This window comes from Pseudomonas sp. B8(2017), assembly GCF_002113575.1.
Taxonomy (GTDB): Bacteria; Pseudomonadota; Gammaproteobacteria; order Pseudomonadales; family Pseudomonadaceae; genus Aquipseudomonas; species Aquipseudomonas putida_Z.
On sequence record NZ_NEIO01000023.1, the window covers coordinates 1 to 54,027 of the forward strand.

Here is a 54,027-nt window from a genome sequence, read left to right on the forward strand (position 1 = left end):
TAGGTAAGCGGTGATAGCCGTGAGCTTGAACTGCTCTGTGTATTTACCCATAGATCCCCCACGGGTTGGATTGGTGTCCAACTTCTTGGGGGCAGTCCAGGGGTAGCGCCGCTGCTACATGCGTGCGCTATCCCTGTGGGAGCGGGTTTACCCGCGAAAGGGCCGGCACCGGAGTAATCAGATATCCCGGGCGTACGCCACCGCCGCCTCCACCTGCGCCAGGGTGGGTCGCACCCCGGTGTACAGCACGAACTGCTCCAGCGCCTGCAGCGCAATCACCTCCAGCCCGGTGATCACCGGCTTATCCAACGCCCGCGCCCGTCGGATCAACGGTGTGCTCTCCGGCATCGCCACCACATCGAACACCCGCGCCGCCGCGGCGATGGCGTTCTCGGAAAACGCCAGCTCCTCGGCCTCGGGCCCGCCCGCCATGCCGATCGGCGTCACGTTCACCAGCATGGGTGGGCACAGGTCGCCCAGCTCCGCCACCCAGCGATAACCGCACACATCCGCCAGCTGCCGCCCGGCCTGCTCGTTGCGCGCAACGATGATGCCTTCGGCGAACCCGGCATCGCGCAAGGCACTGGCTACCGCCTTGGCCATGCCGCCACTGCCGCGCAGGGCAAACGCCGTGGTCGGGTCGACCTGGTGTTGCTCCAGCAACTGGCGCACGGCCAGGTAATCGGTGTTGTAAGCCTTCAGGTGACCATTGCTATTGACCAGGGTATTGACCGACTCGATGGCCGCCGCCGATGGGTCGATCTCGTCGACCAAGGCCATGCAGGCCTCCTTGTACGGCATCGATACCCCGCAACCGCGGATACCCAAGGCACGGATGCCCGCCACCGCCGCCGGCAGGTCATCGGTGCGCATGGCCTTGTAGTAGAAGTCCAGGCCCAGCTGCTGGTACAGGTGGTTGTGGAACCGTACCCCGAAGGTGCCGGGGCGGCCCGCCAGGGAGATGCACAGCACGGTGTCTCTGCTGGGAGTTGTCGACATAACCTGCTCCTTTGTCATAACTGAAACGTTTGTTCAGCGTAACAGACGTAACCGCTGGTCGTCGCTTACACAACCTTTACCGTTCCCCCGTGCTCAGCTGACGAAAAGTGGAGTCATAGTAATAGGACCCCACACCTGGGGTGTCCTTGCGAGGGTTTCTTCATGAACCGTCACATTCCCGGAATCGCCCTGCTGGTCGGCGCTCTGGCCATCAGCGCGCCCGCTGTCGCCCATGGCGGCCATGGCCATGGCGGTTGGTATGGCCCCGGCCCGCTGCTGGGTGCGGCCGTGGTTGGCGCCGTGGTCGGGGCGACGGTTTATGGCGGGCGTGACCGTACCGTGTACGTCGAGCGCCAACCGGTCTACTACGGGCCGCCACCGGTGTACGTGCAACCACCGCCACCGCCGGTGTACTACCAGCCGTACTACGTGCCAGCACCACCGCCCCCGGGCTACCGCACCTACTACGGCCCGCCACCGGTGTATTACGGCCCGCCGCGGTGGTAAATGTTGATAGAACCAATGACCACTATCGAGGAAGTTAATTTCAAACCGCCCCGGCTGCTGCGTAAGGTAGGGCCATGTTTTACAGGAGGTCCACATGGCCACTATCCAGATCATGTCCGTCGTCGGCAGTGCCGTCCCCGCTTCGCTGCGTCAGCAGGGCCTGCTGGCATGCTGGTACCTGGTACGCAACGGCGAAGCCGTAAGCGGCCCGATGCCGACCCTCGCCTCGGCCCAGGCCCTGGTCGAACAGTTGCAACCAGGCACCCTGGTCGCCTGACCCGTATTTGTTGTGCGTTGCTCCCTACGCCCTTCTGGCCCGCCTACCTGGCGGGTCTTTTTTTGCCTGGGCGTTACGCATGAACCTCCCCGCTGCAGGCTATGAACATTGCCAACAACGCGGCCAACTGGTGCTCGCGCTGACCATAGCCCGCGCCAGGCAGGCTGGCCCAGATCGGCGCGGCCTTGGCGATCGCCTGGGCAATGCGGCCGGCCTTGATCAGTGCCAGTGCGCCGCACTCGCTCAGCAACTTGATTGCCGCCAGGTCCTGGGCCTCAGGGGTAAAGCGGCCATTGAAGCCATAAGTGCTCACGATGGCATCCCAGGTACCGGCCAGAATCTGGTACCGCCCTGCCGCAGAGCTGTGGATGCCGTAGCTGGGCAACCACACCTTCTGCCTCGGATGCCCGCTGTAGTCATTGAACAGTTGGCCGCCGACCAGGACGTTGTAGCCATCGTCACTGGCAGCGATGGTCGAGGTACCCTCGGACCAGGCCAGCATGTCCAGGAATGCGAGCACGTTCGCGCCGCCGGCAGCGGCAGAATCCAATCGAGCCATGTTGTCTCCATACAGAAAAGGGCCCATACGCATGGGCATGAACAGAATTTGTCTTGCGGGCCGCCTCACTCACCCTGCTTCCCGCGCAGGCGGGCGATCCCCTCGCCCTGGACGGTGACCTGCCGGGGAGGATGGCCGCCCCGACTGGTCAGCGCTTCGATCTTGCCTTCCAGGCGCCCTACGGTGATCACCAGTTCATTGCGTTCCTTGGCAAACTGATCGGCCCTGGCCTGCGCTTCCCTTCGGGCGTCACGCTCGATATCGAGCAACTCGTTCAGGCGCCGGACCACGCCAATATCAGCGTTGTCCATGGCACGGTCAGCCGCATCCCTGGACAGCCACTTGCGCAGCCAGAGGAATGCACCCAGCAACACGGTGCCTGTTCCGCCCAGCCAGGTGATGGTGCCTGGGCCGAGGTCAGTCGGGTCCATGAAAACCTCATAACGGATGGTGATGTCGTAAGCCTGGAGAACAGCTTCTCGGTGGCTTTCCTTGCTTGCACATTTAATTTAGCCTACAGCTAATATAATGACAAGGGAAATTTAGCCTTGAGCATATTTAGCAGCAAGCTAAACACTGGCATGCTTCGCCCCATGGACATCTACGAAATTCGCAAGCACAACCTGGTCAAGCTGATCGGCAGCCAGAGGAAGGGATCCTGCGCAGAGCGCTGGGGGATGGCGCCTGCGCACCTGAGCCAGATCCTTTCGGACAAGACAGCGAAGAACCTGGGCGATGACGTTGCCCGCAGGATCGAGGGCATCGAAGGCTTGCCGCGGGGGTGGTTCGACGCGATGGCAGCGGGCGACCAGCCGCAGTCGCCGGTCGAGGCTGGCGACAGCAAGCTTTCCGCGGCCGACCTGGTCAAGCACATGCTTGCCAGAAGCGGCAGGGGCATCCCCGAAGAAACCCGGCAAAGGCTGCTGGCCGCCGCCGAAGAGCCGGCAGACTCGACGCTGGTGGCGGCTGAACTTGTTCGGCCAGGCCTGGTGGGCGACGAAGTGTGGATTGCCCACTACGACGTCCGTGCGGCCATGGGCGGCGGGCAGATCCCCCACGACTACCCCGAGATGTTCAAGGATGTTCGCGTCAGCCCAAGCCATCTGCGCGAGCTGGGCGTGGAGTTCAGCGAGCACCACCACCTGAAGATGGTGACCGGCTGGGGGCAGTCGATGGAACCGACCATCAAGCACCGCGACCCGCTGATCGTGGACGTCAGCATCCGCGAGTTCGTCGGCGATGGAATCTACTTCTTCTCCTGGGGCGACCACATCTACATCAAGCGGCTGCAGATTGCCGACGAAGACCATTTCGAGATGATTTCCGACAACTCGCGGCACAAGGACCGCATGATTCGCCGGGAAGAGACCTACATCCAGGCCAGGGTGCTGCTGGTGTGGAATGCGCACCTTGTATAAAGCGAAGCCCACCACCCCGGCGTAATGCTGTTCATTTGCGCAATTGGGGCCGCCTTGCGGCCCTTCGCGGGCACGCACGCTCCCACAAGTACGATGCAAGCCTCAAGGAATGCACATTCCTGTGGGAGCGGGCTTGCCCGCGAAGGGCTGCAAGGCAGCCCCATCGATGTCACATCAAACTCGAGTGAACAGTATTACGTTACCCCGCAGGCTCTTTCTGACCTTCAGAAAGGTGCCGCCTCCTCGATCTGCTGCTCGCTGTCCTGCTCGACGATAAAGTCGTCGCGCTCCTCCACGCTGCCGCGCTCCCAGCGCACCGTCACGCTCTCGTCGTCGTTGAAGGTCAGTTCCAACTCGGGCGTCTCGGCCAGCAGGCCCATCACCTCCTCCCACTCGGCATCACCGTCGGTATCCAGGCGATGCACCGTCACCCAGCGCTGCGTCTGCGCGAGCGGGTGGTTGATCATCGCTGATACCCGCAAGCTCAGCCGCTCTATTCCGGTCATTTCCTGGCGCTGAAGGGGCGTCGACTTCAAAGGCTTAGACATATTCTTATCCTGACAGCTGTATATTCGTACAGTATTCAAGGAAAGCTTATCTCACCGCCAAATCAAGCGTAAAGCCCCCGATGTGGAAAATTTTCGCCAACAGGTAATTTGTCGCCCGGCGAAATAATTTTAGCCATGAGCTATTGACGATGATTTAGCGCAAGGCTAAATTTCATTCCAGCAGCCGCCACCGTGCTGCTGCGGCACCCACCGTCATTTTCATTCAGGAGTTCTCCCCATGAGCGTAGATATCCGCAACCTTATCCTCGCCGTTCCGGTAGCTGAATCGTCGATCAGCACCGTAGCGGTCGAACTCACCGGCAGCGAAGCGATTGCCCTGTACCCGAACTACGTGACAGTGCTCAGCGATGGTTCGGTCCAGTTGTCTGCCCCCACCAAAGGCGCTTCGAGCAAAAGCACCCGCAGGACCCGCTGCGAGTGGTCGGAGCCGAAATACTGGACCTTGGGCGGTGCCCCGAATCACTGGAATCGCCAGGAAATGACGCTGACCAAGGTCAACTGGGCGCAGAAGGTGGTCATCGCGCAGATGCACGTCTACGGGGACGACAGCCCGCCCGTGAAGGTGTTCTGGAAAAAGGGCGACATCACCCTGGGTTTTCGGCGGACCTACAACCAGACTGACCCGATCAACTCGACGGTGCTCAAGGGGGTACCGCTGGGGGCAAAGTTCGAGGTGAGCATCCATGCCACCGCAGCAGGCGTGGTCAACGTTACGGCCAAGTGCAATGGCGTGAGCGGTACGTCCGGCGATCTACAGTTCGACAGCACCTGGGCTACACAGCTATTCGAGTTCCACGGCGGGGTCTACAACCAGGTGGACTACACCGATACCACGCCAGCCGATGACGGCTCGATCTGCATCATCAGCGACCTCTCGCTGATCCATGCCTGAACCCAGGCCGCCGGCAAGACTTCCCGATGCCCCTGCCCCCGACGCAGGTTGCATCGGGATCGCCTTTGGCTGAACTCCTGGTGGGCCGCTCATGGCTGCCGCTCAAACTTCCTGCTTCCCGGATGAACTAAGCTATTCGGATGTCTTTTTTCCAGATCAGGGTTAGGCCCCCATGAGACTGTTCGATTTCATTGATAGCAGTATGGAACCCATTCTCCAGGCTTGGGAAAATTACGCCCGCTCGGTTGAAACAGAGCTGCCGAAGCAGGACTCCATCGGCTTGCGCAATCATGCCGAGAAGATGCTCCGCACCGTGGCCGCAGACATGAGAACGCCCCAGAGCAGGCAACAACAGTCCGAGAAAGCACAAGGGAGAGGCCCCAGTAGTTCCAGCGAAACCGCACCGCAGACCCACGCGGTTGCTCGCTTGATAGCTGGGTTCTCGATGGACCAGATGGTGTCCGAATACCGGGCATTGCGCGCAAGCGTTCTGTCCCTCTGGCTTACCCAGGAGTCGTTCGCAGACGCGCATCATGTTCAGGACATGATCCGGTTCAATGAAGCGATTGACCAAGCGCTCGTAGAGTCGATCGCGGCCTACGGAACGGCAGTCGAGGCGACCCGGAAAATGGTGCTCGCCGTGCTCGGTCATGATTTGCGTTCGCCCTTGGGCGCGATACTCATGGCTGGCGGGCTGATCCAGCGGCAGGCCGGACTGGATGAAAAGGGAAAGGTACTTGCGACCCAGGTTTGTACCAGTGCACATCGGGCAAATGTCATGATCAACGATTTGCTGGATCTGGCCCGCTGCAACCTGGGGACTGGCATTCCAGTGGATTTGCGGAAAATGGATCTGAACTCTATCTGCCAGGCTGTCATTGACGAACTGCGCACGGCATTCCCGCACGCGCGGATCATCCTGGATGAGCAGGCGCACATCACCGGGCAATTCGACCCTGACCGCATCTCTCAGGTTTTCTCCAACCTGATAGGCAATGCCCTGCGCCATGGCGATGCGACGGCCCCGATCAAGGTCACGGTGGCCAGGGTGGATGGTGTTCCACGGGTCAGCGTCCAGAATTCCGGAGAGCCTATTGCACCCGAGGTGATGCCCTACATCTTCAAGCCGGAAGGGCGATACTCGAGCTACTCATCCGGAGAGCGGGGCTCCGCAGCGGGGCTCGGCCTTGGCCTGTTCATCGCATCGGATCGTTGCGAACCACGGTGGCAGAATTGAGGTGGAGTCGACCGAAGAGGAAGGGACGACCTTCGAGGTTGTTCTGCTGTCTTCGGCAGAGTGATGATGGGTACAGGACAGGTACCGGATTAAATTTCGTTCACGTTGCGCCCTTTAGTCATAAGGCATTCGACAGCAAATCAGCCATACTCCAGAATGCAGCGGTTTTTGGGGGAAAACCCTTGCACAGCCAACGACATACCAACTTTTAGTGAGCCTCAACGTGAAAACATCCCTGTCCATCCTCAGCCTGCTGCTGTTGCTCACAGGTACTGCGACCCTTCCGTCGACCGCTGCTGCACAACCCCCGGCCCAGGTTCAACGTGACCCATCCAAGCTGCATCTCGCCTCGGGCAGCGCCCTGCTGATAGACCTGAACACCAACCAGGAGCTGTATTCGAGCCACCCCGACCGCGTGGTACCGATTGCGTCGGTGACCAAACTGATGACGGCGATGGTAGTGCTGGATGCCAAGCAGCCCATGGATGAGATGCTCACCATGACCATTGCCAACAACCCGGAAATGAAAGGCGTGTATTCGCGTGTGCGGCTGGGCAGCCAGCTCGACCGCCGCGAAACCTTGCTGATTACCCTGATGTCATCGGAAAACCGTGCGGCCAACACCCTGGCCAACCATTACCCCGGCGGCTACCCGGCGTTCATCAAGGCGATGAACGCCAAGGCCCGCAGCCTGGGCATGGCGCACACCCGCTACGTCGAGCCGACCGGCCTGTCGACGCAGAACGTGTCCACGGCCCGTGACCTGGCCAAGCTGCTGATGGCGTCGCGCAAGTACCCGATGCTGAGCGAGCTGTCGACCACCCGCGAGAAGACCGTGGCCTTCCGCAAGCCCAACTACACCCTGGGCTTTCGCAACACCGACCACCTGGTGAACAAGAGCAACTGGGACATCAAGCTGACCAAGACCGGCTTCACCAATGAAGCCGGGCACTGCCTGGTGCTGCTGACCCGCATGGACAACCGCCCGGTGGCCATGGTGATCCTCGACGCCTTTGGCAAGTACACCCACTTCGCCGATGCCAGCCGCATGCGTCAGTGGCTGGAAACCGGTGCTGCCAAGCCGGCGCCGGCGGTGGCCATGCAGTACAAGGCGGAGCGGCAGAACAAGGGGCGCCTGGCGGCCGAATGACCGCCGCCGGAATGATGGGGCCTGCACCGGCCCTATCGCCGGCAAGCCAGCTCCCACAGTGACAGCACCAGGCCTGCGAAAGCAACTGCCCTGCGCGGTCCATGTGGGAGCCGGCTTGCCGGCGATGGGCTGCACAGCAGCCCCAAGTTCGTCAGGCCGTGGTGCTGACCATCCCGCCCGCGCTGCTGCCACCCGTTTTCTGTAGTGCTTCGAGCAACTGCGCGGTGGCCTGCAGGATTTCACCATTGATGGTGGCGATGCTCGCCTGCTTGGCGGACACAACTGCCAGCTTGGTGGTTTCGTCCATCTTCTGCGCCATCAGCTGGGCCAGTTGCTTCTGCTCCTCGGCCAATTGCTTCTGCAGCTTCTTGATCATCTCGCGCAATTGCCTGATGTGCGCAGGCTCCGAACTCTCACTGCTGCCCTGGGCGCCTTGAGCCTGGCCGCCACCTTTCAATTTCGACGTGTCGGCCTGAGTGCCGGCCCCACTCTCTTCAGTCTTTTGCGCATCCTGGCTGTCGGCGACCTGGGTGGTGCTCAGCGCCTGGGCCGTGGTGCTGATGCTGACTGCTGCAATACCTGTCATGTCTTACTCCCTGCGTTGCAAATGGGTCCTTGGGTTGTTCTGCCTATCGGCCGACAGGCGCAGGTCTTTAGCCCCCGTTGCAAGTGGCCGGTCGCCCGCCAGTAAATTCCCCGTCGTTTGGCTCGTTCCACCCAATGTACAAACGCAGGCGCCGGCCTCTCCCGGCGAGCGTCAACATTCGACCATTATGGAACCGCAGCCATGAGCCAGTCTGCAAAACCGGAAACCATCAAGGACCTGATCGGCGTGGGCTTCGGCCCTTCCAACCTGGCCCTGGCCATCGCCCTGGAAGAACTCGCCGAGTCCCAGGGCCATGCCCTCGACGCGCTGTTCATCGACAAACAGCAGGACTATCGCTGGCACGGCGAAACCCTGGCCACCCAGAGCGAGCTGCAGATCTCGTTCCTCAAGGACCTAGTGTCGCTGCGCAACCCCACCAGCCCCTACAGCTTCGTCAACTACCTGCACCAGAAGCAGCGCCTGGCCGACTTCATCAACCTCGGCACCTTCTACCCCTGCCGCCTCGAGTACAACGACTACCTGCGCTGGGCCGCCGAGCACTTCGCCACCCAGGCGGTATATGGCGAGGAAGTGCTGCGCATCGAGCCGGACGTGCAGGCGGGCCGGGTCGAGCACCTGCGCCTGGTCTCGCGCGACGCCCAAGGCCGCGAATACAGCCGCCGCACCCGTTCGGTGGTGGTCGGCAGCGGCGGCACGCCGAAAATCCCGGAAAAGTTCGGCGCCTTCAAGGACGACCCGCGGGTATTCCATCACTCCCAGTACCTGAGCAGCCTGAACAAGCTGCCGTGCACCGCCGGCAAGCCGATGCGCATTGCCGTGATCGGTTCGGGCCAGAGTGCCGCCGAGGCATTTATCGACCTAAACGACAGCTACCCGTCGGTCAAGGTCGACATGATCCTGCGCGGTTCGGCGCTCAAGCCTGCCGATGACAGCCCGTTCGTCAACGAGATCTTCTCGCCGGACTACACCGACCTGGTCTACAACGAACCGGCCGACCAGCGCAGCAAGCTGCTGGGCGAATACCACAACACCAACTATTCGGTGGTCGACCTCAACCTGATCGAACGCATCTACGGCATCCTCTACCGGCAGAAGGTCGCCCACCAGTACCGCCACAACGTGCTGTGCCGGCGCCAGGTCGAAGCCGTGGTGGCCACCCGCGAAGGCCTGGAACTGACCCTGCGCGACCTCGCCACCGGCCAGCAGCAGACCCACCGCTACGACGCTGTGATACTTGCCACCGGCTACGAGCGCCGCTCGCACCGTGACCTGCTGGCGCCCCTGGCCGGCTACCTGGAAGATTTCAGCGTCGACCGCAACTACCGCGTGCTGGCCAGCCCCGACCTGCAGGCCTCGGTGTACCTGCAGGGCTTCTGCGAAAACAGCCACGGCCTGAGTGACACCCTGCTCTCGGTGCTGCCGGCGCGCGCGGCGGAAATTGGCCGCGCGCTGTACCAGGACCTGGCTCAGCTGCACGGCAAGCCGCAACCGGCAGTGGCCCTGACCCGCGCCTGATCCCCTGCAAGACCAGCACTGCCCTCAAGGCATGCACAGGTCCTGTAGGAGCGGCCTTGTGTCGCGAAAGGGCTGCAAAGCAGCCCCGGCAATTTGTGCATCTGCGCTGAAACCCTGGGGCTGCTGCGCAGCCCTTTCGCGACACAAGGCCGCTCCTACAGGGTCGCGCCAGCTTTCAGGTTTCTTTGCCTGAAACATTTGCTTGCATTTAAAACGGCAGGTTTTCGATTCTCATTCGTCCTTATCAATACAGCCCCTCTTTGGCTGGGCACACGCTCGACTCCCCATTGCAGAAGACCGTCAGATGGCCAAATCACCGAAAAAATCCAAATCCAGGCTGTGGTTCCTGGTCCACAGCTGGCTCGCCTTGCCGATCTGGTTCTTTGTCCTGATCGTCTGCTTCACCGGCATGCTCGCGGTGGTCAGCCAGGAAATCGTCTGGCTGGCCGACCCGGCCGTGCGCGCCAACAAGCCCGACGCCGACGCCGAACGCCTGAGCTTCCAGCAGGTACTGGACGCCCTGCACAAGGCCGAGCCGGACATGGTGGTGGAGCGGTTGATCCAGCCCGACGGTTCGCACTTTGCGGTCAAAGCCAATGTCACCCTGCCTGACGGCACCAGCCCGACGCTGTATGTAAACCCCTACAACGGGGCCATCCAGGGCAAGACCCCGGACTTCAACTTCGAAGCCTTCACCCGCGCCCTGCACGGCTGGTGGCTGGTGCCGTTCACCAACGGCTTCAGCTGGGGCTGGTACCTGGTGTCGCTGCTCGGGCTGCCCATGCTGGCTTCGCTGGTCACCGGCCTGGTGGTGTACAAGAAGTTCTGGAAGGGCTTCTTCAAGCCGGTGCGCACCGGCCATGGTTCGCGGATTTTCTGGGGCGACCTGCACCGCCTGGCCGGGGTCTGGTCGATCTGGTTCATTGCGGTCATTTCCATCACCGGCACCTGGTTCCTGATCCAGGCGATCCTGGCCGACAACCACATCACCATTTCCAGCCGGCCCATCGTGCCGGTCATCGCCCGTGAGGACGTGCCGCAAACCCCGAATGGCAGCCCGGCAGCGCGCATCGACCTGGATGAAGCGGCACGCATCGCCGGCCTGGCGGTCCCGGGGCTGGACATCAGCTTCATCTCGCTGCCGGCCACCGCCTACAGCCACATCACCCTGGCGGGGCCAGGCTGGTACCCGCTGATGTTCCAGAGTGCCTCGGTAAACCCGTACACGCGTAATGTCGACAGCCAGTTCCTGATCAGCGACCGCTCCGCCCTGGAGTTCGTCACCGAGTCGATGCGCCCGCTGCACACCGGCGATTTCGGCGGCCTGCCGATCAAGCTGGTGTGGTTCTTCTTTGGCCTGGTCCTCACCCTGATGGTATTCAGCGGTTTGCTGATCTGGACCAAACGCACCGCCCAGGCCACCGCCGCCGCCCTCAAGCGCAGCGAGCGCGCACCGCGTATGGCGCGCCATGAACCCACCGCGGAGATCCGCCCATGAGCCAGGCCCAAGCCGTGCCCGTCAGCCCGCTGAAGCAACTGTGGCTGAAGTGGCGTTTTCACCTGAACATCCTGCTGATCCTCATCCCGCTGGGCTTCATGCCCAAGTACTTCGCCGACGCCAAGCTGTTCCGCGGCGAAGCGGGGCTCGGCGCCAATGAGATCAACGACATCCAGGTCGGCCCCTATACCCTGGACCTGGCCGAGATGCGTGACGAGGCCCCCCGCGCCGACGGCCCTGCCGGCCACTTCAAGGTCTTCAATGCATCGCTGTGCAAGGCCTGCGTCAACGGCGTCAAGGCGGCCTACCTGCGCATCGGCAAACCGCGCAGCCTGCGCGCCGCCGGCACGATTTTCTTCGGTGCGCCGTACAACATGGGCACCTCGTTGCCGATCCCGCCACGCACCAAGCCCGACGCGCAGATCTGGATCACCCTGGAAGGCTGGGACGGCAGCATGCACCAGGCGTCGGTCTCGCTGGCCAAGGCATCGCCAGCCACCGTGGCCTGGCTCGAGAAACAAGGAGGCAAGAAATGAAACACCTGATACGCACCCTCGCCCTGCCCTTGCTGGTGCTGGCCACCGGCCCGGCCCTGGCGCACAACCCGATGTGCGAGTGCGAAGAACTGCCTGGCGGCCAGGTCAAGTGCACCGGCGGCTTCTCGGACGGCAGCGGCGCCCCCGGAGTTACCCTGGATGTGATCGGCTACGACGAACAGGTGCTGGTCGGCGGCAAGCTCGGTGATGACTCGACCTTGACCTTCAAGCGCCCGGACGGCGAGTTCTACGTGCTGTTCGATGCCGGCCCCGGGCACGTGGTGGAAGTCGACCACGCCGATATCGCCCAGCCATGAGCCGCGCCCAAGTGATTCGCCCGGCCGGTGCCGGGCACGAAACCCTGTACGTGCTGCTGGTCAGCCTGCTGATCGTGGTACTCGCCACCAGCGTGGTGCTGCTGCGCGGCGAACGCGAGGATGAACAGGCCATCGCCAGCCACCAGATCGACGCCCGTCGCGACCTCACCGCCGCCGAGCAAGGCCTGTACACCGACCTGCGGGTGGCCTTCGACGAAATCCAGCTGCTGCGTGAAGAAAACGCCGCCGCGCCCAGCGTGCAGGCCCTGGCCGAGGAAGGCCTGCCGCCGTTCGTGGTCGATGCCGGCAGCCAGAGCCGCGGCAGCCACCAATGGTCGTGGCTGGAGACCGGGGCCTACCTCGGCCGCAGCCAGGCCCCGGAAGTGGCCGGCAGCCTGCTGCTGATCCTGCCGGCCGACAGCACCGGCCAGACCGATGTCTGGCTGCGCCGCGACAGCACCGCCGTGCCCCCGGACGACCTTGGCCAGGCCGCCCTGATCGCCGCCGGCTGGCAGCAGGTGGTCAGCCATTACGACGCCGGGGTCACCCGCGAACACCGTCACTGAACCCAAGGACTCCCCCATGCTCCGCTCCGCCCTCGCCCTGCTCCTGGCCCTTGCCCTGCCGGCACAGGCCCTGGCCGATAACGGCAAGCCCCTGCGTATCGGCATTACCCTGCACCCCTACTACAGCTATGTGAGCAACATCGTCGGCGACAAGGCCGAAGTGGTGCCGCTGATTCCGGCGGGGTTCAACCCCCATGCCTACGAGCCACGGGCCGAGGACATCAAGCGCATCGGCACCCTGGACGTGGTGGTGCTCAACGGCGTTGGCCATGACGATTTCGCCGACCGCATGATCGCCGCCAGCGAAAAGCCCGGCATCAACACCATCGAGGCCAACCAGAACGTACCGTTGCTGGCGGCCACCGGCATTGCCGCCCGTGGCGCCGGCAAGGTGGTCAACCCGCACACCTTCCTGTCGATCAGCACCACCATCGCCCAGGTCAACAACATCGCCCGCGAACTGGGCAAGCTCGACCCGGACAACGCCAAGCTGTACACGCAAAACGCCCGCGCCTATGCCAAGCGCCTGCGCACGCTGCGTGCCGACGCACTGGCCAAGGTCACCGAGGCGCCCAGCGCCACCTTCCGGGTCGCCACCATCCATGCCGCCTACGACTACCTGGTACGTGACTTCGGCCTGGAAGTGACTGCGGTGGTCGAGCCAGCCCATGGCATCGAACCCAGCCCGGCCCAACTGAAGAAGACCATCGACCAGCTCAAGGCGCTGGATGTGCGGGTGATCTTCTCGGAGATGGACTTCCCGTCGGCCTATGTCGAAACCATCCAGCGTGAATCCGGCGTGCGCCTGTACCCGCTGACGCACATCTCCTACGGCGAATACACCAAGGACAAGTACGAAGTGGAGATGAAGCGCAACCTCGACACCGTGGTCCGCGCCATCCAGGAGAACCGCGCATGACCGCCGCCGCCAACCTGGTGACTGCCTGCGGGCCGCGCATCGAGTTTGCCGGCATCGACCTGACCCTGGGCCGCACCCGCATCCTCGAACAGGTCAGCTTCAACGTCGCCGCCGGCAGCGTGCATGCCATCGTCGGCCCCAACGGCGGCGGCAAGAGTTCGCTGATCAAGACCCTGCTCGGGCAGATGCCGCACCAGGGCCAGCTGACCCTGCACTGGCCCGGCGAACGCGAAGTGATCGGCTATGTGCCGCAGGCGCTGGAGTTCGACCGTGGCCTGCCGATGACCGTGGACGATTTCATGGCTGCCATGTGCCAGCGCCGCCCCGCCTTCCTCGGCCTGTCGCGCCGTGTGCAGCCGGCCATCGACGCAGCCTTGGCGCGGGTCGGCATGCTCGACAAGCGCAAACGGCGCATGGGCGCGCTTTCCGGTGGCGAACGCCAACGCGTGCTGCTGGCCCAGGGCCTGATCCCCGAGCCGCAACTGCTGGTGCTGGACGAGCCGATGTCGGCCCTGGATGAAGCCGGCATCCAGGTGTTCGAACAACTGCTGCAGGGCTGGCGCCAGGCCGGCACCACCGTGCTGTGGATCGAACACGACCTGGAAGCTGTGCTGCGCCTGGCCGACCGGGTTACCGGCCTGAGCCGCCAGGTACTGTTCGACGCCCCACCCGCCCAGGCCCTTACCCCAGAGCGCCTGCTCGGCCTGTTCTCCGTTCACCCGCGTAGCGAGAGCCTTGCCTGATGAGTTTCGAAATCTTTCGGCAAACGGTCCAGGACTGGGCCACTGCCGGCTACCTGCCCGAGGCGCTGGCCTACGGCTTCGTGGTCAACGCTTTGCTGGCCGGTTTGATGATCGGCCCGGTGCTGGGCGGCCTGGGCACCCTGGTGGTGGTCAAGCGTTTTGCCTTCTTCTCCGAGGCGGTCGGCCATGCCGCGCTGACCGGCGTGGCCATCGGCATCCTGCTGGGCGAGCCCTACACCGGCCCCTACGGCAGCCTGTTCGGCTACTGCCTGCTGTTCGGTATCTTGCTCAACTTCCTGCGCAACCGCACCGGGCTGTCGCCGGACACGCTGATCGGCGTGTTCCTGTCGGTGTCGTTGGCGCTGGGCGCCAGCCTGCTGCTGATGCTGGCGGGCAAGATCAACGTGCACATCCTCGAGAACGTGCTGTTCGGCTCGGTGCTGACCGTCAGCGGCCAGGACCTGGTGGTGCTGGGCATCGTCGCGGTGCTGGTGCTGGCATTGGCCGTGCCGCTGTACAACCGCATCATGCTGGCCAGTTTCAACCCACAGCTGGCGGCCGTGCGCGGGGTGGCGGTGAAAACCCTGGACTACCTGTTCGTGGTGCTGGTGACCCTGGTCACCGTGGCCTCGGTGAAGGTGATCGGGGCGATCCTGGTCGGGGCGCTGCTGGTGATTCCCGCTGCCGCCGCACGCCTGGTCAGCCAGTCGCTGAAGGGCTTTTTCTTCCTGTCGGTGCTGATCGCCACGATGAGCACGTTGCTCGGCATCCTGCTGCCGATCGTTTTCGACCTGCCGGTGCCGTCCGGCGCCGCGATCATTCTGGTCGCCGGCATCTGCTTCGCCCTGGCGGCGCTGGCCCGCGCCCTCGTCCCCCGCCTGCAAGGAAACCCGGCATGAACCTGAAACGCCTGACCCTGGCGCTGGCCCTGGCCGGCCTGCCGTCGCTGTCTTTCGCCACGCAAGTGCTGACCACCCTGCCCGTCACCCACAGCCTGGCCAGCGCCCTGCTCGACGGCACCACGGTGCAGCTCACGCGTGCAGCCCCCGCCAACCTGCCTGCCAGCCGCCAACCTTCCTATTTCAGCGGGCGCGGTGGCGCCAGCCTGCACAAGGCCGCGCGGCAGGCCGACGCAGTGATCGGCGTGCGCTCGATCTGGCGTGACGACCCGCTGTACCCGATGGCCCGGCGCAGCAATATCCGGATCGTCGAGATCGACGCCGCACGGCCGGTGGATGGCGCACTGCCGGGTATTGCGGTGAGCGGTGACGAGGCCTATGGCGCCTACCCCTGGCTCAACCCGACCAACTTCGGGCGCATGGCCGACGTGGTAGCCAATGACCTGGAGCGGTTGGCGCCGGGCGACAAGGCGAAGATCCAGGGCAACCTGGCCGGGCTCAAACGCCAGTTGCTGGAGCTTTCGGCCAGCAGCCAGACACGCTTGGCCAAGGTCGACAACCTGACGGTGGTGAGCTTGTCGGAACGGCTGGGTTATCTGGCCAGCGGGTTGAACCTGGACGTGGTCGAGCAGCCGCTGCCGGCCGAGTGGGATGCCGCTGCGCTGAAGGCGCTGGGGGACAACCTGAAGGCGCAGGATGTGGCGCTGGTGCTGGACCATCGGCAGCCGGAGGCGGCTGTGGCCGAGGTGATCAAGGCGTCCGGGGCGAAGCTGGTGGTGGTGGAAAGTGACCCTGAGGATGCGTTTGCGGGGCTGAAAGCCAGCGTCGACCGTGTGGTTGGGGCATTGGGCGAAAGCTGATCAGGCAGGCTGGCACGGTCAATGTGGGAGCGGCCTTGCGTCGCGAAAGGGCCGCATCGCGGCCCCAGGATTTCAGCACAGATGCACAAATTTCTGGGGCTGCTGCGCAGCCCTTTCGCGACGCAAGGCCGCTCCCACAGTTGACCGCGTTGGATGACAGGCTAGCGCTTCATGCACCGCTGATAACGCTCATCCACCCGCCCGGCAAACCACGCCGTGGTCAGCTTGCGGGTGATCTTCGGGCTTTTCAGCTGAATCCCCGGCAGCACCGCCCGTGGCACCGGCTTGCCCGCCGCGGCATCCGCCAGGGCAAACACCCCGCTGTACAGCTTGCTGTCCTCGAAGGCCAAGCTATCGCCCTCCTCCAGCTGGCTGCGGATCTGCGGGTTGCGCAGGCCCAGCTTCCCTCCCAGTTTGCGCGCCGCCTTTTCCGTGGCCCCGGGCATGATCGAGCCCGGCGCCACCAGGTCGCCATCCAGCGCCAGCGTCACCCCCGTCGCCTTGCTCAGTGCCGCCTGGAATGCCGCATTGCGGCTGGCGTACCAGCCTGCGTTGAAATCGGCAAAGCGGTACAGCTGGCGATCGTAGTTGGCCGAATAGCCCAGCAAGTGGGCGATACCGAAATACATGCCGCCGCGCCGGGTGAACACTTCCTGGCGAATGCTGCCGTCGTGGCTGTAGGGGTAATCCCGCGCATGCTTTTCGGCAAAGTCGATGCTGACCTGCATCGGCCCACCGGTATGCACCGGGTTCAGCCCGCCCAGCAAAGTCTTACCCAGCGGCACGCGAGCGATGACTTCGTCATACAGTTCGCTCAACTGCTTCTCGCTGCGCACGGCCTGCAAACGTTGCTGGTAGCTCTTGCCATTACCCGACGGCGTCTTCAGTGCACCATCGACCAGCAGCTTGGGGATGTGCAGGCGCGCGGCGCGGCGGTCGATTTCCTCCCGGGCGATACGCCCCAGGTTGGGCACCTGCGGGTCGGCATTGAAGGTCGATTCCTGTTCGGTCACCGCCAGCACCGCACACAGGTTGCTCTTGCTGGGGGCAATTCGCTGGGCCTCGAACGCCACCTGAATGTCCCGGGCCCAGCCCTCACGGTCCTTGGCCTGGGCGGGTAACAACCGCAGCAGTTGGGCGCGGACCTTGGCCGGGTCCGCCTCGGGTGCTTCCTCACGGCGCCCGGCGCAGCCTTGCAGCAGCGCCAGGGCCATCAACCCGGCAGCCAGTAACCGGCCGTTCAGGGCTGTTCACCGACCAGGTAGGTCTTGCTGATGTGCCGGAACAGCGGGTGGCCGGCACTGCCCATAAGCTCGAACAAAACCATTTCGCGGGTCACCACCTGCGCCCCCGCAGCCCGCATGCGCGCCAGCCCTGCGGCCTTGCTCGCCGGGGTACGGCTGTCGCAGGCATCCTCGACCACGAACACCTGCTTGCCCAGCGCCAGCAGGCCGAGCACGGTCTGCAGCACACACACGTGGGTTTCCATGCCACAGACAATCACTTGCTCGCGCGCCATCAAACTCGCTGGCAGGCACTCGGCGGCCACGCAGGAAAAATGGCTTTTCTCCACCACCTCGGCGGCCGGCGCTGCGGCCAGCAGTTCGGCCAGGGTATGGCCCAGGCCCTTGGGGTACTGCTCGGAAATCACCGTCGGCAGTTCCAGCTCGTTGGTCGCCGCCAACAACCAGCGGGCCCGCGCGCGGGTGCCTTCAGGGTCGCTCATGGCGCCGATGAGTTTTTCCTGGATGTCGACGACCAGCAGCGTGGCCTTGTGGGGATCGATCAGCATTGTCTGCCTCTTGCCTGGGAAAAGCCCTAGCCTCCCCCAAGGCAAGCGGTGCCGTCAATCAGGCGGACAGCCGAAGCGGTTGCAGCGACGCGGTCAGCGCAGCGAGCACCCGGTCCTCATGCTCATGGATGAAGAAGTGGCCGCCTGGGAACATCTGCAGCGAGAACGCCCCGAGGGTTTCCTTGCGCCAGGCCTGCAACTGCTCGTCACTGGCGCGGTCCTGCATGCCGCCCAACACGTGCAGCGGGCACTGCAACGCCGGCCGCTGGCGGTAGGCGTAGGTACCACACAGCAGGAAGTCGGCGCGCAGGGTGGGCAAGGTCAGGCTCATCAGCTCGGCGTTGGCCAGCACTTCCTCGGGCGTGCCCTGAAGCTCGCGCAACTCGCCGATCAACTCGGCGTCGCTCTTGGGCTCGCGCCAGTTCTTGCCATCGTAGTCCTCGCGCCGGGTCGGTGCTGCGGTGCCGCAGGCGAACAGGGCCAGTGGCGCCGGGCAGCCCAGCGCTTGCAGCTCATGGGCAAGTTCAAATGCCAGCAAGGCGCCCAGACTATGGCCGAGCAGCGCGTAGGGGGCGCTGGCCGCCAGGCGCTGTTCGGCGGCCAGTTGCCGGGCCAGGGCCTGCATGTCGGTGTGCAGTGGCTCGGCCATGCGCGCACCACGCCCGGGCAGTTCCACCGGGCGCACCTGCAACCACGTCGGCAGCTTGCGCCGCCAGCGGCTGTAGACCATGGCGCTGGCCCCGGAATACGGCAGGCACAGCAGGTTCAATGCAGTCACTGGGCGGCGGCTTCGGCCATTTTCTGGCGCAGGCTCAGCGGGCGCATGTCGGTCCAGACTTCATCGATATAGGCCAGGCATTCCTTCTTCAGGCCGCTCTTGCCTACGGCACGCCAGCCGTTGGGGATGGCTTTGTAGTCGGGCCAGATCGAGTATTGCTCTTCGTGGTTGACCACTACCTGGAACTGGATATCGTCGCGGTCGAAAACGGAAGTCATTGCCTGTCTCCTTGAGTGATGAATGCCGCTGCGCGCCTGGCGCAGGGGGGCTTTCAAGTAGACGTAGCGTGCGGCGAAAAAATTAGTGGGGCTGACGCGATCCTTGTAGGAGCGGCCTTGTGTCGCGATCGGGCGCGCAGCGGCCGTAAAGCCTGCAACCCCGGTCTTCCTGGCAGGTCTGGGTCGCCTGGATTACGGCCGCTGCGCGCCCGATCGCGACACAAGGCCGCTCCTACAAAGACCGCGCCGGGCAGGTCTTCAGGTATCACGCAACAGGTCGTGGGTATCGAGCAAGCGGAAGGCCACCTGCGGGTTGCGCTCCAGCCCACGGCGGATCGCCGCCGGGATCGACTGCCGGGTCTTGCGGCACAGCCCGGGCTGGTCGTCCAGTTCGATGACAATCCCGCGCATGGTCCGTACTTCATTGAAGCCAGGGGCGATATGCACGCGGATGCCGAGGTTTTCGTACATCCGTTGCTGCAGGCGTTGCAGGTCTTCCAGGTCCTTGAGGTTTTCCAGGCGGTCGAGCAGGCGCTTTTCTTCCTGGCGGGTCAGCAGGAGGATGCGCTGGGCTGTCTGCGGGTGGTCGGCCAGGTGTTCGCGGCCACAAATGCAGGCGCCAGGTGGGCACGGTTGGCGCAGGGATGGAGAACTGGTCATGGGGCAAGCATAGCCAGTTTTTGTGCCGCCTGTGCGGGCCCTATCGCTGGCAAGCCGGCTCCCACAGGAGCCACGATGGCGTTAAAAAACTTTCCTCTCAGGATAAAAAATTTCACAAATCTCTAGACCGCCACCCCTCACTTCGCCTATAAATCGCCAAAAGGAAATTTATATTCCTGCCAAGAAACATAACTTCGCCTCCCGCGAAGCCTCTTTTGCCCTTGTGCCCGACCTGCCCCACTCCATCACGAGGCCTATCCGACATGCATCCCGCTCCCGATCACTTCATCCTGCGCGTCAGCTGCCCGGCCGTGTCCGGCATCGTCGCCGCGGTGACCACCTACCTGGCCGAGCACGGTTGCTACATCAGCGAGATGGCGCAGTTCGACGACGAGGACAACGGGCGCTTCTTCATGCGCGCGGTGTTCCGCTACAACACCGGTGTCACGGGTGATACACCGCAGCTGGAAGCCGGCTTTGCCGATGTCGCCCAGCGCTTCGACATGCAGTGGAGCCTGCACAGCAGTGCCCGGCCGATGCGCGTGCTGCTGATGGTGAGCAAGTTCGACCACTGTCTGTCCGACCTGCTGTACCGCCATGCCAAGGGCGAGCTGGACATGCAGATCACCGCCGTGGTCTCCAACCACCTGGACCTGCGCCCGATGGCCGAGCGCCAAGGCATCCGTTTCGTCTACCTGCCGGTCAGCAAGGACACCAAGGCCGAACAGGAAGCCGCGCTGCTGCGCATCGTCGAGGACACCGGCACCGAACTGGTCGTGCTGGCGCGCTACATGCAGATCCTCTCCGACGACCTGTGCCGCCAGCTGTCGGGCCGGGCGATCAACATCCACCATTCGTTCCTGCCCGGTTTCAAAGGCGCCAAGCCCTACCACCAGGCCTACCAGCGCGGGGTGAAGCTGATCGGCGCCACCGCCCACTACGTCACCAGCGACCTCGACGAAGGCCCGATCATCGAGCAGGAAGTGCAGCGCGTGGACCATGCCTACGCACCGGACGACCTGGTGGCCATCGGCCGCGACACCGAGACCATCGCCCTGTCCCGCGCCGTGAAATACCACCTGGAGCACCGGGTGTTCCTGAACCACGACCGCACGGTGATCTTCAAATGAACGCCATTCCCGGTATCAAGCTGATCGACGGCAAGGCCACCGCGGCGCGGGTGCTGGCCGAGGTACGCGAGCAGGTGCAGGAACTGCGCCAGGGCGGCGTGCAGCCGGGTCTGGCGGTGGTGCTGGTGGGCGCCGACGCTGCCAGCCAGGTGTATGTGCGCAACAAGGTGCTGCGTGCCGAAGAGGTGGGCATCCGCTCGCTGGAGCATCGCCTGCCCGCAGACACCAGCCAGGCCGAGCTGCTGGCCCTGATCGAGCGCCTCAACCGCGACGCCGAGGTCAACGGCATCCTCGTGCAATTGCCGTTGCCGGCCCATATCGACGAACACCGCATTCTCCAGGCGATCAGCCCACTGAAGGATGTAGACGGTTTCCACAGCGAGAACGTCGGCGGCCTGGCCCAGGGCCGCGATGTGCTCACCCCGTGCACGCCCAGCGGCTGCATGCGCCTGCTGCGCGATGCCTGTGGTGAGCTGCGCGGCAAGCATGCGGTGGTGGTCGGCCGCTCGAACATCGTCGGCAAGCCCATGGCCGCCCTGCTGCTGCAGGCCGACTGCACGGTGACCGTGGTGCACTCGCGTAGCCGCGACCTGCCGGCGTTGTGTCGCCAGGCCGACATCCTGGTGGCCGCAGTGGGCAAGCCGCGGCTGATTGGTGCCGACTGGCTCAAGCCCGGCGCGGTGGTGATCGATGTCGGTATCAACCGCATCGCCGAAGGCGGCCACAGCCGCCTGGTCGGCGATGTCGACTTCGCCGCCGCACTGCCCCAGGTGGCCGGCATCACCCCGGTGCCCGGCGGGGTCGGCCCGATGACCATCGCCTACCTGATGAAAAACACCCTGCTCGCCCTCGACCTGCAACAACAGGCCGCCCACCAGGAGCGCACCCCATGCCTTTCGCCCTGCTGAAATACGGCCTGAGCGCCGACTACCCGGTGGAGGTCGACCTGCCACCACCGTGCGAACTCAAGCCACGCTATGACGTGGTGATCATCGGCGGCGGCGGCCACGGCGTGGCCATCGCCTACTACCTGGCCAAGTACCACGGCATTACCAATGTCGCCGTGCTGGAAAAGGCCTATCTCGGTGGCGGCAACACCGCGCGCAACACTGCGGTGATCCGCTCCAACTACCTCACCAGTGAGGGTGTGCGCTTTTACGCAGAATCGGTGCGCATGTTCCAGAACCTGTCGAACGAGTTCGACTTCAACATCATGTATTCCGAGCGCGGCCAGCTCACCCTGGCGCACACCGACGCCACCGTGCGCGCCTTCCGCCAGCGCGCCGAGGTCAACAAGCACTTCGGTGGCCGCACGGAAATGATCGACCGCCAGCAGATCCGCGAACTGGTGCCAAGCCTGAATCTGGACCCGGGCCACCTGCCGGTGCTGGCCGGCCTGTGGCACATCGACGGCGCCACCGCGCGCCACGACGCAGTGGCCTGGGGCTACGCCAAGCAGGCGGCCAAGCGCGGCGTCGAGATCCACCAGCTGACCGAAGTGCAGGACCTGCTGATCCGCAACGGGCGCATCGAGGCGGTGAAGACCAACCGTGGCACCGTGCAGTGCGGTTGCGTGGTGCAGGCCGTGGCCGGGGCCAGTTCGCTGCTGATGGCCAAGGCCGGCATCCGTGCGCCGATCCATACCTACCCGCTGCAGGCCATGGTCACCCAGCCGTTCAAGCCGTTCCTCGATCCGCTGGTCAGCTCGTCGGCGCTGCACTGCTACGTGCAGCAGACCAGCCGTGGCGAGATCGTCTTTGGCGGCGGCTCCGACCCCTACCCGCTGTACAACACCCGCTCCACCCTCGACCTCAAGGAAAGCCTGCTGGCCCACGCCATCGAGATGTTTCCGTTCATGGCCAACGCCAAGCTGATGCGCCAATGGGCCGGGATCACCGACATGACACCGGACTACAGCCCGATCATGGGCCTGTCGCCGGTGCACAACTATTACCTGGACGCCGGCTGGGGCACCTGGGGTTTCAAGGCCACGCCGATCTGCGGCAAGACCATGGCCGAGCTGGTCGCCAGTGGCGGCAAGGTGCCGGAACTGATCGCACCCTTTGCCCTGGAGCGCTTCAGCCGCTTCCAGCAAGTCAACGAAATGGGCGCCACCGCGGCCAGCCACTAAGGAGCGACGACGATGAAGATCCTGACCTGCCCCTTGAACGGCCCGCGCAATATCAGCGAGTTCACCTACGGCGGCGAATTCAGGCACATGCCCGACCAGGCCAGCTGCAGCGACGCCGAATGGGCCGACTATGTGTTCAACAGCGACAACCTGGCCGGGGTGGTGACCGAGTGGTGGCTGCACAACGCCTCCAGCTACTGGTTCCTGGCCGAACGCCACACGGTCAGCGACCAGGTGCTGCGCACCTTCGACCCGAAAGAACTGTTCGACCGCCGCGTCGACTTCACCCCCGCCGCCACCCCGGAGATTGCCGGATGAACAGCCACACTCGCCTCCCCGCGCCCATGGGCCTGCTGATCGACCGCGAGCGGCCCCTGCACTTCCAGTTCGACGGCCAGGCCTGCCAGGGCTTTGCCGGTGACAGCATCGCCAGCGCCCTGCTCGGCAGCGGCCGCTGGCTGCTGTCGCGCTCGTTCAAGTACCACCGCCCGCGCGGCCCGCTGAGCATGGCCGGGCAGGATGCCAACACCCTGGTGCAGCTGCCGGACGAGCCCAATGTGCTGGCCGACCTGGAAGCCGCCCGCGATGGCCAGGTGGTCGAAGGGCAGAACTTCAACGGTAGCCTGGCGCACGATCGCGATGCCTACCTGGGCAAGTTTTCGCGCTTCATGCCGGTCGGCTTCTATTACCGCTCGTTCTACAAGCCCAAGGGCATGTGGAAGGTGTGGGAGCCGCTGATCCGCAAGAAGGCTGGCCTCGGCGTGCTCGACCTCGGATTCAAGCCGCAGTACTACGACAAGGCCTATCTGTTCGTCGATCTGGCCGTCATCGGCGCTGGCCCGGCGGGCCTGCGTGCGGCACTGGACGCGGCCAATGCCGGGGCCAAGGTGTTGCTGATCGAGCAACAGCCGGTGCTTGGCGGCTCGCTCACCTACGCCCGCTTCGACATTGCCGGCACCCGCGCCACCGGCCTGCGCCAGGAACTGCTGGCTGCCGTCGACGGCCACCCGAACATCCAGGTACTGCTGGAAGCCACCTGCAACGGCTGGTTCACCGACAACTACCTGCCGGTGATCCAGCACAAACGCCTGTACAAGGTGCGCGCCAGCCGCTGCCTGGTGGCGGCCGGTTCGTTCGACCAGCCAGTGGTGTTCCGCAACAACGACCTGCCGGGGGTCATGCTGACCAGCGCCGCGCAGCGGCTGATGAAGCTGTACGCGGTCAAGCCGGGCCAGCGTGCGGTAATCCTCACCGGCCACGATGACGGCTACCTCGCCGCCCTCGACCTGCAGGAGCAAGGCGTGGCCGTGGCCGCGATGGTCGACATGCGCGCCGCGCCAGCCGATGCCGCATTGGCCGCCGAACTGAAGCGCCGCGATATACCCGTGCACCTGGGCAGCACCGTGTACGAAGCCCTGCACGAAGCGGGCATGCGCCACGTGAGTGGCGTGGATATTCGCCCGATCACCGGCCAGGGCAAGGTCGGCCCGCATGGCCTGCGCCTGGCCTGCGACCTGCTGTGCATGTCGGCGGGCTACATGCCGGTGTACCAGTTGCTGTGCCAGGCTGGCGGCAAGCTGGCCTACGATGTGAACCGCGACGAATTCGCCATCAGCAACCTGCCGGCCGGGCTGGATATCGCCGGCTCGGTAAACGGCCGTCACGCACTGGGCAATGTGCTGGCCGACGCCACTCGCGGGGCTGCCGATGCGCTGGCAGCGCTGGGCCTGGAAGCGCCGGTGCAGCCCGTGTTCAGTGCCGAAGCCAAGGTCAACTTCCCCTGGCCGATCTTCCCCCACCCCAAGGGCAAGGATTTCGTCGATTTCGACGAAGACCTGCAAGTGCGCGACATCGTCAACGCCACCCGCAGCGGCTACCGCGACGTGCAGCTGGTCAAGCGCTTTTCCACGGTCGGCATGGGCCCGTCCCAGGGCCGCCACTCGGCGCTACCGACCGCCCGCCTGGTGGCCCACGCCACCGGGCGCAGCATCAGCGAAACCGGGGTGACCACCGCCCGGCCACCGTTCCAGGCGGAAAAACTGGCCCACGTCGCCGGCCGCGCCTTCGACCCGTACCGGCAAACACCAATGCATCGCCGCCACCTGGAAGCCGGGGCGAAGATGATGCCGGCCGGCCTCTGGCAGCGCCCGGCCTATTATGGCAAGCCCGAGGAACGCGAACGCTGCATGCAGGAGGAAGCCCGCCATGTGCGCGAGAAGGTCGGCCTGATCGACGTTTCCACCCTCGGTGGCCTGGATGTGCGCGGCCCCGACGCCGCCGAACTGCTGGAGCGCCTCTACACCTTCGGCTTCGCCAAGCTGGCCATCGGCCGCACCCGCTACGCGCTGATGACCAACGAGCACGGCGTGGTGATCGATGATGGCGTGTGCGCCCGGCTGGGCGAGCAGCACTTCTACGTCACCGCCACCACCAGCGGCGTCGACCGCATCTACCAGCAGATGCTGAAGTGGAACGCGCAATGGCGCCTGGATGTGGACGTCACCAACGTCACCGCCGCCCTGGCCGCGGTCAACCTGGCCGGGCCGCTGTCACGCCAGGTGCTGGCCAAGGTATGTGACGATGTGGACCTGTCGGCCGAGGCCTTCCCTTACCTCGGCGTACGCCAGGGCACCGTGGCCGGTATTGCCGCGCGCATCCTGCGGGTGGGCTTTGTGGGTGAACTGGGCTACGAAGTGCACGTGCCGGCGCGCCACGCCGAGCGCCTGTGGGATGCCTTGATGCAGGCCGGCGCGGGGCTGGGCATTCGCCCGTTCGGCGTCGAGACCCAGCGCCTGCTGCGCCTGGAAAAGGGCCATGTGATCATCAGCCAGGACACCGACGGCATGACCCACCCGGCGGAGATCGACATGCAGTGGGCCATCGGCCGCAAGAAGCCATTCTTCGTCGGCAAGCGCTCGATCGAGATCCTCGAAGCGCAGCCGCTCAAGCGCAAACTGGTCGGCTTCACCCTGCCCAAGGGCAGCCCACAGCCGCTGGAGGGGCATCTGGTGCTGGACGGGGCGGACATCAGCGGCAACGTCACATCCTGCGAATACTCGCAAACCCTGGGGCAGATCATCGGCCTGGCTTACGCCGGTGCCCATCAGGCCACGCCTGGCATGCACATCCCGATCCGCGTTGAGGGCGGCGTGATGGTCAATGCCAAGGTGGTGCCCCTACCGTTCCACGATCCCGACAACCTGCGCCAGGAGCTCTGAGCCATGACCAGTTTGCAAGCTGAAGCTTTTATTCCACACAGCCCGCGGGCCGAGCTGTTGCACAACTGCGCGTTGACTGACCTGACCGATCTGGCACGGGTCGGGTTTCGTGGGGGCGACAGTGCCGCTTGCCTGCAGGCGCGTGGCTACCGCTTGCCGTCGCTACCCAACCAGGCCGTGCGCCAGCAAGACGGTGGCTGGGTAGCGCGCTTGTCGCAGACCGAGTACCTGCTGTTGGGCAGCCTGGCGGACGGCGGTGCACGGGTGGCTGCCGAAGAGGCCGGGTGGGTGCAGGATGCCCGGCGCAACTACCTGCTGCCGCGCCAGGATAGCCATGCCTGGCTGCAGCTGTCGGGGGAGTATTGCAGCGCGGTGATGGCCAAGTTGTGCGGGGTGGACTTGCGCGCCCAGGCGTTTCCCGTTGGGGCGGTGGCGCAGACCTCCGCGGCGCGGATCAACGTGATCGTGCTGAATGTGGGGAGCGATGAAAGGCCGGCGTTGCAGTTGCTGTTTGATCGGGCGTCGCTGGCGTATTTCCGTGAAGCGGTGCTGGATGCCATGGATGAGTTCGATGGTGGGTGGGTCGGGGTGGATGAACTGATGCATTGACCTGCACCGGCCTCTTCGCGGGTAAACCCGCTCCCACAGGGGCGTCACAAGGCCTGGGGGCTGTGGCATACCTGTGGGAGCGGGCAGGCCCGTGAAGAAGCCAACGCGGTGGCTGGCACCGGCTGCGCCGGTGTTCGCGGGCACGCCCGCTCCCACAGGGTCATCACAAGGCTTGGGTGCTGTGGCATACCTGTGGCAGCGGGCAGGCCCGCGAAGAAGCCACCGCGTTGGCTGGCACCGGCTGCGCCGGTGTTCGCGGGCACGCCCGCTCCCACAGGGTCATCACTGGGCTTGGGGCTGTGGAGTACCTGTGGGAGCGGGTTCACCCGCGAAGAAGCCAACGCGGTGACTGGCACCGGCTGCGCCGGTGTTCGCGGGCATGCCCGCTCCCACAGGGTCATCACAAGGCTTGGGGGCTGTGGAGTACCTGTGGGAGCGGGCGTGCCCGCGAGGAAGCTCACTCGGTACCGAAGGTCAGAGCTGCACCAACCGATCGCGCAGGAAGTTCACAAAACCCTGCACCGGCCGCGCCACCTGCCGGTGCTGCGGGTACACCGCCGACAGCTGCAGCGCCGGCGGCCGCCACTCATCCAGCACCGTCACCAGCCGCCCATCCGCCAGTGCCTGGCCCACGATGAAGGTTGGCAGATAAGTCACCCCCATCCCGGCAATCGCCGCATCCCTTAGCAGCTCGCCATTGTTCGCCCGCATCCGCCCGGCCACCTGGATCGCCTGTGCCTTGCCGCCCTGGCTGAACTGCCACTGCACCTGCCGCGAATGCCCATATGGCAGACAATCATGCCCCGCCAACTGCTCCGGCCTGGCCGGCACGCCCCGCGCTTCCAGGTACGCCGGGCTCGCGCAATACACCCGCTCGACACTGGCAATGCGCCGCGCAATCAGGCTGGAGTCCTCCAGCGCACCAATCCGTAGCGCCAGGTCATAGCCCTCGCCGATCAGGTCAACGGCGCGGTCGCTCAAGTCCACTTCCACATCCACCTGCGGGTGCAGCTGCAGGAACTCGGTCAGCAGGCAGCCCAGGTGCGCCATGGCGAACGACAGCGGCGCACTCAGGCGCAAGGTGCCACGCAAGGCCTGGGCCTGGCCGCTGATGTCGTGCTCCACCTGCTGCACTTCGCCGAGCAGGCGCAGCGCCGACTGGTAGTAGTGCTGGCCCAGCGGCGTGGCGTCCAGGCGCCGGGTGGAGCGATTGAGCAGGCGCACGCCCAGGCGCTCCTCAAGCTGCATCAGGCGCCGGCTGACCGATTGCTTGGACATCCCCAGGCGGTCGGCCGCAGCGGTGAAACTGCCGGCCTCCATGACCTGGGCAAAGATGCGCATGTCTTCGTAAGGGTTCATTGTCTCGCTCTTGGTGACAGTCAAACGCTTTATAGCGGCTTTTTCCCATCAGCGCATCTCCCTAATCTACGCACAAGTCGCAGCGATGGCCCTGAAGGCCAGGCAAGACGCCCACTACCAACATTCAACAGAAAAGGATTCGCTCATGAACATTGTCCACAAAACCCTTACCGCTTCCCTTCTGGCCCTGTCCGTTTCCAGCGCCTTCGCCGCTGGCAGCCCGGGTATCGAACAGCACACCCAGGCCTTCCTCGAAGCCCTGGAACAAGGCGGCGGCAAGCCACTGGAGCAGCTCAGCCCGAAAGACGCCCGCGCGGTGCTGACCGGTGCCCAGGCCTCGGTCAAGGTCGATCTCTCGGGTATCGAGGTGAAGGAACGCACCATCCAGGCCAACGGCGAGTCGATCAAACTGCAAGTGGTGCGCCCGGCCAACGTGAAGGGTGACCTGCCGGTGTTCATGTTCTTCCACGGTGGCGGCTGGGTGCTCGGCGATTTCCCGACCCACCAGCGGCTGATCCGCGACCTGGTGGTTGGCTCTGGCGCAGTGGCGGTCTACGTCGACTACACCCCATCGCCGGAAGCGCACTACCCGACCGCGATCAACCAGGCCTACGCCGCCACCCGCTGGGTGGCCGAGCATGGCAAGGAAATTGGCGTGGACGGCAAGCGCCTGGCCGTGGCCGGCAACAGCGTCGGCGGCAACATGGCGGCAGTAGTGGCCTTGAAAGCCAAAGAGGCCGGCACCCCGGCCCTGCGCTTCCAGCTGCTGCTGTGGCCGGTGACCGATGCCAGCTTCGAAACTGCGTCGTACAAGCAGTTTGCCGAGGGGCATTTCCTGACCACCGGGATGATGAAATGGTTCTGGGACAACTACACCACCGACGCCAAGGCGCGGGAACAGATCTACGCCTCGCCGCTGCGGGCCAGCAGTGAACAGCTGAAAGGCTTGCCACCTGCGCTGGTGCAGACAGCCGAGTTCGATGTGCTGCGTGACGAAGGTGAGGCTTATGCCCGCAAGCTGAATGCTGCCGGGGTGACCGTTACCTCGGTGCGGTACAACGGCATGATCCATGACTACGGGCTGCTGAACCCGCTGCATCAGGTGCCTGCCGTGCAAGCGGCCATGCGCCAGGCCGCCGGCGAGCTGAAAGTGCACCTGCAGTAACCTCATCCACCCATGCGGCAGGGCCTGGTGCCCTGCCGGTTCAGGAGACCCGTCATGCTGACCGTACGTAACGCCAAAGACCGCGGCCTGGCCTTTCATGGCTGGCTGAAATCGTTCCACACCTTCTCCTTCGGCCACTACCGCAACCCGCACGAGCAAGGGTTCTCGGACCTGCTGGTGATCAACGACGACCGCGTCATACCCGGCAAGGGCTTTGGTCAACACCCGCACCGCGACATGGAGATTTTCTCCTACGTGCTGGAAGGCGCGCTGGAGCACAAGGACACGCTGGGCACCGGCTCGGTGATCCGCCCGGGCGATGTGCAGCTGATGAGCGCTGGCCACGGCGTGGCCCACAGCGAGTTCAACCACAGCCAGGTGCAGCCGGTGCACTTCCTGCAGATCTGGATCGTACCGAACGTGCAAGGCGCAACGCCGCGTTACCAGCAACAGCATTTCAGTGCCGAGGAAAAGCGCGGCAAGCTGCGCCTGATCATCTCGCCGGATGGCGCCGAGGGGTCATTGCAGGTACGGCAGAATGCGCGGGTGTATGCCGGCCTGTTCGACGGTGACGAGCGTGCCACCCTGACCTTGCCGGAAAACCGCCATGCCTACGTGCACGTGGCCCGGGGCAGCATCAAGCTCAATGGGCAAGTGCTGAATGACGGGGATGGGGTGCGGGTGAGGCAGGAACAGGTGCTGGAGCTGGGCAATGGGGTGGATGCCGAGGTGCTGGTGTTCGACCTGCGGCCGCATGAATTGCCTGGCATGCCTTGAGTTTCTGCTTCGACAGTAATGGCCCTATCGCCGGCAAGCCAGCTCCCACAGTTGCTGCACAGTATCTGAAACCTGTGCAGTACCTGTGGGAGTTGGCTTGCCGGCGATAGGGCCATCAGCCATCACTCAGGGCTCGAACCCTTCGACGATGATCACCTCAGCCTTCGCCACCCCCTGGCGATGGCTGCAAGCCTCCTGGTACAGCTCGGACCGGTAACACGCCAGCGCCTGCTCGTACGAATCGAACTCGATCACCACGCTACGCTGAGGGGTAGGCCGCCCTTCCATCGCCTCGCTACGCCCGCCACGGGCCAGGAAACGGCCGCCGAATGCCTTGAAGGCAGCCGGGGCGCGCTGGGTGTACTGCTGGTATTGCTCGGGGTCGGTCACGTCCACATGGGCGATCCAATAGGCCTTCATGCGCTGCTCTCCTATTACGGCGATATTTGTGTATGATGGTATACCATAATAATCACCCCACCACAGTGAGCGTGCAACATGGCTTTCAACACCATCGAAGAACTTCTCGAGGACTACCGGCAAGGCAAGATGGTCCTGCTGGTGGATGACGAGGACCGGGAAAACGAAGGCGACCTGCTGATCGCCGCCGAGCGTTGCGACGCCCAGGCCATCAACTTCATGGCCCGTGAAGCGCGCGGGCTGATCTGCCTGACCCTGACCGATGATCACTGCCAACGCCTGGGCCTGGAGCAGATGGTGCCGGCCAACGGCAGCGTGTTCAGCACTGCCTTCACCGTGTCGATCGAGGCGGCCACGGGCGTTACCACCGGTATTTCCGCTGCCGACCGGGCGCGTACCGTGGCGGCGGCCATGGCCCCCGACGCCCGCCCCGAAGACCTGGTGCAACCCGGCCACATCTTCCCCCTGCGTGCCCGCGAAGGCGGGGTGCTGACCCGCGCCGGCCACACCGAAGCCGGCTGCGACCTCGCGCGCCTGGCCGGGTTCACCCCGGCCTCGGTGATCGTCGAAGTGCTCAACGACGACGGTACCATGGCCCGTCGCCCGGACCTGGAGGTATTCGCTGCCCGGCATGGCATCAAGATCGGCACCATCGCCGACCTCATCCACTACCGCCTGAGTACCGAGCAGACCATCAAGCGCATCGGCGAACGCGAACTGCCGACCGTGCACGGCACCTTCCGCCTGGTCACCTACGAAGACCGCATCGAAGGTGGCGTACACATGGCCATGGTCATGGGCGATATCCGCCGCGAGCAGCCGACCCTGGTGCGGGTGCACGTGATCGACCCGCTGCGCGACCTGGTCGGCGCCGAGTACGCCGGCCCTGCCAACTGGACGCTGTGGGCGGCGCTGCAGAAAGTGGCCGAGGAAGGCGCCGGCGTGGTGGTGATCCTGGCCAACCATGAGTCCTCGCAGGCGCTGCTGGAGCGCGTGCCGCAGCTGACCCAGCCGGTGCGGCCTTACCAGCGTGGGCAATCGAAGGTGTACTCGGAGGTGGGTACAGGCGCGCAGATCCTGCAGGACCTGGGCGTGGGCAAACTGCGCCACCTGGGCCCGCCGCTGAAATACGCGGGGCTGGCGGGGTATGAGCTGGAGGTCGTGCAAAGCATCCCCTTCGAGCCCGGGATTGCAGGTTGATATACGGACCCTGTGGGAGCGGGCGAGCCCGCGAAGCAGACACCGCGGTGCATTGCACGGGCTCGCCCGCTCCCACAGAGACCGCGCAAGCTTTTAGACCCCTGTTCGAATCGATCGCCCCGATAAGCAATGTGCCCAGACCTGAGGACGGAGTGATGGCCGGTAGCCTCATACCTCTTGCCAAAAGTTTGGAATACCATAATATGATATCCCGTAGACCTTGAATCTGCAGGCCGGCACCTACAATCAAAAACGGCCACAAGACACTTTGTTTTAGCTGCTCCCCGAACACTGTTGGCGGGCGCACCACAAGCCCCGCCTCGAATAACAAAAGCAACGAGGGCGTAACCATGCTGTTGAGCAAACGTGTAACCGCAGTGCTGTCCGCCAGCCTGCTGACCCTGGCATGTCAGGCCGCCCAGGCCGCCGACAGCCTGAACTTCGTCAGCTGGGGCGGTACCACCCAGGACGCCCAGAAAGAAGCGTGGGCCGCACCCTTCACCAAAGCCACCGATATCAAGGTCGTCCAGGACGGCCCTACCGACTACGGCAAGCTCAAGGCCATGGTCGAGAGCGGCAACGTGCAGTGGGACGTGGTCGACGTCGAAGCCGACTTCGCCCTGCGTGCCGCCAGCGAAGGCCTGCTCGAACCCCTCGATTTCACCCAGATCAAGCGCGACAAGATCGACCCGCGCTTCGTCTCCGACCATGGCGTCGGCTCGTTCTTCTTCTCCTTTGTGCTCGGCTACAACGAAGGCAAGCTCGGTGCCAACAAACCGGTGGACTGGACCGCACTGTTCGACACCAAGACCTACCCCGGCAAGCGTGCCCTGTACAAATGGCCCAGCCCGGGCGTACTGGAACTGGCCCTGCTGGCCGACGGCGTAGCCCCCGACAAGCTGTACCCGCTGGACCTGGACCGCGCCTTCAAGAAGCTCGACACCATCAAGAAAGACATCGTCTGGTGGGGCGGTGGCGCCCAGTCGCAGCAACTGCTGGCCTCGGGTGAAGCCTCGCTCGGCCAGTTCTGGAACGGCCGCGTCTATGCCCTGCAGCAAGACGGTGCACCGGTGGGCGTGAGCTGGAAACAGAACCTGGTCATGGCCGACTTCCTGGTCATCCCCAAAGGTGCCAAGAACAAGGACGCCGCCATGAAGTTCCTGGCCAACGCCAGCAGCGCCGAAGGCCAGGCCGAGTTCGCCAACAAGACTGCCTACGCGCCGGTGAACGTCGACAGCGTGGCCAAGCTGGACAAAGACCTCGCGCAGAACCTGCCGACCGCCTACGCCCAGGACCAGGTCACCCTCGACTTCGCCTACTGGGCCAAGAACGGCCAGGCCATCGCAGCCCGCTGGAATGAGTGGTTGGTCAAATGAAAGTCGCCATCAACGCCCTGCATAACGCGCAAGGTGCCCCCACGGGCACCGGCGCCCCGGGAACGGCCCCCCGCCGCGTCAGCCTGAGCCAGCGCTGGAAAGGCAGCCGCAATCTGCTGCCGGCGCTGCTGTTCCTTGGCCTGTTCTTCTTTGCCCCGCTGGCCGGCCTGTTGCTGCGCGGGGTGCTGGAGCCAACGCCGGGCCTGGGCAACTACGAGCAGCTGTTCGCCAACTCGGCTTATGCGCGGGTACTGTTCAACACCTTCTCGGTGGCCGGCGTGGTCACCCTGATCAGCGTGCTGCTGGGCTTCCCGCTGGCATGGGCAATTACCCTGGTGCCCAAAGGCTGGGGCCGCTGGTTGCTGAACATCGTGCTGCTGTCGATGTGGACCAGCCTGCTGGCGCGCACTTACTCGTGGCTGGTGCTGCTGCAGAGCTCGGGGGTGATCAACAAGGCGTTGATGGCCATGGGCATCATCGATGCCCCGCTGGAAATGGTGCACAACCTGACCGGCGTGGTGATCGGCATGAGCTACATCATGATCCCGTTCATCGTGCTGCCGCTGCAGGCGACCATGCACGCCATCGACCCGATGGTGCTGCAGGCCGGCTCGATCTGCGGCGCCAGCCCGTGGACCAATTTCTGGAAGGTGTTCCTGCCGCTGTGCCGCTCGGGGCTGTTCTCCGGGGCACTGATGGTGTTCGTGATGTCGCTCGGTTACTACGTCACCCCGGCCCTGCTGGGTGGTGCGCAAAACATGATGCTGCCCGAATTCATCATCCAGCAGGTGCAGTCGTTCCTCAACTGGGGCCTGGCCAGCGCCGCCGCCGCACTGCTGGTGGTGATCACCCTGGTGCTCTTCTACCTGTACCTGAAGCTGCAGCCGGAATCCCCGGTTGGCAACGCGAGGTAAACCGCCATGCTCCTGTCTCCCAATGCCATGGGCCGCCCGCTGCGTACGGGCCTGTACCTGACCACCGGGGTCATCGCGGCCTTCCTGCTGCTGCCGGTGGTGTTCATCGTGTTGCTGTCGTTCGGCTCGTCGCAGTGGCTGGTGTTCCCGCCACCGGGCTGGACCTTCAAGTGGTACGGCCAGTTCTTCTCCAACCCGGAGTGGATGGACGCCGCGCTGGCAAGCCTGAAGGTGGCCGTGCTGACCACCATCGCCGCCGTGCTGCTCGGCCTGCCCACCGCGTTTGCCCTGGTGCGTGGCCGCTTCCCCGGCCGCGAGCTGCTGTACGGGCTGTTCACCATGCCGATGATCGTGCCGCTGGTGATCATTGCCGTGGCGGTGTACGCGCTGTTCCTCAAGCTCGGCTACACCGGCACGCTGTTCGCCTTCGTGGTCAGCCACGTGATCGTCGCCCTGCCCTTCACCATCATCTCGATCATCAACTCGCTGAAGCTGTTCGACCAGTCGATCGAGGATGCCGCGGTGATCTGCGGCGCCTCGCGCCTGCAGGCGATCTTCAAGGTGACCTTCCCGGCGATTCGCCCGGGGATGATCGCCGGCGGCCTGTTTGCCTTCCTGGTGTCGTGGGATGAAGTGGTGCTGAGCGTGATGATGGCCAGCCCCGACCTGCAGACCCTGCCGGTGAAGATGTGGACCACCCTGCGCCAGGACCTCAGCCCGGTCATCGCCGTGGCCTCGACCCTGCTGATCGGCCTGTCGCTGCTTGTCATGTTCATTGCCGCCGCCTTGCGCCGGCGCACCGAAGCCAACGCCTGAACGCGCGGAGAAAACAACAATGAGTGCAGTGATCAAAGACAACGCGCACGGCAAGACCCTGGTCAGCCTGCGCGGCCTGAACAAGCACTACGGCGACTTCACCGCCGTGGACAACCTCGACCTGGAAATCCAGGACGGCGAGTTCCTGACCTTCCTCGGCTCCAGCGGCTCGGGCAAGTCCACCACCCTGTCGATGCTGGCCGGCTTCGAAACACCGAGCAGCGGCGAGATCCTGGTCGAGGGCCAGTCACTGGTCAACGTGCCGCCGCACAAGCGTGACATCGGCATGGTGTTCCAGCGCTATTCGCTGTTCCCGCACCTGAACGTGCGCGACAACATCGGCTTTCCGCTGGCCATTCGCAAGCTCGGCGCCAGCGAAACCAGCAAGCGCGTCGACGCCATGCTCAAGCTGGTGCAGCTGGAAAAGTTCGCCCACCGCAAGCCGTCGCAGATGTCCGGTGGCCAGCAGCAGCGCGTGGCGATCGCCCGGGCGCTGGTGTACGAACCGCGCATCCTGCTGATGGACGAACCGCTCGGCGCGCTGGACAAGAAGCTGCGCGAAGACCTGCAGGATGAACTGCGCCAGTTGCACCGTCGCCTGGGCATCACCATCGTCTACGTCACCCACGACCAGGAAGAAGCCATGCGCCTGTCCCAGCGCATCGCCATCTTCAGCCATGGCAAGATCGTCGGCCTGGGCACCGGTTACGACCTGTACCAGAACCCGCCGAATGCCTTCGTCGCGTCGTTCCTGGGCAACTCCAACTTCCTGCGGATCAAGGCCAGCAGCAATGGCGCGGGTAGCTTCGAGGGCCAGCCGGTGGCCATCCGCCTGACCCCGGGCCTGGCCGTCTCGCAGGATGCGCTGATCATGGTGCGCCCGGAAAAGGCCCTGGCCCTGACCGCCGAACAGGCCGCGCGCGAGCCGCTGCCGGCGGGCTGGAACGAGGTCAGCGCCAAGGTTGGCGAAGTGTTGTTCCTGGGCGAGAGCCAGACCTGCCATGTGGTGACCGCGGGCGGTACCGAGCTGACGGTAAAGGCGCTGTCGGCGGCGGGCATGCCGATGCAGCCGGGGGATACCGTGAAGGTGCGCTGGGCGGTAGCGGATGCGTGCATCTATACCGAGTGGGCAGAAAGTGACCTGAGCAAGTCTGCCGGGGCGCATTGATACCGCTGGGGCCGCTTTGCGGCCCTTTCGCCGGCAAGCCAGCTCCCACAGTTACAGCGCAGGTTTCAGGATTGGCACGGCCCCTGTGGGAGCTGGCTTGCCGGCGATGGGCTGCACAGCAGCCCCATTGACGCGAACTTACAAGCATCAGGCAAAGCCCACTGCCCTATGGACTGTCACATTATCATCACGCCACTGTCGTAATCTGCCGGCCATCTCTATGCCATAGGCCTTCCGGCATGCCCCGCCTGCTTGTCTTGCTGCTCACCCTGCTGCCGCTGGCGACCCTGGCCGAGCCCGCTCACCTGCGCGTGCAAGGCTCCAACACCATCGGCGCGGCCTTGCTGCCGGCGCTGGTGCAAGGGCAATTGCGCGCACAGCAAGCTACCGCCATCGAACAATACCCGGGCAAGCTGGCCAACGAGACTGTCATCACTGCTCGCGATACGCGTGGCCAGCCTTTGCGCATCGACATCGCCGCACACGGTTCCAGCACCGGCTTCGTCGCCCTGGGCCATGGCGAGGCCGACCTGGCCGCCGCGTCGCGGCCGATCAACGACAACGAAGCAAGCCAACTGCAGGCTTTGGGCGACCTGCGCGCCGCTGCCGCCGAACAAGTCATCGGCCTGGATGGCGTTGCCGTCATCGTTCACCCCGACAACCCGCTGCCACAGCTCACCACGGAGCAACTGGCACAGATCTTTGCCGGGCAGATCCAGCGCTGGGAGCAATTGGGTGTTGCCGGCGGGGCCATCCACCTGTACGCCCGTGACGACCGCTCCGGTACCTTTGAGACCTTCAAGGCACTGGTGCTGGAACCTCAGCACGGCGAGCTTTCGCCCAAGGCCCAACGCTTCGAGTCCAGCGACGAGCTGGCCGCGCGAGTGAGCACCGACCGCCAGGCCATCGGTTTCAGCAGCCTGGCGGCGGTGCATGGGGCCAAGGTGCTGGCGGTGGCCGAAGGTGACGCGCCAGCCATGCTGCCGGAGCGTGCACTGGTGGCCAGCGAGGATTACCCGCTATCGCGGCGCCTGTACTTCTACCTGCCGGCCAACCCCAAGCCCCAGGCCAAGGCCCTGGCCGATTTCGCTCAGAGCCCGGCGGGCCAGACGATCGTCGCCCAGCAGGGTTTCGTTGCGCAGCAGATCGAGGCCCAACCTGTAGCCCCCCAGGCCGATATGCCGCCGCGCTATCGCACCCTGGCCCAGCAGGCCCAGCGGTTGAGCGTTAACTTCCGCTTCCAGGAAGGCAGCGCCAGCCTCGACAACAAGGCCCTGCGCGATGTGCAGCGGGTGGCCGACTACCTGCGCCAAGCGGGCAAGTTGCGGCGCAAGGCGGTGCTGGTGGGCTTTGGCGACCCCAAGGCGACACCCGGTCGCGCCGCCCTGCTCTCCCGCCTGCGGGCCCAGGCGGTGCGCCGCGAGCTGGCGCGCGATGGCGTGGAGGTGCTGGAGGTGACGGGGATGGGGGATGAACTGCCAGTGGCAGGGAACGAACTGGAGCAAGGGCGACTGCGTAATCGCCGGGTGGAAGTGTGGGTTTATTGAACGATAGGCCTGCTCTGGCCTGACCGGTGCAGGAGCGCCCTGGCAAAGAAATGTAACAGCTCCCCATTCGGCATCACCGGCAAACGGGTCTAGGCTCAAGCCCATGTGATACCGGGCCCCTCTGACGGCTGCCAGGCCGCCATGTCGGATCACTGTTGCCATGCAACGTCGACATTGAAGGAGGGGCTCATGACAGCTCTACAGACATTCCTCACCACCCCGTTCCTCGGTACCAGCACCTGGTTGTGGCTGGTGTTCATGGCCATCGTCATCGGTTTGCTGGTACTCGACCTGGGCGTGCTGCACCGCCACGACCGGGAAATCGAAATGCGCGAGAGCCTGCTGCTGTATTCGGGCTATTTCAGCGTCGGCGTGCTTTTCGGCGCCGGGGTCTGGTACCAGTTGGGCGCGCAATCGGCGCTGGAGTTCTACACCGGGTTCCTGGTCGAGCAGTCGCTGTCGATGGACAACGTGTTCGTCATGGCGATGATCTTCAGCTATTTCGCCATCCCCCGCCGCTACCAGCACCGCGTGCTGTTCTGGGGCATCCTCGGGGTGGTGTTCCTGCGGGCGATCATGATCGGCGTGGGCGCGGCGCTGGTGCAGAACTTCGCCTGGGTACTGTATATCTTCGGTGCCTTCCTGCTGTTTACCGGGGTGAAGATGGCGCTGTCGAAGGAGGACAGCCGCCCCGACCTGGCCAACAACCCGATCCTGAAGTTCGTGCGCCGGCACATGCGGGTCACCGAGCAGATCCACGGCTCGCACTTCTTCGTGCAGCAGACCCCGCCCGGGCAGCACAAGGCGCTACGCCATGCCACCCCGCTGTTCATGGCGCTGGTGCTGATCGAACTGGCCGACCTGGTATTCGCCGTCGACAGCGTCCCGGCAATCTTCGCCATCACCCAGGACCCGTTCATCGTCTATACCTCGAACATCTTCGCCATCCTCGGCTTGCGCTCGCTGTATTTTGCGCTGGCGGCGCTGATGCACCGGTTCGTTTACCTCAAGTACGCGCTCGCGCTGGTGCTGATCTTCATTGGCTGCAAGATCTTCTACCACGGCATGGTGGGCAAGGTGCCGGCGTTGCTGTCGTTGGGGGTGACGTTCGGGTTGTTGCTGGGTGGGGTGGTGGTTTCGCTGGTCAAGACGCGGGGGGAGAAGCCGGAAATCAAGGGTGCTCAATCCAGACAGCCTTCAAATGCCGATCGCACAGTCAGCGAGAAGGAGGAAGACCCGCAGATGCGGGTCTGACCATCCAGAGAAACCAGTGAGCCTTCAAGGGCCTCTTCGCGGGCTTGCCCGCTCCCACAGGCATTGCGCACAGCTTGGAGGCGGCACAGTTCCTGTGGGAGCGGGCAAGCCCGCGAAGAGGCCGGAACAGGCGGGCAAAATCACCGCCCGCTACGCATCATCTCCGCCGGCACGTACTTGCCAATCTCATACTTGCCAATCGCCGCCCGGTGCACTTCATCCGGTCCGTCGGCCAGGCGCAAGGTGCGCTGCATGGCGTACATGTAAGCCAGCGGGAAATCGCCACTTACCCCTGCCCCGCCATGAATCTGGATCGCCCGGTCGATCACCTTCAGTGCCACGTTCGGCGCCACTACCTTGATCTGCGCAATCTCGCTGCGGGCGACCTTGTTGCCGACCGTGTCCATCATGTACGCCGCTTTCAACGTCAGCAGCCGGGCCATGTCGATCTCCATGCGCGAGTCGGCGATCTTGTCGACGTTGCCGCCCAGACGCGCCAGTGGCCGGCCAAAGGCGGTACGCTCCACCGAGCGCTTGCACATCAGTTCCAGCGCGCGCTCGGCCATGCCGATCGAGCGCATGCAGTGGTGGATACGGCCGGGGCCAAGGCGCCCCTGGGCAATCTCGAAGCCACGGCCCTCACCCAGGATCACGTTCTCATACGGCACCCGCACGTTCTCGAAGAGCACCTCGGCGTGGCCATGGGGAGCATCGTCATAGCCGAACACCGGCAGCGGGCGGACAATCTTCACCCCAGGTGCATCGGTGGGCACCAGCACCATCGAGTGCTGCTGGTGGCGTGGCCCTTCAGGGTCGGACAGGCCCATGAAGATCATTACCTTGCAGCGCGGGTCGCAAGCGCCGGAGGTCCACCACTTGCGGCCGTTGATTACCCATTGGTCACCGTCACGCACTGCGGTGGCGGCCATGTTGGTGGCATCCGAGGAGGCCACGTCCGGTTCGGTCATGGCGAACGCCGATCGGATCTCGCCACGCAGCAGCGGCTCCAGCCACTGGCGCTTCTGCGCTTCTCTGCCATAGCGCACCAGCACTTCCATGTTGCCGGTGTCTGGCGCCGAACAGTTGAACGGCTCCGGACCGAGCAACGAACGGCCCATGATTTCTGCCAGCGGGGCGTATTCCAGGTTGCTCAGGCCGGCACCGTATTCCGATTCGGGCAGAAACAGGTTCCACAGCCCTTCAGCGCGGGCCTTGGCCTTGAGTTCTTCCATGATCGCGGTGGGCTGCCAGCGGTCACCCTCGGCGACCTGGCGCTCGAACACCGCCTCGGCGGGGTAGACATAGGCGTCCATGAACGCGCTGACGCGCTCACGCAGTGCCTGGACCTTGGGCGAATAGGCGAAATCCATCGGGGCTACCTTCACGGTTCGGAGTACATGGGCCAGAGCCTAGAGCAGCATGGCCCCATCCACCTAGTCTATTTTCAGCGTGTATAAACATTCATAACCGATATATGATCGACCCATAATTCCAACAAAGAGCGGCGCCCATGAACCTCAGCAAGGTCGACCTCAACCTGTTCATCGTGTTCGATGCGATCTACACCGAAGCCAACCTGACCCGCGCCGGGCAGATCGTCGGCATCACCCAGCCGGCAGTGTCCAACGCCCTTTCGCGGCTGCGCGAAACCTTCAACGACCCGCTGTTCGTGCGTACCGCGCAAGGCATGGTGCCCACGCCCATGGCGCAGAACATCATCGGCCCGGTGCGCAACGCCCTGGCACTGCTGCGCACCTCGGTGCAGGAAAGCCGCATCTTCAACCCGCAACAGGCCAACAAGACCTTCCGCATCAGCATGACCGACCTGACCGAAGCGGTGATCCTGCCGCCGCTGTTCCAGCGCTTGCGCCGCCTGGCCCCGGCGGTGCTGATCGAAAGCTTTTTGTGCAAGCGCCGCGAGACCACCAAGGAACTCGCCGCCGGCCGCCTGGACTTCGCCATCGACGCACCGTTGAACACCGACCCGCAGGTACGCCACGTCAAACTGATGCAAGACCGCTATGTCTGCGCCCTGCGCCAGGGCCACCCGCTGGCCGACAGCAAGCTGACCCTCGACAACTACCTGGGCATGACCCACATCCATATCTCCAGCCGCCGCAACGGCCTGGGCTATGTCGACCTGGCCCTGGGCAAGATGGGCGTGCAGCGCAAGGTTGCCTTGCGCTCGCAGCATTACCTGATGGCCTCGCAGGTGTTGCAGCAGACCGACATGGCGATGACCGTCCCCGAGCGCTTCGCCCGCCGTCATCAGTTGCGTTACCAGCCACTGCCGGTGGAGGTGCCTGCGCTGGAAACACACCTGTACTGGCATGAAAGCACCGATCAGGACCCGGCCAACCGCTGGATGCGCGAGCAGATCACCGAGTTGTGCGAACGTGTGGTGGCCGAGGAAGAGAGGGCCTTGGCACCAGCCTGAAGAGGCTGACGAGGGGCCTTTGCTGAGTCCCTCGCGATGCGGAGAAAAATTTTCCAGGAAAAGCTCAATAGAGAGAAACTTTTATTGCGCATCCTGAGAATAGAGCCGGCGGAAGCGAAAAAATTTCTCTCGAGCAGAGGGTACGCTTGCTCCAACGATCGCCGATTTCACGGCGACAGAAACGGACTCGCCCCAATGCCCAGCGCCCCGCTCTACTTCGATTACGCCGCCACCACTCCGGTCGACGACCGGGTCATCGAAACCATGCTCGCCTGCCTTGGCAGCCAGGCCAACTTCGGCAACCCGGCGTCCAGTGGCCATGCCTTCGGCCAGGCCGCCCGCCACGCCGTGGAGCAGGCCCGCCAGCAAGTGGCCGAACGCGTCGGCGCACAGGCCGATGCACTGGTCTGGACCTCAGGTGCGACCGAATCCAACAACCTGGCGCTCAAGGGCATTGCCCAGGGCCTCGGCAAACCCGGGCACCTCATCACCAGCCAACTGGAACACAAGGCCGTGCTCGACACGGTGGCCGAACTGGAGCGCCAGGGCTGGGCCGTTACCCGCCTGGCACCGGATGCCGCCGGCCTGATTCAGCCTGCGGCGGTGCAGGCAGCGTTGCGCGCCGACACCCGCCTGGTATCGCTGATGGCGGTGAACAATGAACTGGGCACGATCACCGACTTTGCCGCGATTGGCGAACAGGTACGTGCCCACGGTGCCCTGCTGCACGTGGATGCGGCGCAGGCGGTGGGCAAACTGGCCATCGACCTGAGCGCCATGGCCGTGGACCTGATGTCGTTCTCGGCGCACAAGGTGTATGGGCCCAAGGGCATTGGTGCGCTCTACGTGGGGCCACGCGCCCGCACGCTGATGCGTGCGCAGATGCACGGTGGCGGCCATGAGCAAGGCCTGCGCTCCGGCACCCTGGCGACCCACCAGATTGCCGGCATGGGCAGCGCCTTTGCCCTGGCCGGCCAGCCCGGCGACAGCGAACACCAGCGCCTCGAGCAACTGGCCAGGCGCCTGCGCGAAGGCCTGCTGGCCCTGCCCGGCGTCACCCTCAACGGCTGCGCCAACCAGCGCATTCCCCATACGCTGAACCTGTGTATCGACAGCAAGGGCTTCAACAGCGCGGCGCTGGCCAGCGAGCTGGCGTTGTCGACCACCTCGGCCTGCAACTCGGCGAGCAATGCGGCCTCGCATGTGCTGCTCGCGCTGGGGCTGGATGAACGCCAGGCACGCAACAGCGTGCGGCTGAGCATCGGGCGTTTCAGCAACGACGCTGAAGTGGACAAGGCGCTCGAAGTGTTTGGCCGGGTGCTGACAGCGGCATCAGCGGCACTTTGGTGAACCGGCCCTAGAACAGCCGGCTGTCCGGGGTGAAGTCCTCGACCTCGAGCCTGGCGCTGTTTGCCTGCGGATGGCGCGGGTTGAACAGGTAATTGGTGGTGCTGGGCATGATCGCGCTCGGCACCGGCAACAGCAATGCCGAGCACTCATCCAGAAAGCGGTTGCCCAGGCCCCGGGTCAGTTCGGTCTGGCTCGACCAGCCCGGCTGCAAGGCGGGCAACTGCGCTTGCGAAACGGTGTCGGGCAACTCGATACGCAGCAGCCGCATGGTGGTGGGGAAATCCTCAGGGTCGATCTCCAGGTGCACAAGCACCTCCAGCATTGCCCCGGCTGGGCTGGTGGCGGCATACACCACTGGCCGGCCCGCCTGGTGCCAGCGGCCGCTGACACGCAAGCCGCCCGTTCCGCTCAAGTCTGCATAGGCGCTGATACGCCACAGAATCACAGGCCGAAGCCCTCGGCGATCTGCAGCAACATCTCTTCGACCTGGGTGGTGCCCTGCTGGGTGGTGAGCATCTGCATCGGCGTCAGCCCCGAGAAGCGCTCCTTGGGCTTGGACAGCCAGCGCTTGGCCTTGCCAGCCTCACCGAACACGGCTTCGGCCATGGCGGTGATATGGGCCGAGCGGAACAGCCGGTCGCTTTCTTCCACGGTCAGTGGCTGGTCACGTTCGATGCGGGTTTTCAGCGTGCGCAGGGGAATGATCTGGTCACGCTCCACAGGGGTGAACACGCCGAGTTCGGTCAGTTTCACCAGCCAGGTGGCAGCGAAGCCATGGGTGATGCGGGTGTGGATTTCGAAGTCACTGGCGAGTTCGGGGATTTCCAGCAGTGCATGCAGGCGCGCCCGGTACTCGTGGTAACCGTTGTCGCGAAGCACTTCGGCAAGCATGGCGCTCTCCTTTCCGGCGTTTGCCGACAAGTATGCGGCATATGCCGGGCATATGCCAGTTCATGAGGCCTGTGAAAGCCTTGAAGGCGATGCCATCCTGTGGGAGCGGCCTTGCGTCGCGAAAGGGCCGCAGGGCGGCCCCGGGCAATCTCACAGGAAGGTGAACACCTGCGAAGCCGGCAACCGCGACTTGTTCAAGCCAGCGTTGAAGTCCGCCTCGCTGCGATAGCCCAGGCTGAGAATGACCACACTGGTGAACCCACGCTCGCGCAAGCCCAGCTCGGCATCGAGAATCTTGCTGTCGAAGCCTTCGATCGGCGTGGCATCCAGCCCATGTGCCGCAGCCCCCAGCAAGGCAGTACCCAACGCCAGGTAGGTCTGCTTTTCCATCCAGTGCTGCACGTCCTTCTGGTCAAAGCGGTGCAGGTCGACGTAATGCCGGCGGCTCTGGTTCTGCCCGGCACGCGCCTGATCATCGCGGAAGCGGCCATCGGCAGCTTCCTGGTCGAGCACGGCATTCAGATGCGCTTCGGTCATTTCGCTGCGGGTGCAGAACACGATCACATGCGAGGCATCGAGGATCTTCGGCGAATTGTAGGCATAGCGCTCTGTGGTGCTCTTGGCCAGGCGGGCCTTGCCTTCGGCGCTGTCGGCAACGATGAAATGCCACGGCTGCGAGTTGACCGAAGACGGGCTGTGGCGCAGTTGTTCGAGCAAGGCATCGACAGTGGCCTGGGGAATACGGCGCGAGGCATCGTAGGCTTTGGTGGTGTAGCGGCGCTTGGCCAGCGAGACGGTATCCATGCAACAACTCCGGGAATGAACAGGGGATTTGCCGGGCATCTTATCTTTCCTGCAGAAAAGAAAAACCGGCACAATGCAGCAACACTTTCATCCCTGGAGTGAAAATGCTGCGCATCGCCGACCTCGAACTGTTCGTCCGCAGCAGCGTGCTGGGCAGCTTCACCGCCGCCGCCCACGAGGCCGAACTGCTGCCGGGCCAGGTGGCCGCCGCGATCAAGCGCCTGGAGCGCGACCTGGACGTGCGCCTGTTCGCCCGCACCACCCGCAGCCTGCGCCTGACCGCCGAAGGCGAGCTGTACCTGCCGACGGCCCTGAATGTGCTGGAGAGCCTGCGCCAGGGGCGTGAAGACCTGCATGGCAACGCCAACACCCTGCGCGGTACCCTGCAGGTGTCGGCACCGTCCGACCTGGGCCGCAACATGCTGCTGCCGTGGCTGAGCGCCTTCCGCCGCGAGCACCCGGCCCTGCACCTGCGCTTCTTCCTGTCCGACCAGATCGCCGACCTCAACCGCGACCCGGTAGATGTGGCGATCCGCTATGGCCTCAACCAGGACGCCAACTACATTGCCCTGCCGCTGGCCGACTGGAACCGCCGGGTGCTGGTGGCCGCGCCCGACTACCTGGCCCGTCACGGCCGCCCGCTCACGCCCGACGCCCTGCAGCAGCACGCCTGCCTGCTGTACATGCAGCACAACCGGGTCTACGACAAGTGGCGGGTGGGCAGCCGCACCGTGCAGGTGCGCGGGCCACTGGTCAGCGACGATGCCGACGTGATCCGCCGCCTGGCCTTGCAGGGCGAAGGCATCGTCTACAAGTCGTGGCTGGACGTAAGCGCCAACATCGCGGCCGGCGAGCTGGAAATCATCCTCCCCGAGCACCTCGGTGAACCCGCACCGGTCACCCTGGTGTGCCCGCACCGCAAGCAGCTCACGCCCGCGGTGGCGCAACTGCACCTGTGGCTGCGCGAACGCTTCGAGGCCTTGCGTAACCGGGCGCTGACCAACGGCTGCACAATCGTTCCAGACTGAGCCTGGCCGTTGCGCTAAGGTAGCGATTTCTGCCACGGCACGCCCCCATGAGCAACTGGATCGACCTTAAACAAGACGCCGACACCGGCATCGAGTCGGTCCGCGCGCATTTCGTCGGGCATGCCTACGACCCGCACTGGCACGACAGCTTCCTGGTTGGCGTTACCGAGCAGGGCGTGCAGCAATTCGATTGCCGGCGAGTACGCCATCGCAGCACGCCGGGGCACGTGTTCCTGCTGGAGCCCGGTGAAATCCATGACGGCCATGCGCCCACCGAGGACGGCTTCACCTATTCGACCCTGTACCTGGAACCCACCTGGGTGGACAGCCAACTGCGGGCACTGTTCGAACACGCGCCGGACGACAGCCTGCCCAGCTTCGCCGATACCTTGTGCCACGATGAGCGCCTGGCGCGTGCCACTGCCCTCGCCTTCCAGGCCGTGCATACCCAGGACTTGCGCATTGTCCGGCAGACGGCCATGGACGACCTGCTGGCCTGCCTGACCCGCCACCTGCACTGGCGCCGACGCCTGAACCCGGACCCGCGCCTGCCGCTGACCGCGCAGCGCGCGCGGGATTACCTGCACGCCAACCTGGAGCGCGACATCGGCCTGGAAGACCTGGCCCAGGCCTGTGGCATCGACCGCTTCCGCCTGACCCGCGCGTTCAAGGGCGCATTCGGCCTGGCGCCACATGCCTATCTGATCCAGCTGCGCCTGGCCCGGGCGCGGCGCCTGCTCGCCCGGGGTCAGACACCCACCGAAGTGGCCATGGCCCTGGGCTTTGCCGACCAGAGCCACCTGGGGCGCTGGTTCCGCCGTGCCTACCAGCTGACCCCGGCCGACTACCGCAGGCGCTGCTCAAACCTTCCAGACTGAAAGGCGGCAGGCAGCGAGCATGGTGCTTCGTTTATCCGGAGCCCTTGATCATGTCGCAGTCGTTGTTGCCCTTCATCCTGTTTGCCCTGGTGTCCAGCATCAGCCCGGGGCCGACCAACCTGTTGATACTCGCCCATGGCGCCCGCGTTGGCCTGCGCGCGAGCCTGGCGCCGATCGTGGCGGCCTGCGGTGCAGCAGCAGCGATCGTGCTGATGGTGGGCCTGGGGCTGGGTGAACTGCTGCTGCGCCACCCGCTGGCCCAGCAGTTGATGAGCTGGGCCGGGGTTTTGTGGTTGAGCTGGCTGGCGTGGAAGATGCTGCGCAGTGCTGCCGCCCCGCTGCAGGCGGCCACGGCGCAAGGCTTCAGTGCACTCAGTGCGGCCTCGTTGCAGGTGGTGAACCCCAAGGTGTGGTTGATGGCCGTGGCGGTGGTCGGGGTGTTTGCCGCGCCGTCGTTGCCGGTATGGCAACTGGCGCTGGTGTTCTTGCTGATTGCCCTGCCATGCATGGCGGCGTGGGCGCTGCTGGGGGTGGGCAGCGCGCGATGGTTGCAGGCACCGCGGCGGTTGCGGGTGTTCAACCAGGTGTTGGCGGGGGTGTTGTTGATTTCTGCGTGGGCTGCCGTACTGGCTTGAGCCCGCTATTGCCAGTACCGGCCTCTTCGCGGGCACGCCCGCTCCCACAGGTACAGCATCGCGCCTGAAGTTGATGCAGTACCTGTGGGAGCGGGCGTGCCCGCGAAAAAAACAGCGCGGTCATTCAGGAGTGCCCTGCCCCCCGCCCAGCGCCTCGCGGAACCGCCGGGTGCTGGCCACAGCCAGCAGCAACCCGACCACCGCCACGCTACCGCCCACCAGGCCGATATCCGCCACGTCCAGCTGGCTGCTGACGATACTGCCCAGCAACGCGCCACCGCCAATACCGATGTTGTAGATACCCGAGAACAGCGCCATGGCCACATCGGTGGCATCGGACGCCAGTTTCAGGGTCTTGGACTGCAGCGACAGGCTGAAGCTGAGGATCGCCACACCCCAGAACATGCTCAACGCAGCGAACACGTAGAAGTTGCCCGACAGCGGCAACAGCAGCAACAGGCACGCCGCCAGCAGGCCGATCGACCCTACCAGGAAGCCATGCGGGAAGCGGTCGCTGTAACGGCTGAACAGCAACGAGCCGAACACCCCGGCACCGCCGAACAGCAGCAGCAACAACGTGGTGCGCTCACCGCCTATCTGCGCCACGTGCAGGGCGAACGGTTCGATGTAGCTGTAGGCAGTGAACTGCGCGGTAATCACCAACGTCACCAGCACATAGGTGATCACCAGCGCCGGGCGCTTGAACAGGATCGGCAGGCTGCGCAGCGAGCCCGAGTTCTGGCTGGGCAGCAGCGGCAGCGACTTCATCAGGCACAGCATGGTCGCCAGCGCCACCCCGGCAATGCTCAGGAAGGTGATGCGCCAGCCCAGCGCCTCACCCACCACGCGGCCCAGCGGAATGCCCAGGACCATGGCCAGGGTGGTGCCAGTGGCCAAAAGGCCCAGCGCCTTGGCCTGCTGCCCTGGCGGCGCCACACGCACCGCCAGGGAAGCCGTGATGGCCCAGAACACCGCATGCGCCAGGGCAATACCGATGCGGCTGACCAGCAACATGGCAAAGCTCTGTGACAGCCACGACAGCAGGTGGCTGACGATGAACACCAGGAACACGAACAGCAACAGGCGCCGCCGCTCGATGTTGCGGGTCAGCAGCATCATCGGCAGCGAGGCCAGCGCCACCACCCAGGCGTAGATGGTCAGCATCAGGCCGACCTGCGCGGTGCTCATGTCGAAGCTGCGGCCAATGTCGCTGAGCAGCGCCACCGGGACGAACTCGGTGGTGTTGAAGATGAAGGCCGCCAGGGCCAGGGCAATGACGCTCAGCCAGCTGCCGCTACCCGCCGTGGGTGGCATGTTGGTGGGTATGGGTCCGTTCATGGGTGCAAACCGCTTCTCCGCAGGCAAGGCAACAGGACGCACGCCAGCCACCCGCTTGCCGGGGTGTGGACGCACGCTTTGTTATTGGAAGGAATGCCCGGCATGGTACGCGTCAAGCCGGGGGCTCACAACCGCGAGGCGGGCAGAAGGAGTAACATGCGCGCTTTGTGCGAACGCGTATGCAACAAGGAGCCCGATCCGCTCATGGACCAGCAGCACTCCCAGCAGCAACAGTGGCAGCAGGCGGTCACCGCCTATGCCCAGGCCGTCAACGACTACGTCGCGCAGGGCCGCGCGCAAGGCTGGGATGACCTCGAAGAGCCCCTGCCGCAAGCCACCGAGCATTTGCTCGATGCCTGGCTGCAAGCCCTGCAAGCAGCCAACCGGCCTGGCGTCGAAGCCTTCGAGCAGCAAGCCTTCCGCGAAGCCTGGCCGCCCGCCCACCACCCATTGCTGCCACTGATCAAGGAGCACGGGCAAGGCATCGGCAACGTCCTGCTGCTGGAAGATGGCAGCCTGCTGGCACGTATCGGCATGCCGCATGACAAAGGCCAGGTAGTGCGCATCGACGCTGTCGGGGTGACCCCGGTGATCGGCGTCGACCACTTCGGCCGCTGCCCGGCCCGCCGCTATTTCGCCCTGGCCAATGCCGAGGGCATACGCGTGACCGATGGCTGGGGCGGCCCGCAGGTGCTGCGCCTGGCCTGGCCCACGGGGTTGGAGGGGTTGCCGCCGGGTTACCCGTTCGAGCCATTCGACCTGCCGCCGACGCCGACCGCGCTGATCCCCTTCCCGGATGGTCAGCGGGTGCTGCTGGTGAGTGCCGAGGGTATCTTCCTGCTGACGCGCCACGGTGCGACCCGCCTGCTGCCGCACCAGGCGCGGGTGCTCGACGAGCTGGACGAAGGCACCGACCCCGACGACATCAGCCTCGGGCTGAGCATGGAGCACGGCGCGGTGTCGGCGGATGGCCGGTTGATCGTGGTCGGTGAGCAAGGCAGCCGTCACCTGGTACTGGACGACCAGCTCAGGCCCGTGGCGGCAATCGGCCCGGCCAGCGAGTATCCGCACTTTGCGCTGTTCAATCGCGCGGGTGACCAGTTGATAGTCAATGCCTGCCATTTCTACAGCGGTGCCACGCTGGCTGTCAGGGTGGCCGACTTGCCGGGGCTGGATACCGACTACTACAGCCAGGACCCGCGTACCCCGCTGGTACAGGATGGCGCACGGGTGTATGCCGGCGTGGCGCGCGACGGCGAGTACATCGTGGGGGATGCCTATGGTTATCTGCGGGCATTTGGCGAAGATGGCATGGAGCATTGGCAGCATTACCTGGGGTCGACCATCAGTGCGCTGGATATCAGTGCGGACGGACGTACGCTGGTAGCGGCGAGCCATGCCGGGTTCGTTTCGGTGATTGCCCTGGACAACGGGCGGCCGGCCTGGCAGATCGGTACCGGGGCGCATGGCGAGGTACGGCGGTGGTTGTTCTGGAAAGGCTGGGACAGGGCATTGGCCTGGTAACAGATCCAGCATTTTCATTGCCTGTACCGGCCTATTCGCGGGCTCACCCGCTCCCACAGGTAAATCACAGCTTACGAAGTCTGTGCAGTACCTGTGGGAGCGGGCGAGCCCGCGAAGAGGCCGGGGCAGGCAACCATCAGCCCTGCAAAGTAGCCATATCGATCACGAACCGGTATTTCACGTCCCCGGCAATCATCCGCTCATACGCCTGGTTGATGTTGCGGATATCCAGCAACTCGATATCACAACGAATCGCGTGCTCGGCACAGAAATCCAGCACTTCCTGGGTCTCGGCAATACCACCGATCAACGACCCCGCCAGCACCCGGCGCTTCATCACCAGATTGGCCGCATGCACCGCCGGGTCGATCGGCTCGATCAGGCCGACCAGGATGTGCACGCCATCGAATTTCAGGGTTTCCAGGTACGGGTTGAGGTCGTGCTGCACCGGGATGGTGTCGAGCAGGAAGTCGAAACGGCCCGCCGCGGCGTGCATCTGCTCGGCATCGGTGGACACGATCACATGGTCGGCACCCTGGCGACGGGCTTCCTCGGCCTTGGCCTGGGAACGGGTGAACAGGGTCACTTCGGCGCCCAGGGCCTTGGCCAGCTTGATAGCCATGTGGCCCAGGCCGCCCATGCCGAGGATACCGATCTTGTGACCGGGGCCGACACCGTGGTGCTTGAGCGGCGAATAGGTGGTGATGCCAGCGCAGAGGATTGGCGCGGCACTGGGCAAGTCCATGCCGGCCGGGATGCGCACCACGAAGTGCTCGCTGACCACGATGCTGCTGGAGTAACCGCCCATGGTGTTGCTACCGTCGACCCGATCCGGGGTGGCGTAGGTCATGGTCGGGCCTTCCAGGCAATATTGCTCCAGGTCCTTGGCACAGGCTTCGCAGTGGCGGCACGAGTCGACCATGCAGCCAACGCCGACCAGGTCGCCGACCTTGTGCGCGGTCACTTTTTCGCCCACCGCGGTGACGCGGCCGATGATCTCGTGGCCCGGCATCAGCGGGTACACGGCAATGCCCCATTCGTTGCGCGCCTGGTGAATGTCGGAGTGGCACACGCCGCAGTACAGGATATCGATGGCGACGTCGTCAGGGCGCGGGCTGCGACGCTCGAAGGTCATGGGAGCCAGAGGGCTGGTGGGGGTCTGGGCGGCGTAACCGATGGCGGTGTACATGCAGGGCCTCGCTATGAAGTGAAACGATTCAGGCGGCGCATTCTGCGCGCCACGCGCCGCCTCGCCCACGGCTGATTCTCCGGCATCGATGCCTGATTCTCCGAAGATGCCATGCAGCACCTGGCGCCGAGCGTTCATTCTGCGATGATCAGACTGTCTGATCCTCTGCTCAGGTCCATCATGCAACTGACCCGCCACGTCGACGCCAATGCGCCGCTTTGCACACTGATCCGCAGCCTCGCCACGCGCCCGGGCTTCGTGCCCACGCACCTGCCCCAGGTGCAGGTGCTGAGCTGGGACCACTATGTGGCCAGCAGCCCGCAGATCTACGAACCCAGCCTGATGATCCTGGCCCAGGGCAGCAAGCTGGCACGCCTGGGGCCGCGTACCCTGGAGTACGGCGCCGGGCATTACCTGGTGCAGGCACTGTCGGTGCCGTTCATGTGCGAAACCTTCGCCACCCCCGAAGCACCGTTGCTGGGCGTGGCGGTGGACATCGACCGCGGCGTGCTGGGTGAACTGGTGCAAAGCATGGCCCTGGCGCCGGATGCCGCGGTGCAGGCGCAAACCCCGCAGTCGATGACCTCAGCGGCACTCGATGCGCCGATGCGCGAATGCGTGGAACGGCTGCTGCGCTGCCTGCAGGACCCAGTGGACGCCAAGGTGCTGGGGCCGGCGCGGGTGCGCGAGGTGCTGTACACCGCCTTGCGCGGCCCACAGGCGGGGGTGTTGCGGGCGCTGGTGGAGCAACAAGGGCACTTCGCCCGCATCGGCGCCGCCCTTGCCCACCTGCGCGAACACTACACCGAGCCGCTGAGCGTCGAAGCACTGGCCGCGCGCGCCAACATGAGCGTTTCGACCTTCCACGAGCACTTCAAGCGCTGCACCGACATGGCACCAATGCAGTACCTCAAGCGCCTGCGGCTGCTGAAGGCGCAGCAGATGCTGATCGGCGAAGGCCTGGGAGTGGCGCAGACCGCGCACCGGGTGGGGTACCAGAGCACCTCGCAGTTCAGCCGCGAGTACAAGCGCCAGTTCGACCGCAGCCCGGGGGATGAATTGCCGTACCAGAGCCTGCCAGTGTAATCGCCTGCCCTGGCCCCATCGCCGGCAAGCCGGCTCCCACAGGGACAGCAAAGCTCTTGAGGTCAATGCGGTCGAGATAGCTGCAACTGTCTTGCATGGCCTGCCCTGGCCTCATCGCCGGCAAGCCGGCTCCCACAGGGATAGCAAAGCCCTTGAGGTCAACGCGGTCGAGATAGCTGCAACTGTCTTGCATGGCCTGCCCTGGCCTCATCGCCGGCAAGCCGGCTCCCACAGGGATAGCAAAGCCCTTGAGGTCAACGCGGTCGAGATAGCTGCAACTGTCTTGCATGGCCTGCCCTGGCCTCATCGCCGGCAAGCCGGCTCCCACAGGGATAGCAAAGCCCTTGAGGTCAACGCGGTCGAGATAGCTGCAACTGTCCTGCATGGCCTGTCAGGGCCCCATTGCCGGCAAGCCGGCTCCCACAGGGCCTGCAAAGCTCTTGAGGTCAATGCAGTCGAGATAGCTGCAACTGTCCTGCATGGCCTGTCAAGGCCTCATCGCCGGCAAGCCGGCTCCCACAGGGACTGCACATGGCTTGAAACCGATGCGGTCGATGTGGGAGCCGGCTTGCCGGCGATGGGCTGCGGAGCAGCCCCGGCAGCGCATCTGCACACTGCACGCACGCTAGGCGAGCAGATGTTCGCAGACTGCGAGGCCATGGCCTGAATCAGCTTGAAAGCGGCCATTGCGCCAATGGCCAGTAAGCGCCCTTGCGCGACTCGTACAGTGTGAAATGGCGGGCGGCGAGGTAGAAATCCGGCGCGCTGCTGGCTTCTGGCGGCTGGCCGCGGTAATCCCTGGCCAGCGTCAGGTGCGGGCGATACTCGCGGTCGGCCGCTTCCACCCCCAACGGCAGCAGCGCCTGCTGCAAGCTGTACACCAGTTGCAACAGGGCCGGTGGGGTCTGTTGCGCCTCCAGCACCAGGGCGCTGGCCCGCTGCCACACCTGCAAGCGGTCCAGTATCAGTCGTGGTGCCGTGGCCGGTAGTGCCAGCTGGTCGACCGCCGCGCAAATCGCAGGCACATGGGCGGTATCCACATCGCCGAGAAACAGCAGTGTCACATGGAAGTTGGCGGCCGGCACTGGCTTGCCGCTGCGCAGGCCAAGGCCACGTCGCCACTGGGCCAGCGCACGGCGCTGGGCATCGCTCACCGGCAAGGCGAAGAACAGGCGCTTGAATGGTTTTTCGATTCGTCCGCTGACCGGTGTCATCGTGCCGCTCCTCGAGATGGCAAAGCACGTACTGATGCGTTGGGAAACCCGCAGGTCTGTCAGTTTCGCGGGCAAGGCCCCAAACCATACGCTGAGGCCTCAATTCAATCACATGGATACGGTCATGAAACAGCACCAGCAAACACGGAATACCCAGCCTGCCATGCAAGCGCAACTGAAGTGGGGCAACCAGCGTGAGCGCGAGTTCACGACTGATGTCATAGATACAGATGTCAGTAATGGCAACCGCTCATTTTTCGCCATTCAGTACACGGAGGGATCAGATACCGCTTATAGCTATATATTCGTGAATATCCCGGAACGTTACCTGGTGGCGGGCGCATCCCTCAAGATCGGTGCAGGCGAGAAAGCCGAGATCAACGCCTATTTCGGTTCGACTTCGATTGGTCGCTCAGGTTGGGCGACCGGGGGCTCAATCGATATTACCGAGATGGATGAGACTTCCAAGGCATTTGCCGCAACGTTCCACTACACCATTGAACACACCATGGGCATGGTCGAGATCGTGGATGGCTCGTTGTCCTTGTCACTGGCCGACGATGCAAGGACCAACGGCACCGGCCGGGTCACCGCCCACCTCGACCCCGCTATTTTCCCTTCGATGGGTAACCTTGACGCTCGAACCATCGAAACCAAGGTACTTCAGGACGGGCGCATCCAACTCATTGCCAGACAGCAAGTGGACAACGCTATCCAAGGCATCATGATGCTGTTCAGTGAACAATATGCACGCCTGTTCTTCTCGATTGGCGGTATGCACTATCCCCTGAGCGGGGGCCGCCTGAAGCATGAGTGGAACGGGGATAAAAAGACCCTGACCGCCGATTTTACTGACTATGTAATCGGCTACCAAGGCAAGGACCATCGCATCACGGATGGCCGCATCGAGGTCACTCTGGCCTGATGCATCGCCATGCAGACCTTGGTACAGCGGTGACGCTTGTACCAAGGTCTGCCATCGCTGCGTAACATTCTCCTACAAAGCATCGGCTCGATTGTTTATGCTGGCGGGCTTAGCCATCACGCATGGCC

General features: G+C 64.5%; 56 protein-coding genes and 1 pseudogene. 38 read left to right on the forward strand and 19 right to left on the reverse strand.

What is annotated here, in order from left to right; translation table 11 throughout:
* Positions 1-177: 177 nt before the first annotated feature.
* Positions 178-999, reverse strand: coding sequence for a shikimate 5-dehydrogenase (locus CAG22_RS23515; RefSeq protein WP_085706282.1), 822 nt, complete (start codon positions 997-999; stop codon positions 178-180).
* A gap of 162 nt (positions 1,000-1,161) precedes the next feature.
* Here CAG22_RS23515 and CAG22_RS23520 point away from each other — a divergent pair, with 162 nt between their 5' ends.
* A complete protein-coding gene (locus tag CAG22_RS23520) occupies positions 1,162-1,506 on the forward strand; it encodes a hypothetical protein (RefSeq protein ID WP_025338687.1) in 345 nt (114 codons plus the stop codon).
* 94 nt (positions 1,507-1,600) lie between these two features.
* A complete protein-coding gene (locus tag CAG22_RS23525; RefSeq protein ID WP_025338686.1) occupies positions 1,601-1,783 on the forward strand; it encodes a hypothetical protein in 183 nt (60 codons plus the stop codon).
* A gap of 73 nt (positions 1,784-1,856) precedes the next feature.
* Here the strand turns inward: CAG22_RS23525 and CAG22_RS23530 are convergent, their stop codons facing one another.
* On the reverse strand, positions 1,857-2,342 hold the full coding sequence (locus tag CAG22_RS23530; protein WP_085706283.1) for a glycoside hydrolase family protein: 486 nt from the start codon (positions 2,340-2,342) through the stop codon (positions 1,857-1,859).
* Positions 2,343-2,407: 65 nt separating this feature from the next.
* Positions 2,408-2,773 (reverse strand): chemotaxis protein, encoded by a 366-nt coding sequence (locus tag CAG22_RS23535; RefSeq protein WP_075044881.1) that lies wholly within the window; start codon positions 2,771-2,773, stop codon positions 2,408-2,410.
* 162 nt (positions 2,774-2,935) lie between these two features.
* On the opposite strand from CAG22_RS23535, the gene CAG22_RS23540 reads away from it, so the two are divergent.
* On the forward strand, positions 2,936-3,760 hold the full coding sequence (locus CAG22_RS23540) for a S24 family peptidase (RefSeq protein WP_085706284.1): 825 nt from the start codon (positions 2,936-2,938) through the stop codon (positions 3,758-3,760).
* Positions 3,761-3,984: 224 nt separating this feature from the next.
* Here the strand turns inward: CAG22_RS23540 and CAG22_RS23545 are convergent, their stop codons facing one another.
* Complete coding sequence (locus CAG22_RS23545) at positions 3,985-4,308, reverse strand: DUF1654 domain-containing protein (RefSeq protein WP_085706285.1); 324 nt, start codon at positions 4,306-4,308, stop codon at positions 3,985-3,987.
* Between the two features lie 238 nt (positions 4,309-4,546).
* On the opposite strand from CAG22_RS23545, the gene CAG22_RS23550 reads away from it, so the two are divergent.
* The 3 genes and pseudogenes from CAG22_RS23550 (at position 4,547) to pbpG (ending at position 7,608) form a co-directional block, all read left to right on the forward strand.
* Positions 4,547-5,221: a polysaccharide lyase family 7 protein gene (locus tag CAG22_RS23550; protein ID WP_085692918.1), complete on the forward strand. Its 675-nt coding sequence runs from the start codon at positions 4,547-4,549 to the stop codon at positions 5,219-5,221.
* Positions 5,222-5,393: 172 nt separating this feature from the next.
* Positions 5,394-6,522 (forward strand): annotated as a pseudogene (locus tag CAG22_RS23555) (sensor histidine kinase).
* Between the two features lie 159 nt (positions 6,523-6,681).
* Positions 6,682-7,608, forward strand: a complete 927-nt coding sequence (gene pbpG / locus CAG22_RS23560) for a D-alanyl-D-alanine endopeptidase (protein WP_025338679.1) — start codon at positions 6,682-6,684, stop codon at positions 7,606-7,608.
* 151 nt (positions 7,609-7,759) lie between these two features.
* On the opposite strand, the gene CAG22_RS23565 is transcribed toward pbpG, so the two are convergent.
* Positions 7,760-8,194, reverse strand: coding sequence for a hypothetical protein (locus tag CAG22_RS23565; RefSeq protein ID WP_085692920.1), 435 nt, complete (start codon positions 8,192-8,194; stop codon positions 7,760-7,762).
* A gap of 201 nt (positions 8,195-8,395) precedes the next feature.
* Between CAG22_RS23565 and CAG22_RS23570 the strand changes: the two genes are divergently transcribed.
* From CAG22_RS23570 to CAG22_RS23610, 9 genes are all read left to right on the forward strand, one after another.
* Entirely contained in the window at positions 8,396-9,730 is a 1,335-nt protein-coding gene (locus tag CAG22_RS23570; protein ID WP_085692921.1) for a lysine N(6)-hydroxylase/L-ornithine N(5)-oxygenase family protein, read from the forward strand.
* 304 nt (positions 9,731-10,034) lie between these two features.
* On the forward strand, positions 10,035-11,228 hold the full coding sequence (locus tag CAG22_RS23575) for a PepSY domain-containing protein (RefSeq protein ID WP_085590992.1): 1,194 nt from the start codon (positions 10,035-10,037) through the stop codon (positions 11,226-11,228).
* Positions 11,225-11,764, forward strand: coding sequence for a thiamine pyrophosphate-binding protein (locus CAG22_RS23580; protein WP_085706286.1), 540 nt, complete (start codon positions 11,225-11,227; stop codon positions 11,762-11,764). The genes CAG22_RS23575 and CAG22_RS23580 overlap by 4 nt, the downstream gene beginning before the upstream one ends.
* On the forward strand, positions 11,761-12,081 hold the full coding sequence (locus CAG22_RS23585; protein WP_085706287.1) for a hypothetical protein: 321 nt from the start codon (positions 11,761-11,763) through the stop codon (positions 12,079-12,081). Before CAG22_RS23580 ends, CAG22_RS23585 begins: the two co-directional genes overlap by 4 nt.
* A complete protein-coding gene (locus CAG22_RS23590) occupies positions 12,078-12,647 on the forward strand; it encodes a DUF6162 family protein (protein ID WP_085706288.1) in 570 nt (189 codons plus the stop codon). Before CAG22_RS23585 ends, CAG22_RS23590 begins: the two co-directional genes overlap by 4 nt.
* 16 nt (positions 12,648-12,663) lie before the next feature.
* Positions 12,664-13,566, forward strand: a complete 903-nt coding sequence (locus CAG22_RS23595) for a metal ABC transporter substrate-binding protein (RefSeq protein ID WP_025338673.1) — start codon at positions 12,664-12,666, stop codon at positions 13,564-13,566.
* The gene (locus tag CAG22_RS23600) at positions 13,563-14,309 is read left to right on the forward strand and encodes a metal ABC transporter ATP-binding protein (protein WP_015270826.1); all 747 of its coding nucleotides are present in this window, start codon (positions 13,563-13,565) and stop codon (positions 14,307-14,309) included. Before CAG22_RS23595 ends, CAG22_RS23600 begins: the two co-directional genes overlap by 4 nt.
* The gene (locus CAG22_RS23605) at positions 14,309-15,208 is read left to right on the forward strand and encodes a metal ABC transporter permease (protein WP_085706289.1); all 900 of its coding nucleotides are present in this window, start codon (positions 14,309-14,311) and stop codon (positions 15,206-15,208) included. Before CAG22_RS23600 ends, CAG22_RS23605 begins: the two co-directional genes overlap by 1 nt.
* Positions 15,205-16,068: a metal ABC transporter solute-binding protein, Zn/Mn family gene (locus CAG22_RS23610; protein ID WP_085706290.1), complete on the forward strand. Its 864-nt coding sequence runs from the start codon at positions 15,205-15,207 to the stop codon at positions 16,066-16,068. Before CAG22_RS23605 ends, CAG22_RS23610 begins: the two co-directional genes overlap by 4 nt.
* 161 nt (positions 16,069-16,229) lie before the next feature.
* On the opposite strand, the gene CAG22_RS23615 is transcribed toward CAG22_RS23610, so the two are convergent.
* From CAG22_RS23615 to CAG22_RS23635, 5 genes are all read right to left on the reverse strand, one after another.
* On the reverse strand, positions 16,230-17,282 hold the full coding sequence (locus tag CAG22_RS23615; RefSeq protein WP_085706291.1) for a DUF1615 domain-containing protein: 1,053 nt from the start codon (positions 17,280-17,282) through the stop codon (positions 16,230-16,232).
* 26 nt (positions 17,283-17,308) lie between these two features.
* Positions 17,309-17,860 carry a hydrolase gene (locus CAG22_RS23620; RefSeq protein ID WP_025338669.1) on the reverse strand — a complete coding sequence of 184 codons (552 nt, stop codon included), beginning with the start codon at positions 17,858-17,860 and terminating at the stop codon, positions 17,309-17,311.
* A gap of 58 nt (positions 17,861-17,918) precedes the next feature.
* Positions 17,919-18,638: a thioesterase II family protein gene (locus tag CAG22_RS23625; RefSeq protein ID WP_085706292.1), complete on the reverse strand. Its 720-nt coding sequence runs from the start codon at positions 18,636-18,638 to the stop codon at positions 17,919-17,921.
* On the reverse strand, positions 18,635-18,856 hold the full coding sequence (locus CAG22_RS23630) for an MbtH family protein (RefSeq protein ID WP_016711157.1): 222 nt from the start codon (positions 18,854-18,856) through the stop codon (positions 18,635-18,637). The genes CAG22_RS23625 and CAG22_RS23630 overlap by 4 nt, the downstream gene beginning before the upstream one ends.
* Before the next feature lie 258 nt (positions 18,857-19,114).
* Positions 19,115-19,516 carry a hypothetical protein gene (locus tag CAG22_RS23635; RefSeq protein ID WP_025338667.1) on the reverse strand — a complete coding sequence of 134 codons (402 nt, stop codon included), beginning with the start codon at positions 19,514-19,516 and terminating at the stop codon, positions 19,115-19,117.
* 263 nt (positions 19,517-19,779) lie between these two features.
* Here CAG22_RS23635 and purU point away from each other — a divergent pair, with 263 nt between their 5' ends.
* Genes purU through CAG22_RS23665 form a run of 6 tightly spaced genes read left to right on the forward strand, consistent with a single transcriptional unit; the run spans position 19,780 to position 26,604 of the window.
* A complete protein-coding gene (gene purU / locus CAG22_RS23640) occupies positions 19,780-20,646 on the forward strand; it encodes a formyltetrahydrofolate deformylase (protein ID WP_013973142.1) in 867 nt (288 codons plus the stop codon).
* Positions 20,643-21,554, forward strand: a complete 912-nt coding sequence (folD, locus tag CAG22_RS23645) for a bifunctional methylenetetrahydrofolate dehydrogenase/methenyltetrahydrofolate cyclohydrolase FolD (RefSeq protein ID WP_085706293.1) — start codon at positions 20,643-20,645, stop codon at positions 21,552-21,554. The genes purU and folD overlap by 4 nt, the downstream gene beginning before the upstream one ends.
* On the forward strand, positions 21,536-22,777 hold the full coding sequence (locus tag CAG22_RS23650) for an FAD-dependent oxidoreductase (RefSeq protein ID WP_013973144.1): 1,242 nt from the start codon (positions 21,536-21,538) through the stop codon (positions 22,775-22,777). Before folD ends, CAG22_RS23650 begins: the two co-directional genes overlap by 19 nt.
* A 12-nt stretch (positions 22,778-22,789) precedes the next feature.
* Positions 22,790-23,095: a sarcosine oxidase subunit delta gene (locus tag CAG22_RS23655; RefSeq protein WP_085706294.1), complete on the forward strand. Its 306-nt coding sequence runs from the start codon at positions 22,790-22,792 to the stop codon at positions 23,093-23,095.
* Positions 23,092-25,995 carry a 2Fe-2S iron-sulfur cluster-binding protein gene (locus CAG22_RS23660; RefSeq protein ID WP_085706295.1) on the forward strand — a complete coding sequence of 968 codons (2,904 nt, stop codon included), beginning with the start codon at positions 23,092-23,094 and terminating at the stop codon, positions 25,993-25,995. The genes CAG22_RS23655 and CAG22_RS23660 overlap by 4 nt, the downstream gene beginning before the upstream one ends.
* 3 nt (positions 25,996-25,998) lie before the next feature.
* The gene (locus CAG22_RS23665) at positions 25,999-26,604 is read left to right on the forward strand and encodes a sarcosine oxidase (RefSeq protein ID WP_085590969.1); all 606 of its coding nucleotides are present in this window, start codon (positions 25,999-26,001) and stop codon (positions 26,602-26,604) included.
* Between the two features lie 474 nt (positions 26,605-27,078).
* On the opposite strand, the gene CAG22_RS23675 is transcribed toward CAG22_RS23665, so the two are convergent.
* Positions 27,079-27,963 (reverse strand): LysR family transcriptional regulator, encoded by an 885-nt coding sequence (locus CAG22_RS23675; protein ID WP_085615154.1) that lies wholly within the window; start codon positions 27,961-27,963, stop codon positions 27,079-27,081.
* 145 nt (positions 27,964-28,108) lie between these two features.
* Between CAG22_RS23675 and CAG22_RS23680 the strand changes: the two genes are divergently transcribed.
* Together CAG22_RS23680 and CAG22_RS23685 are read left to right on the forward strand one after the other, a co-directional pair.
* The gene (locus CAG22_RS23680) at positions 28,109-29,128 is read left to right on the forward strand and encodes an alpha/beta hydrolase (protein WP_024087356.1); all 1,020 of its coding nucleotides are present in this window, start codon (positions 28,109-28,111) and stop codon (positions 29,126-29,128) included.
* 54 nt (positions 29,129-29,182) lie between these two features.
* Positions 29,183-29,905 carry a pirin family protein gene (locus CAG22_RS23685; RefSeq protein ID WP_085706297.1) on the forward strand — a complete coding sequence of 241 codons (723 nt, stop codon included), beginning with the start codon at positions 29,183-29,185 and terminating at the stop codon, positions 29,903-29,905.
* A gap of 126 nt (positions 29,906-30,031) precedes the next feature.
* On the opposite strand, the gene CAG22_RS23690 is transcribed toward CAG22_RS23685, so the two are convergent.
* Positions 30,032-30,325 carry a DUF1330 domain-containing protein gene (locus tag CAG22_RS23690; RefSeq protein ID WP_025339641.1) on the reverse strand — a complete coding sequence of 98 codons (294 nt, stop codon included), beginning with the start codon at positions 30,323-30,325 and terminating at the stop codon, positions 30,032-30,034.
* Between the two features lie 78 nt (positions 30,326-30,403).
* On the opposite strand from CAG22_RS23690, the gene ribBA reads away from it, so the two are divergent.
* The 7 genes from ribBA to CAG22_RS23725 all read left to right on the forward strand — a co-directional run bounded on the left by ribBA (position 30,404) and on the right by CAG22_RS23725 (position 38,600).
* Complete coding sequence (ribBA, locus tag CAG22_RS23695; protein ID WP_085706298.1) at positions 30,404-31,525, forward strand: bifunctional 3,4-dihydroxy-2-butanone-4-phosphate synthase/GTP cyclohydrolase II; 1,122 nt, start codon at positions 30,404-30,406, stop codon at positions 31,523-31,525.
* Positions 31,526-31,875: 350 nt separating this feature from the next.
* Positions 31,876-32,901: an ABC transporter substrate-binding protein gene (locus CAG22_RS23700; protein ID WP_025339643.1), complete on the forward strand. Its 1,026-nt coding sequence runs from the start codon at positions 31,876-31,878 to the stop codon at positions 32,899-32,901.
* A complete protein-coding gene (locus tag CAG22_RS23705; protein WP_015270844.1) occupies positions 32,898-33,815 on the forward strand; it encodes an ABC transporter permease in 918 nt (305 codons plus the stop codon). Before CAG22_RS23700 ends, CAG22_RS23705 begins: the two co-directional genes overlap by 4 nt.
* Positions 33,816-33,821: 6 nt before the next feature.
* The gene (locus CAG22_RS23710) at positions 33,822-34,631 is read left to right on the forward strand and encodes an ABC transporter permease (protein WP_015270845.1); all 810 of its coding nucleotides are present in this window, start codon (positions 33,822-33,824) and stop codon (positions 34,629-34,631) included.
* 19 nt (positions 34,632-34,650) lie between these two features.
* Positions 34,651-35,799, forward strand: coding sequence for an ABC transporter ATP-binding protein (locus CAG22_RS23715; protein WP_085590961.1), 1,149 nt, complete (start codon positions 34,651-34,653; stop codon positions 35,797-35,799).
* 239 nt (positions 35,800-36,038) lie between these two features.
* Complete coding sequence (locus CAG22_RS23720; protein WP_085706299.1) at positions 36,039-37,346, forward strand: substrate-binding domain-containing protein; 1,308 nt, start codon at positions 36,039-36,041, stop codon at positions 37,344-37,346.
* A 189-nt stretch (positions 37,347-37,535) separates the two neighbouring features.
* Positions 37,536-38,600: a TerC family protein gene (locus CAG22_RS23725; RefSeq protein WP_025339646.1), complete on the forward strand. Its 1,065-nt coding sequence runs from the start codon at positions 37,536-37,538 to the stop codon at positions 38,598-38,600.
* A gap of 140 nt (positions 38,601-38,740) precedes the next feature.
* On the opposite strand, the gene CAG22_RS23730 is transcribed toward CAG22_RS23725, so the two are convergent.
* Positions 38,741-39,970 carry an acyl-CoA dehydrogenase gene (locus CAG22_RS23730; protein ID WP_085706300.1) on the reverse strand — a complete coding sequence of 410 codons (1,230 nt, stop codon included), beginning with the start codon at positions 39,968-39,970 and terminating at the stop codon, positions 38,741-38,743.
* Between the two features lie 140 nt (positions 39,971-40,110).
* Here CAG22_RS23730 and CAG22_RS23735 point away from each other — a divergent pair, with 140 nt between their 5' ends.
* Complete coding sequence (locus CAG22_RS23735) at positions 40,111-41,037, forward strand: LysR family transcriptional regulator (RefSeq protein ID WP_025339647.1); 927 nt, start codon at positions 40,111-40,113, stop codon at positions 41,035-41,037.
* Positions 41,038-41,232: 195 nt separating this feature from the next.
* The gene (locus tag CAG22_RS23740; RefSeq protein WP_085692932.1) at positions 41,233-42,387 is read left to right on the forward strand and encodes a cysteine desulfurase family protein; all 1,155 of its coding nucleotides are present in this window, start codon (positions 41,233-41,235) and stop codon (positions 42,385-42,387) included.
* Positions 42,388-42,394: 7 nt separating this feature from the next.
* Here the strand turns inward: CAG22_RS23740 and CAG22_RS23745 are convergent, their stop codons facing one another.
* The 3 genes from CAG22_RS23745 to nfsB form a co-directional block, all read right to left on the reverse strand.
* The gene (locus CAG22_RS23745; RefSeq protein ID WP_015270851.1) at positions 42,395-42,832 is read right to left on the reverse strand and encodes an RES family NAD+ phosphorylase; all 438 of its coding nucleotides are present in this window, start codon (positions 42,830-42,832) and stop codon (positions 42,395-42,397) included.
* Complete coding sequence (locus tag CAG22_RS23750; protein ID WP_013973163.1) at positions 42,829-43,278, reverse strand: antitoxin Xre/MbcA/ParS toxin-binding domain-containing protein; 450 nt, start codon at positions 43,276-43,278, stop codon at positions 42,829-42,831. Before CAG22_RS23750 ends, CAG22_RS23745 begins: the two co-directional genes overlap by 4 nt.
* A 150-nt stretch (positions 43,279-43,428) precedes the next feature.
* Positions 43,429-44,082: an oxygen-insensitive NAD(P)H nitroreductase gene (nfsB, locus tag CAG22_RS23755; RefSeq protein ID WP_085706301.1), complete on the reverse strand. Its 654-nt coding sequence runs from the start codon at positions 44,080-44,082 to the stop codon at positions 43,429-43,431.
* A gap of 104 nt (positions 44,083-44,186) precedes the next feature.
* On the opposite strand from nfsB, the gene CAG22_RS23760 reads away from it, so the two are divergent.
* Genes CAG22_RS23760 through CAG22_RS23770 form a run of 3 tightly spaced genes read left to right on the forward strand, consistent with a single transcriptional unit; the run spans position 44,187 to position 46,623 of the window.
* A complete protein-coding gene (locus tag CAG22_RS23760) occupies positions 44,187-45,110 on the forward strand; it encodes a LysR family transcriptional regulator (RefSeq protein WP_085706302.1) in 924 nt (307 codons plus the stop codon).
* Positions 45,111-45,157: 47 nt separating this feature from the next.
* Entirely contained in the window at positions 45,158-45,988 is an 831-nt protein-coding gene (locus tag CAG22_RS23765) for an AraC family transcriptional regulator (protein ID WP_085590949.1), read from the forward strand.
* Positions 45,989-46,038: 50 nt separating this feature from the next.
* Positions 46,039-46,623, forward strand: coding sequence for a LysE family translocator (locus tag CAG22_RS23770; protein WP_025339653.1), 585 nt, complete (start codon positions 46,039-46,041; stop codon positions 46,621-46,623).
* Positions 46,624-46,743: 120 nt separating this feature from the next.
* On the opposite strand, the gene CAG22_RS23775 is transcribed toward CAG22_RS23770, so the two are convergent.
* A complete protein-coding gene (locus CAG22_RS23775) occupies positions 46,744-47,961 on the reverse strand; it encodes a sugar transporter (RefSeq protein WP_085706303.1) in 1,218 nt (405 codons plus the stop codon).
* 204 nt (positions 47,962-48,165) lie between these two features.
* On the opposite strand from CAG22_RS23775, the gene CAG22_RS23780 reads away from it, so the two are divergent.
* Entirely contained in the window at positions 48,166-49,485 is a 1,320-nt protein-coding gene (locus tag CAG22_RS23780; protein ID WP_085706304.1) for a hypothetical protein, read from the forward strand.
* 136 nt (positions 49,486-49,621) lie between these two features.
* Here CAG22_RS23780 and calA read toward each other — a convergent pair whose 3' ends face one another.
* Positions 49,622-50,674, reverse strand: a complete 1,053-nt coding sequence (gene calA / locus CAG22_RS23785; RefSeq protein ID WP_075045606.1) for a vanillin reductase — start codon at positions 50,672-50,674, stop codon at positions 49,622-49,624.
* A gap of 180 nt (positions 50,675-50,854) precedes the next feature.
* On the opposite strand from calA, the gene CAG22_RS23790 reads away from it, so the two are divergent.
* Complete coding sequence (locus tag CAG22_RS23790) at positions 50,855-51,760, forward strand: AraC family transcriptional regulator (RefSeq protein ID WP_054572090.1); 906 nt, start codon at positions 50,855-50,857, stop codon at positions 51,758-51,760.
* Positions 51,761-52,428: 668 nt separating this feature from the next.
* Here CAG22_RS23790 and thpR read toward each other — a convergent pair.
* Positions 52,429-52,974 carry an RNA 2',3'-cyclic phosphodiesterase gene (gene thpR, locus CAG22_RS23800; RefSeq protein WP_085706306.1) on the reverse strand — a complete coding sequence of 182 codons (546 nt, stop codon included), beginning with the start codon at positions 52,972-52,974 and terminating at the stop codon, positions 52,429-52,431.
* Positions 52,975-53,098: 124 nt separating this feature from the next.
* On the opposite strand from thpR, the gene CAG22_RS23805 reads away from it, so the two are divergent.
* On the forward strand, positions 53,099-53,899 hold the full coding sequence (locus tag CAG22_RS23805) for a hypothetical protein (protein ID WP_085706314.1): 801 nt from the start codon (positions 53,099-53,101) through the stop codon (positions 53,897-53,899).
* Positions 53,900-54,027: the final 128 nt, after the last annotated feature.

Bases quoted from the DNA above. Each gene is read 5' to 3' on its own strand.
- CAG22_RS23550 (WP_085692918.1), top strand. From the start codon at position 4,547: ATGAGCGTAGATATCCGCAACCTTATCCTCGCCGTTCCGGTAGCTGAA.
- CAG22_RS23565 (WP_085692920.1), bottom strand. From the start codon at position 8,194: ATGACAGGTATTGCAGCAGTCAGCATCAGCACCACGGCCCAGGCGCTG.
- CAG22_RS23520 (WP_025338687.1), top strand. From the start codon at position 1,162: ATGAACCGTCACATTCCCGGAATCGCCCTGCTGGTCGGCGCTCTGGCC.
- CAG22_RS23585 (WP_085706287.1), top strand. From the start codon at position 11,761: ATGAAACACCTGATACGCACCCTCGCCCTGCCCTTGCTGGTGCTGGCC.
- CAG22_RS23720 (WP_085706299.1), top strand. From the start codon at position 36,039: ATGCCCCGCCTGCTTGTCTTGCTGCTCACCCTGCTGCCGCTGGCGACC.
- CAG22_RS23680 (WP_024087356.1), top strand. From the start codon at position 28,109: ATGAACATTGTCCACAAAACCCTTACCGCTTCCCTTCTGGCCCTGTCC.
- CAG22_RS23570 (WP_085692921.1), top strand. From the start codon at position 8,396: ATGAGCCAGTCTGCAAAACCGGAAACCATCAAGGACCTGATCGGCGTG.
- CAG22_RS23805 (WP_085706314.1), top strand. From the start codon at position 53,099: ATGAAACAGCACCAGCAAACACGGAATACCCAGCCTGCCATGCAAGCG.
- CAG22_RS23715 (WP_085590961.1), top strand. From the start codon at position 34,651: ATGAGTGCAGTGATCAAAGACAACGCGCACGGCAAGACCCTGGTCAGC.
- CAG22_RS23540 (WP_085706284.1), top strand. From the start codon at position 2,936: ATGGACATCTACGAAATTCGCAAGCACAACCTGGTCAAGCTGATCGGC.
- nfsB (WP_085706301.1), bottom strand. From the start codon at position 44,082: ATGGATACCGTCTCGCTGGCCAAGCGCCGCTACACCACCAAAGCCTAC.
- CAG22_RS23650 (WP_013973144.1), top strand. From the start codon at position 21,536: ATGCCTTTCGCCCTGCTGAAATACGGCCTGAGCGCCGACTACCCGGTG.
- CAG22_RS23780 (WP_085706304.1), top strand. From the start codon at position 48,166: ATGGACCAGCAGCACTCCCAGCAGCAACAGTGGCAGCAGGCGGTCACC.
- CAG22_RS23515 (WP_085706282.1), bottom strand. From the start codon at position 999: ATGTCGACAACTCCCAGCAGAGACACCGTGCTGTGCATCTCCCTGGCG.
- purU (WP_013973142.1), top strand. From the start codon at position 19,780: ATGCATCCCGCTCCCGATCACTTCATCCTGCGCGTCAGCTGCCCGGCC.
- CAG22_RS23675 (WP_085615154.1), bottom strand. From the start codon at position 27,963: ATGAACCCTTACGAAGACATGCGCATCTTTGCCCAGGTCATGGAGGCC.
- CAG22_RS23655 (WP_085706294.1), top strand. From the start codon at position 22,790: ATGAAGATCCTGACCTGCCCCTTGAACGGCCCGCGCAATATCAGCGAG.
- CAG22_RS23790 (WP_054572090.1), top strand. From the start codon at position 50,855: ATGCAACTGACCCGCCACGTCGACGCCAATGCGCCGCTTTGCACACTG.
- CAG22_RS23615 (WP_085706291.1), bottom strand. From the start codon at position 17,282: ATGGCCCTGGCGCTGCTGCAAGGCTGCGCCGGGCGCCGTGAGGAAGCA.
- CAG22_RS23770 (WP_025339653.1), top strand. From the start codon at position 46,039: ATGTCGCAGTCGTTGTTGCCCTTCATCCTGTTTGCCCTGGTGTCCAGC.
- CAG22_RS23725 (WP_025339646.1), top strand. From the start codon at position 37,536: ATGACAGCTCTACAGACATTCCTCACCACCCCGTTCCTCGGTACCAGC.
- CAG22_RS23590 (WP_085706288.1), top strand. From the start codon at position 12,078: ATGAGCCGCGCCCAAGTGATTCGCCCGGCCGGTGCCGGGCACGAAACC.
- CAG22_RS23665 (WP_085590969.1), top strand. From the start codon at position 25,999: ATGACCAGTTTGCAAGCTGAAGCTTTTATTCCACACAGCCCGCGGGCC.
- CAG22_RS23530 (WP_085706283.1), bottom strand. From the start codon at position 2,342: ATGGCTCGATTGGATTCTGCCGCTGCCGGCGGCGCGAACGTGCTCGCA.
- thpR (WP_085706306.1), bottom strand. From the start codon at position 52,974: ATGACACCGGTCAGCGGACGAATCGAAAAACCATTCAAGCGCCTGTTC.
- CAG22_RS23605 (WP_085706289.1), top strand. From the start codon at position 14,309: ATGAGTTTCGAAATCTTTCGGCAAACGGTCCAGGACTGGGCCACTGCC.
- CAG22_RS23705 (WP_015270844.1), top strand. From the start codon at position 32,898: ATGAAAGTCGCCATCAACGCCCTGCATAACGCGCAAGGTGCCCCCACG.
- CAG22_RS23525 (WP_025338686.1), top strand. From the start codon at position 1,601: ATGGCCACTATCCAGATCATGTCCGTCGTCGGCAGTGCCGTCCCCGCT.
- CAG22_RS23690 (WP_025339641.1), bottom strand. From the start codon at position 30,325: ATGAAGGCCTATTGGATCGCCCATGTGGACGTGACCGACCCCGAGCAA.
- CAG22_RS23710 (WP_015270845.1), top strand. From the start codon at position 33,822: ATGCTCCTGTCTCCCAATGCCATGGGCCGCCCGCTGCGTACGGGCCTG.
- CAG22_RS23630 (WP_016711157.1), bottom strand. From the start codon at position 18,856: ATGACTTCCGTTTTCGACCGCGACGATATCCAGTTCCAGGTAGTGGTC.
- CAG22_RS23735 (WP_025339647.1), top strand. From the start codon at position 40,111: ATGAACCTCAGCAAGGTCGACCTCAACCTGTTCATCGTGTTCGATGCG.
- folD (WP_085706293.1), top strand. From the start codon at position 20,643: ATGAACGCCATTCCCGGTATCAAGCTGATCGACGGCAAGGCCACCGCG.
- CAG22_RS23775 (WP_085706303.1), bottom strand. From the start codon at position 47,961: ATGAACGGACCCATACCCACCAACATGCCACCCACGGCGGGTAGCGGC.
- CAG22_RS23760 (WP_085706302.1), top strand. From the start codon at position 44,187: ATGCTGCGCATCGCCGACCTCGAACTGTTCGTCCGCAGCAGCGTGCTG.
- CAG22_RS23595 (WP_025338673.1), top strand. From the start codon at position 12,664: ATGCTCCGCTCCGCCCTCGCCCTGCTCCTGGCCCTTGCCCTGCCGGCA.
- CAG22_RS23535 (WP_075044881.1), bottom strand. From the start codon at position 2,773: ATGGACCCGACTGACCTCGGCCCAGGCACCATCACCTGGCTGGGCGGA.
- CAG22_RS23545 (WP_085706285.1), bottom strand. From the start codon at position 4,308: ATGTCTAAGCCTTTGAAGTCGACGCCCCTTCAGCGCCAGGAAATGACC.
- CAG22_RS23740 (WP_085692932.1), top strand. From the start codon at position 41,233: ATGCCCAGCGCCCCGCTCTACTTCGATTACGCCGCCACCACTCCGGTC.
- CAG22_RS23750 (WP_013973163.1), bottom strand. From the start codon at position 43,278: ATGCTTGCCGAAGTGCTTCGCGACAACGGTTACCACGAGTACCGGGCG.
- ribBA (WP_085706298.1), top strand. From the start codon at position 30,404: ATGGCTTTCAACACCATCGAAGAACTTCTCGAGGACTACCGGCAAGGC.
- CAG22_RS23765 (WP_085590949.1), top strand. From the start codon at position 45,158: ATGAGCAACTGGATCGACCTTAAACAAGACGCCGACACCGGCATCGAG.
- CAG22_RS23600 (WP_015270826.1), top strand. From the start codon at position 13,563: ATGACCGCCGCCGCCAACCTGGTGACTGCCTGCGGGCCGCGCATCGAG.
- CAG22_RS23620 (WP_025338669.1), bottom strand. From the start codon at position 17,860: ATGCTGATCGATCCCCACAAGGCCACGCTGCTGGTCGTCGACATCCAG.
- CAG22_RS23730 (WP_085706300.1), bottom strand. From the start codon at position 39,970: ATGGATTTCGCCTATTCGCCCAAGGTCCAGGCACTGCGTGAGCGCGTC.
- CAG22_RS23635 (WP_025338667.1), bottom strand. From the start codon at position 19,516: ATGACCAGTTCTCCATCCCTGCGCCAACCGTGCCCACCTGGCGCCTGC.
- CAG22_RS23660 (WP_085706295.1), top strand. From the start codon at position 23,092: ATGAACAGCCACACTCGCCTCCCCGCGCCCATGGGCCTGCTGATCGAC.
- CAG22_RS23575 (WP_085590992.1), top strand. From the start codon at position 10,035: ATGGCCAAATCACCGAAAAAATCCAAATCCAGGCTGTGGTTCCTGGTC.
- CAG22_RS23610 (WP_085706290.1), top strand. From the start codon at position 15,205: ATGAACCTGAAACGCCTGACCCTGGCGCTGGCCCTGGCCGGCCTGCCG.
- CAG22_RS23700 (WP_025339643.1), top strand. From the start codon at position 31,876: ATGCTGTTGAGCAAACGTGTAACCGCAGTGCTGTCCGCCAGCCTGCTG.
- CAG22_RS23685 (WP_085706297.1), top strand. From the start codon at position 29,183: ATGCTGACCGTACGTAACGCCAAAGACCGCGGCCTGGCCTTTCATGGC.
- calA (WP_075045606.1), bottom strand. From the start codon at position 50,674: ATGTACACCGCCATCGGTTACGCCGCCCAGACCCCCACCAGCCCTCTG.
- CAG22_RS23580 (WP_085706286.1), top strand. From the start codon at position 11,225: ATGAGCCAGGCCCAAGCCGTGCCCGTCAGCCCGCTGAAGCAACTGTGG.